The following is a 50,477-nucleotide window of genomic DNA, read 5'->3' as shown; positions in this document are numbered from 1 at the left end:
TGTAGACGCCGCCCGCGAGGGTCACGGTGAGCGTGCCAAAGGCGCCCGCAACGGTGCCGCCGGCAGTCACGTCGGTGCCGTTGATCACGAGCGATTCGATCGTGTCGTTGCCGGTCGTGATCGTGAAGGCGCCGCTTGCAAACTCGCTGTTCGAAGCCGAATCCGATCCCGTCGCAAGACCTGCTTCGTCGACCTCGTCATGGCCCCCAGCGTTGGGTGCGGACGGCACCACGTCGATGACCGGCGTCGAGTCGACTGCCAACGTAATCGTCACCGTCGCCGTGGAGACGTCTCCATCGCCGTCGGTGATCGAGTAGGCGAATGTCACCGTCCCCTCTTCACCGGGTGCCGGCGTGTAGGTGAAACTGCCGCTCGGATTGAGCACAAGCGCGCCTGCCCCCGTCAGCGAGTCCGCTACCAGCGCGACGGTCGAGGGCGCGACCCCGTCCGCGCCCGCCGTGTCGTTCGCCAGCACTTCGATTGTGACCGGCGCATTTTCGGCCGGCTGTGTCGCAACGTCGTCGCGCGCTGTCGGCACGTCGTCGACAATGTCGACCGTGATCGTGCCGCTCGCATTATCGCCATCGCTGTCGGTGACGACCACGTCGAACGCGTCGGCGGTCGCATCGCCGTCGGTGCTCGCGGTGAGCGTATAGCTGTAGCTGTAGACGCCGCCCGCGAGAGTCACGGTGAGCGTGCCATAGGCGCCCGCGACGCTGCCGCCGGCGGTCACGTCGGTGCCGTTGATCACGAGCGATCCGACCGTGTCGTTGCCGGTGGTGATAGTGAGCGTTCCGCTCGCCGTCTCGCTGTTGGCGGCCGCATCCGATCCGGTCGCAAGCCCCGCCTCGTCGACCTCGTCATGGCCCGCAGCGTTGGGTGCGGACGGCACCACGTCGATGACCGGCGTCGAGTCGGCTGCCAGTGTAATTGTCACGGTCGCCGTCGAGACGTCTCCATCGCCGTCGGTGATCGAGTAGGCGAATGTCACCGTCCCCTCTTCACCGGGTGCCGGCGTATAGGTGAAACTGCCATTCGGATTGAGCACAAGCGCGCCTGCCCCCGTCAGCGAGTTCGCTACCAGCGCGACGGTCGAGGTCGCGACCCCGTCCGCACCCGCCGTGTCGTTCGCCAGCACATCAATCGTGACCGGCACATTTTCCGCTGTTTGCTGCGCGGCATCGGCCTGCGCCACCGGCGCATCGTCGATCACATTGACTGCAATGGTCCCGCTCGCGCTGTCGCCATCGCTGTCGATAACGGTGACCGCGAAACCGTCAGCGGAGCCGCCCAGGAGATTGTCGGTGAGCGTGTAGCTGAAACCGATGGTCGTCGGCGCGATGCTCGTGATCGTCAGCGTACCCTGCGCCGTCGTGAAGGTCTGACCAACTCCGGTGACGGCGACGCCGTCGATGAGGACGGTAAAGGGCCCATCGCCAGAGGTAATTTCGATCACCCCGGATGCTGTTTCGGAATTCGAAGCCGCATTGGACCCGGCGGACTCGCCGCCGCGGGCGGGAAGGCCCGCCTCGTTCACCGTAACGCTCGCCATGACCGCGCCCGCAGGGTTGTCGGGCGTGACAATCACAACGCCCGGATCCTCATCGATCACCAGATCGGGGATCACTTCGCGCTCGGGGCTTTCGGGGAAGCTGAGCTCGGTATAGGGAAGCAGATCCCCAAGGCCGAAGGCGGCCTGAATCGGGCCGACATCCGAGGCAAAATTCCCGCCCGAACTTTGCGGCGGTCCCGCAGCAGGCTCGATTTCATTGCCGAGCAAGAGCGCCGCGAGGTTCACCGGCGGTACGGCAACGCCGTCCGCCACAAGCTGCGGCACGATCACCGCGCCGTCGGGGATGACGTAGCGCGTCCCGTCGACTGCGACGATTACCAGGTCGCGCCCTTCGGCTCTTACGTCTTCGAGCGACGTCCCGGGAGGAAGAATGACGATGCCTTGCGCGTCGGGGACGAGAATGATGCCGCTGGCGGCGGCGGGCGGAGGAGCCGCCTCCGGCGCCTGTTGCATTCCGCCGTCGCTATCGAACCCTCTAAAGTCCTCGGCCTCGAAATCGGTCATCGTCTTACCCCACAGTAGCCAGGGCTCGACAGGCCAATCAAACGTCCCGCCGAAGCGGTCCCCCATCCCTGTCGATCCTAGCGGATCCGGCTCGCTCATTCGGGACGCTGGTCAGCGCCAGCGAGTCGTTACATGAGGCAAAGGAAACAGGTTTTTATGACAGTTGCAATAAAATTAACCATTTAGCGCCTTTTTTGGGCGCCTTTGCGGCCACAACGCAACAATTATTGCAAATACAACATATTATTGGGATGCCGCGTTGCCCGCGACGTGCTTCCGTCCGGAAATCGCGGGAAAATGTCCCGATCAGGCGCAACTGGTGGTGCACATTTTCGGTGCATCCCATGCGCGCGCGCGTTTTCCTTGCAACGCTTTTCAGGCGACTTTTCGATGGTGCGACGAGCGGTCACGACAGTGCCAATGTGCTGCCTTACCGCAACCGCAATCCTCCTCGGAACTGGGGCCAGTCAGACGCTGATCAGGGCGAGCCAGAAGCCCGCCGCAATCGCCACGCCATAGGGGACTTCCCATCCTTTGAGCAGGGAACCTTTGCCAGCGAGTATGCCGAGCCGGCGCCCGACCATCATCACCAGCAGCAGGACTAGGCCCGCAACTGAGGTCCAGCCAAGGAGTGCAAGAGGTCCGGCAGCGGGGATGATTGGCGCCGCGCAGGCGGCCGCCGCGTAGAATTTGGCGTCGCCGCCTCCAATCACCCCGAACCGGAAGAGCAGCATGCCGACAAGCAGCGCGGCTGCGGCATGGAGCAGCGCCCAGGGCAAGAGCGCAGCGCCCTGCGTCGCTCCAAGCCCGAAGATGGCGGCAATGGCGAACGCTGCGCAAACCCTGTTGGGAAGGCGCCTCGATGTAACGTCAAGCCACGCCCCCAGCGCTGCGCACGCCAGGGCCGGCCACCACATTATGTCGGGCATCACTTGCGGAACGTCACGGTAATCGGGAGGGCCTTCGCTGCCGGCGCCAGCGCAAGCTGCTCCTCATTTCCCGCTTGATCCGCGACCGGCGCACCTGCCTCAGGATCGCGATAGACCACCGCCATGGCGGGGGGAGCTGCCGTGCTGGGCTGCGATCGGATCAGGACTTCGGCGCGCGAGATGCGCGTAGCCTGTCCGGTCAGCGCCTCGCGCGACGCAACCCGGGTTTCATTCGTGCGCGCCGCCAGCGCTTGCGCGTCCGAAGTCGGGGTTACGTGCGACCGCGCGAGCATGACCTGCTGCAAACGCAGCAGGTTCGCCGCAAATTTGGGATTGTCCGGATCCTGTTCGATTGCCGCCCGGAAATAGCGTTCGGCAATATCAGCGCGCCCGAGCTTCGCGTAAGCAACTGCAAGACCGTTGTTGGCCTCACCGCGCGCAGCCGGATCGAGCAGCGCGATACGAAAAGACGCCACCGCGGCTGAAATATTGCCGCTTCGGAGGAGAGCTTTGCCTTCTTCGAGCGCCCCCGAGGTGCTTTCCGCGAGCGCGCTTCGCTTGGCCGCGGCCGCAGGCCGCTCCTTGGACATCCAACTGGTCAACGGAAACGACTGGCAGCCGCCCAAGACCGTAGCCGTGCTCAACGCTGCAAGCAGCCTGATCGCCTTTTTCATATATCAGCCTCCCCCTGTAAGAGCCGGAACCATTTCCCGAACGATGCGCACCGCACCGGGCAACATCAGGACGCCGATCATGGTCGGCAGCATGCAAACCACGAGCGGAATCGAGATGAGGACGGGAAGACGATGCGCCTTCTCCTCCGCCCGCAGCCGGCGCTTCTCGCGCATCTCATCAGAATAGACGCGAAGCGTTTCTCCTATGCTCGTCCCGAGCTTGTCCGATTGGATCAGCAGGGTGGCGAAGCTTCGCACTTCCTCCACACCGCTTCTGTCCCCCATTTTGCGAAGCGCTTCGTCACGCGCGGCCCCCGCACGCAAATGCAACGTCGCGCCGGACAGCAGCTCCGCGACGAGTGGTTGCGAATGCACCATCTCGCGCCCGACGCGGTCCATTGCCGCTTCGAGGCCAAGCCCTGCTTCGACACAAACGAGCATGAGGTCGAGACAGTCGGGAAAGCCGTTGGTGATCGCCTCCCGCCGGCGGTCTGCTCGCGCTGTCACGTATAGGTTCGGAAGATACAGCCCGAGCAACGCTAGGGCGGAGCCGAACAGGTAGAGCTTGAAAAAGGACAGTTCTTTGCCGCCCGCGTTCGCCAGCAAGACATAGAGTGTCGGCAAAAGCAGCACCAGCACGAGACGGGTCAGCGTAAACAGCTTTGGCGCGGCCGGGGAGGTAAATCCTGCCGCGATCATCTTCTGGCGCAGCTCATCGCCCTTGGTATCGGCAAGGTTCAGCCCCGCCTTCTCGATCCGCTCGGTGAGTTTCAGCCAGCCGCCATCCCGGCGCTCCTGCAAGCGTGCGCCCCGCTCGGAAGGGCCCGATTGCGCGATCGACTTGATGCCGGATCGCAATGCCGCGCGCCGCGTCACGATGCGCACGACTGCGGTCAACAGAAATACCGCGAGCATGAACACCAGCAGCAGGAACGCTGCCCGCGCGAACAGATTTGTGGCGAGAAAATCTACCATCTCAAACCTTGACGTTCACCATGCGCCGGATCGAAATCACCCCGACGCCATACCACAAAAGCATCAGCGGAAAGCCGACATAGAAAATGGGATCACCCGCGACGTCGAGATAGAAAGACGGGTTCAACAGGAAGACCAAGACGAAGGTGAAGATCGGCAGCCCCGTCAGCATCAGCCCCGTCATCCGGCCCTCCGACGAGAGCGCACGAACCTTGAGATACAGTCCGGCGCGCTCGCGGATGACCTTCGAAAGATTGTCGAGAATTTCGGCAAGGTTGCCGCCGGTTTCATTTTGCACCGAGAGGGAAACCACGAACATCCTCAGATCATCGAGATCCCACCGCTCCGCCATATCATTTAGCGCGTCCGTCAGATCCGCGCCGTAAGCGATTTCATCGGACACCAAACCGAATTCCGATCCGATCGGGTCTTCCATCTCCTGAGTGAGAAGGTCGAGCGCCGCGGCCACAGGGTGGCCGGAGCGCAGCGAGCGGACGAAGATATCGAGAGCGACGGGAAACTGCTCCTGCATCCGCTTGCGCCGCCTTTGCGCAAGGAAGGAGATCACCATCAGCGGTACGCCGAGGGCTGCGGCAGCCGCAAATGCCAGGATGAGCTGGATGACGCCTGCGGTGATCGGATAAGCGGCACTCCATATCGCCATCGTCACAATGATGACCAGGACCGAAAAGATCGCCGCCATGCCAATACCCACTTGCAAGGCTGTCCAAGGGACCGCGGCCATCGAAAGGTTGCGGCGGAACGTAAAATACAATCGTCCCCATGGACTCGCCGCATCATTCAGCAAGACTGGATCATTCTTGCGCAGGATGGTGACGACCTCTTCGCGCGCCGCTCCGCTGGCAATCATCTTCAGCCGCTTGTTGACGGCGCCCACATGCGCGCGCCGCTCGATCGATGTCCGGAGCACGACCTGCGTGATCAGGAATACAAATGCGAAGATCCCCAGGAGAACCAGAAACCGGGCGACTTCCCCGCCGATCACCGCACGTCACCCAGCTTCAGCGAGGGACGAAAAAGATCGCTTGGCAGTTCGATACCATGCTCGCCCGCATCGTTGAGGAACTTGGGCCTGATGCCCGTCGCCTCGAAGTGACCCAGCACATCCCCGGTGTCCGAGCGACCTGCCATCTTGAAACGGAAGATCTCCTGCATGGTGATCGTTTGCCCTTCCATACCCACCACCTCGGAGAGGCTGAGCAGGCGCCGACGGCCATCGGCCTGCCGGCCGATCTGGATCACGACGTTGATTGCAGACGCGATCTGCGCGCGGGCGGAGGCTGGCGAAATTTCGATCCCGCTCATCCCGATCATCTGCTCGACGCGCGAGAGGGCATCGCGCGCGGTATTGGCGTGCACGGTCGTCATAGACCCGTCGTGCCCCGTATTCATAGCCTGCAGCATGTCAAAGGCTTCGCCGGAGCGCACTTCGCCCACGATAATCCTGTCGGGGCGCATGCGCAGGGCGTTCTTGACGAGGTCGCGCTGCGTAATTTCGCCGCGCCCTTCGATGTTCGGCGGACGGGTTTCGAGGCGTGCAACATGCTCTTGCTGGAGTTGCAGTTCCGCCGAATCCTCGATGGTGACGATCCTCTCGCGGCCATCAATATAGGAGGACAGTGCATTGAGCAGCGTCGTCTTACCGGAACCCGTGCCGCCCGAAATCAGCACATTGCGGCGCGACCGCACGATCGCAGACATCACTTCGGCGACTTCCGCTGGCACGCTGCCCAGTTCGACGAGCCGCGCCATGCTGATACGCTGCTTGGCGAATTTGCGGATCGACAATAACGATCCGTCGATCGCGAGTGGCGCCACGATGGCGTTGACCCGCGACCCGTCGGCGAGCCGCGCGTCGACAAAAGGCGATGACTCGTCCACGCGCCGACCGACCGCGCTGACGATCTTCTGGATGATACGCAGCAGATGCCGCTCGTCCTGGAAGCGCGTCGGCACCTTTTCGAGCAACCCGAAGCGCTCGACGAAGACGGTTTTGTGTCCATTCACCAGAATGTCGGTGATCGACTCATCGGCAAGCAAAGGCTCGAGCGGCCCCAGTCCCAGGAGCTCATCGAGCACTTCGCCGACAAGGCGCTCACGCTCGCGTGCATTGAGCGCCGCGTCCTCCTCGATCAACAGCGAGAGGACTATGTCACCGACCTCCTCCTCAATCTGCTCTCGCGAGAGCTTGTCGAGGAGACTGAGGTTGATCCGGTCGAGGAGCTTGCGGTGGATGGCGCTTTTCAGTCCCAAAAAGCGGTCCGCCTCGGCGTCAAACGAACTACCGAAGATGGGTTGGGGTAAGCCGGCTTCGTTGGTGGCCTCGCCGTGCTTTCCGGCCTTGCTCTTGCCGATCTGCCACATCACGAGAGCTTCCCAAACTTGATTCGCAGCGCGTCGGCAAGCTTGTCGACATCGGCGGAATATGGGCTCTTCGAGCGGACTTCGTGCACGAGCAGCCCTTGGTCCTGCGCAATGCCGAGGTTCTGCGCATCGGCGTGGATTGCGCAAAGCACGTCGTGCCCGAGTGCTTCCTCGACATCTGCGAGCCCGATCGAACCGAACAGCCGGCGTTCAACCCGGTTCACCACGATCGAGATATGCTTCCGGTCGATCCCGACGCTTCGCATCAGATCCAGACGCCGCCGCGCCTGGCGGAGGCTCGCAAGATTCTGCTCGACGATCATGACGATCGCGTTGGCCTCGGCGAGCATCGTCAGGCTCCAATTGGTGAGGCCCGTCGGCAGATCCATCAGAACGTAATCATAGGCTTTCCGGGCAAGTTCGACCGCCTTGTGGAGCTGTTCGCTGTCAATTGCCTCGAGCGGGCCAATGTCTTGGGGTGCGGCGACCAGCGCCAATCCGCTGCTATGTTGTTCCACGACCGACTGGAGCATCGCCTGGTCGATCCGAACTCCCGCGTCGAGCAAATCGGTGAGGCAGCGCCGAGGCCGCAATCCCAGGACCTCGGCGGCGCGCCCAGTCTGGATGTCAAGATCGAACAGGCAAACGCCCGTTCCTTCGCGGGCGAGCCTTGCCCCCAAATGAGTTGCAAGCGTCGTGGCACCAGACGAGCCGGGCGTGCGCGCGACCGCCACCAAGGGTGCCAGCGTATCTCGCGCGTCGGGCTGCGGAGCGCGCGATTCCATCACGGTGACGGCCGCCTGCAACAGCTCTTCGAACGATAGCGGCAATGAAACAACGTCGGCGACGCCTTCGCGCAGCAGCGTGCGGACCAGGCCGACATTCGCGCTTTCCAGTGCGACGACTTGCGGCAAATCGGAGCGAAGCTTCCGAACGCGCTCGATGCGCCGCATCGATGCCGGAACCGCAGGGTCGATCTGCACAACCAAAATGCCAGCGCCCGCGAGATGAGTGCTGGCAATGGTGTCGTGCAGTCCCAGCGGGATCAGGGCAACATCCTCGAGCCATGGCGCATCCCTGTCGGCGGTCAGGGCATCAATATGCTCGCTGGCGGCAATGACCGTCAGTGGCGCAGGCAATCGCAAACGCTGGTCCTTTCCGGGGTATAGAGGAGAATTTGGGCGCCCCATGTCAGTTCGATTCTGTTCCGTCCCCGTCTTCCATCGTCAACGTATAGGAAAAATCGGGGAGATCGATGTTTCCGCCAAACAGCAGAATCGGGGAGAAATTCATGCCCGTCAGCCTTACCGTGACCAGCGGCGAGATGTCCATGCCATTGGGATTTCCTGCATAGCCAAGACCCGAGCCCCGATATTCGATGACGAGATTGTCGGCCTCAATTGCCGGCATGATCTGCTGCATGCGGCTCAGGAGATTCTGGAACGCGGCGTCGTTTTGGGTAGTGCCCGGATGGGGCTCGGTACCGGTGCAACTGGTCTGATTGCAAACCAGCGAGCCGAATGCCGCGGCAGGGATCCGGTCGCCTTGCGACAGCGTCGAGCCGCCGACCGACGCTCCCACATAGCTCGCGCCCATCAGGCTCTGCGCAATTGGATCGGTCACCACCGCCATGCGAGCGCCGATCTGGGTTGCCTTTTCGCCGCGATTGACCTCATAAAGAAAGCGCCCGGCGTCGATGAGTCCAAAGAAGAACAGAAGGAATATCGGCAGGATCAAAGCAAACTCCGCCGCGCTTGCGCCCCGCGCATCGCGCACAGCGCGCCCAAGAAAGACTGCCCCACTCATATGCCCATCGCCGCCGCTTGCTGGCTGGCATTCAGCGTGTAGGTTGAATCGATGACGCCGAGGCCGCCGAACAGCGCATTGTAACTGACGATCGCGGAGATGGTGACCCGCGGCGGGTTGCCCTTGTCCCTGTAGATGCCAACATTGGAGAGCGCGTCCGCGTCGCAAACGACATCGATCGCGATATCACTTGCTTCCCAACCCGGAACCCGGGGCACGCCACCCGAGACTGCTCCTGTGCGAGTGATTTCGCGAATGGCGGTGGTGGTGGCCGCATCGACGATCGGAGTGGTTCCGTTGCAACCGATCGCCGTGAAGGGCTGGCGACTGGCGAAGCGCGCGCCGTCGCGAACCCCTTTCACTACCTGGTGCTGGTTATAGAAATAATAGCCGAGCTCCACCGAGCCAAACAACAGCACGATCAGAAACGGAAGGATCAGTGCCATCTCGGCCGCGGCCGCGCCGCGCGAGCAAGACAAGAGGGAAGGACGCGCGGTCATCTGATCAGGTAAGGCACATCGCGGCGGATCACCGAGCCGGCCGTCTCGCCCGCCGAGCCCGAGGTCGTTTCGCCGATGATTTCGACGTAAATTTGATCCTGTCCCGTTGCACGCCGGGTTGATGAACCCGGCCGAGCGATCGAGGGTTCGACCAGGAAAACATCCATCCAGCGGCGAACGGGAACACCCGTGGAATTGCCGCGAACATTGTTCGCGGTGCAATTGACCACGGCCACGGACATGCGGCGGCGGTCGGCCGAGGTGGCGCTGGGTGTCACTCCGCCGCCATATCCACCACTGGGCTGCAACTGGCTGCATACGGGAGCCGCGTAGTTGATCGGCGTGCCGCCCGCGACGGTATCGGGGCGCGGCTTGGGATCGAGGATCCGCACGCCATCGATCACATTGCCACGGTTCGCAATTTCCCAGAGATAGACCTCGTAGCGGGTCGCGTCGGGCTTCAGCTTGGTGTTCGCTTGCCAGTCCGCCGAATTCCACCTTGTGCCGGCCATCGGGCCCTCAGTGCGCAGGTAGTGGGTGCGGAAATAGGTGTCGCGATGCCAGGTCCCGTCGCCGATCGACGTCGTGCACGCGCCCGCCTGCCCGGTTGCGAGCGCGTGACAGACGTCGCGCGGGTGCCCCATGGAATCGGGCGTCGAGCCCGGATTAGCGGGATCATATCGATTAGCGGGCAGATACCATCCCTGGCTGTCGTGCAAGCGGCAGCTGTTGTTGCCACTCGCGCCCTTCTGCCGCACCAGATCCTTGCGCGTATTGACCGATGGCGGACAGATCCCGCCGTCCTCACAGCCTTGCGTGTCATAGATATCGAAGCGGGTGTTCAGCGCCTGCGGCACATTCGACATATTGCCCGGCTCGGTATCGACCGTATCGACGCCGCTTTGCGAGAGACAGTTGCCGGGCGGCGACACCCACCCGAGCGCCATGCGCACCCCGGTCGCGCCATTACCCGTGCCCGTGTCGAGATAGCCGAAGTTGCCAGGCGTCCACGCGCCGCCTCCGCCCTGGACCACCAGCATCCCGCGCCCGCGCATCCCCGTGATGAAGTTGGCGTCGGGGTCCGATGCCTCGTTGGGATTGCAGACCATCAACGGCGGCGTGCGGCAAAGCGCCGATCCGACGCCCGCCACCGCCTGCGCAGAGATATTGCTGCGCAATGCGCCAACCACCGGTGTCAGCGCAAAATTCGCCGTTCGAGTGTTTACCCGCACGCACACAAAGGCCGCCTGTGCATCGCCCGTCGCCGTGGCGGACAATGCGCCAGCGTCGCCACACGCTTCCGCCTGATTCTTGTCCGCATAGAGGCGGACGGTGAGATCCGACACGTCGCGGCCCTCGCCGTCATTGGCGAAACGGGTTTCGTTGTTGATCAGGGACGTTGCAGCCATCGCGCTGCGATCGACCGCCCCGGCCCGGCGGTCGAGCTGCGTCGCGGCCGCGAGCGCCGCCTGGTCAGCGGCATTTTGCAGCTCGGTGTCGAGCGCCGCAAGACGGGCATAATCGAATGCGATCCCGGCTACCGCAACGAGCGCCGGGAGCGCCAGCGCATAGAGGGCCGCGGCGGCGCCCGCCTCGTCACGCCATATGCTGGACCGCCAAATGGACTGCGTGCGTTTCATTGCGAGTTCGCTCTTTTGCCACCGCCCGGAAATTATTGCGGCCCGGAGGCCGAACCTGCGTCGGTGGTGCGGATGCCATCCGGCTGCTTCACGGCGTCCGTGCGGTAGCGCTCCACGGCCTTTTGTGTCTGTTCACCGCTTCCGGTCATCGGCTCATCATAGACGGGGTCAGGATCGATCACCTGCGCCATCATGGTTTGACGGTTAGCCTCGCCGAAGCGCGAATCTCCGGGCTCTTCGAGGATCGACGGGACGCTCGCGCAGCCCGCGACCATTGGCAGCAGCGCGAGACAGGCAAGCTTGCGGAACGAGTCAATATTCATAGTCGCCCTCCTTCTTCAGGGGCACTGGATCATAGGCTTCGCCGAGCAGGGTCGCCGCGGCCGCATCGGGGTCGGCGACGCGGTCCGTCGGCAAGCGCACCTGCTCGGGCTTGATCGGCTGCACCAGTCGCGGCGTGACCACGATCAGCAGTTCGGTCTCGCCCTTTTGAAACTCGGTTGAACGGAACAGCGATCCGATGATGGGGATACCGCCAAGGAGCGGCACTTGGTTGATGGTGGTACGAAAATCGCGCTGCAACAGCCCGGCGATTGCAAAGCTCTCGCCGTCGCGCAGTTCCATCGTGGTGCTTGCCCGACGGGTTTGCAGCCCTGGGATCGAAATGCCGTTAAGCTGGATCGACGCTGCCGGGTCGATGGAACTCACCTCAGGCTCGACCTTCAGGTTGATCGTCCGGTCACCGAGCACCGTCGGGGTAAAGCCGAGGCTGACCCCGAACGGCTTGAACTCGACGGTCACGCTGCCGATGCCCCCATCCCCGCCACCGCCCGAGCGGCCCGACTGCACCACGGGAATCGGAAATTCGCCGCCGGCCAGGAAGGATGCCTTTTCACCCGAGAGTGCGATGAGCGTCGGTTCGGCCAGAGTCTTGGCAAAGCCCTTGGCTTCGAGCGCGTTGAGATAGGCTTCGAAATCGATACCGAGCAGGCGGAAGGTATCGCCGAAAATGCCAAAGCTATTGGCAACGCTGCCCGCCTTGAGAAGCGCTGTGCCGTCTTCGGGATTCGGTATCAACGACGATCCTGGCCCCGTCACGCCGCGGAAGGAGCCGTCGTTCATAAAGGCACGCACACCGATATCCTCGCCAACGCTGCGGCGCACTTCGGCGAATTTCACCTCGAGCATGACCTGCTGGCTAGCGCCGAGGCCGATCATGTTGACGACCTTATCGCCCGCATAGGTGCGCGCAAGTTGCACGGCGCGATCGATCATCGCGGGGTCGGTGGCCAGCCCAGTCAGGACGAGCGAGTCGCCGGAAATCTGCGCCTCGATCTGTGCGCCGGGGATCAGTCGCGCGGCCTGCTGGCGAAATCCATCGGCATCGGGGCCGACGGCGACATCCATTACTACAAGGACGCGCCCGCCGGCGTCATAGAGCGTCAGGCTGGTTGTCCCCATGCCCTTGCCCAGCACATAGACCGACCGGTCGGTGAGCGGCACAATATCGGCAATCGCCGAGCTCCCGACCATTGCCTTTGCGATCGGTCGGTCGGCAGTGACGATCTGGCTCTTGTTGATCGGCACTTCGAGTGTACCCCCGTGGAGCCCGCTATCCGCAGATTGCGCCGATGCGGGCGCCGCCGCGCACGCGAGCGCCAGCGGCAGAACCATATAAAGCGCGCGGCGAACGAGATTAATAGCCATGGCGCTGCACCCCTACAAAACTGGTATCGGTCCCGCGCACGACGGTCATGCCGGGCCCGCTAGGTCGCGGCGACGCTGCTGCGGGCTGTGCGGTCGGCGGCGTGGCGGCAGTACCCCGCACTTGCGGCGCCGGTGATCCAGAGGCGCGCCGAGCGGGAATGAACAATCCGCCGCCAAGCTCGCGGCTGGTAACCACGCGGCGCGCGCCCGTTCCCGGATCTTCGACATTGCGCAGTGCAAGGCTAAGCCGCCCAATCTGGGTCGCCAGAGCGAGACGCTGCGCGCCTTCAGGGTGGACCATTAAGGTCGCCGTCTTACTCTCGGAGGGATCGGTGTTCTGTTCGCTCGCGCGCAAATCAACCGCCAGCACCTGAACATTATCGAGCACGACAGTGGTCATCTTGTCATCACTGCTCGCACCATCGCCAGGAATCTGTCGCGTCAGCAGCACATCGACCACATCGCCGGGCGTGACAAAGCCGGCCACACCGCTGACAGCGTCGACCGGCACGGTGACCGCACGCATGTCGGGCGGGATGTTAGCCGAAAGAACCGCGCGTTCGGAAATTCGGGAGACCAATATGGGTTCACCCCGCGCGATCGGGCGGATCGCCACTTTGCCTTCACCCAGCAGTCGCTGCGCTTCGCCTTCGCGATAAGCGCCCTGCGGCACCGAATCGACAGGCCAGGCCACAAGCCGGACATTGGCGCTCGACAAGGCCGTACCGAACGCCAGATCCTGATCGGCAACGGCAATCCGCGTCATGGCGCGTTGCTCCGCCACCCGCTCCTGCTGCTTCTCGACCCCACTGAACCACGCGTTTGCAAAGTAAACCGCGACGAGGCCAAAAAGCACCGCCGCGCCAATGATAATCAGATTGCGCCGCTCCATCGAGCGTCCCCCCACACCGGCCTCAGGCAAAAATGTGAAAGACCCATCCCGCCGAAACGGGACGGGCCTCCCAGACCATCGTTATGTGCCGCCGTTTCCGCCGGCGCGGCAGATGCTATTGCCCTCACCGCAGATCGCGTCACCGGCACCGTACATTGCGCTGCTGATCTCTCCGCCAAGGAAAACGGCAGCTGCGACGATGCCGGCGCCAACTACGGCGAGGATCAGCGCATATTCGGCGGCCGACGCCCCAGACTCGTCCGCAATGAACGACTTCAGAAAATTCTTCATTTCAAAATACCCCCAATGATCCCGTGCCTCTTCGACGGGACGAGAATGGATTTCTGGGCTCCGGCCTCTATTTCCGGCTGGCCCGCCGCTTGGGTGATTTTTTCGGAAAACCGGTGCGACCCGATGATATCCGGCTTTGCACCAGGCTCCGAAAGGCAGTCCCCCTTGCAAGCCCGCCTAATTTCCCTGCAATTGCAACGACAGTCAATCGGAAATGCAACCCTTTGTAATTTCGTTCCGGAATGGCACTTTTTAAGGAAACGGAATTAACCCCACTTGAAACGCGGCCTCCTATTTGGCTAAGCCAGCAACTTCTAAGCTTTCGGCGCTCTGTGACCTCTGCTGTCCGGATACGAAAGCCACGGAAGCGGGCTCGATTCGTTGCAATATGGGAAACCTTGGACAAACTATACGATTTGGAGGGTGGGGCCGGATCCAATGTCACAGGTCGCGTGGTTTCCCACCATACAGGCCATTTTAAACCGTGTGAGCAATCGGCTCGGCGATCGGTCGCGACATGTCGTACGCGCCCTCCAATCCCGCATGGAAATCCTGATTCTGTTCTGGATGCTCCTGTTCGGCGTTGCGGCAGCGCTGCGATTCGCATCATCCGGGGCGCCGAGTCGCGTGGCAACTGATCTCGTTCGGATGCTTTTGCCCTATGGGTTGATTGCCCTTGCCCCGATCGCGGGATACCGGATCGCCATGGCCTCCATTCCCGCCAGCCTGTTGCCGGCACGGCCACGCATCCGCCTCGCCCACTTTGATCGCTGGCGACAGCTTGATCCGCTGGGTGCCCGCGCTCACCCTTCCTTCGGGCCCTACGGTTTCATGGCCTCGCTGCTGGTCGGACTGTTGCTGAACGTCCCGATGCGCAGCGTCGAATTCCTGTTGGCCGTTCCGGCCGTGAACCAGGAAGCGCCCGTTTGGGCCACAACGATATTTCAAATGATGGCGTTCGACGTGTTGGTAATGAACTTTCTATACGCCGCCTGCTTCGTCATGGCGCTGCGTTCAATGCCGCTGTTTCCACGCATGTTGCTCTTCGCTTGGGCAATGGACCTGCTGTTACAGGTTGTGATCGCCTACCGGGTAGCCGCGGCTCCCGACTTGCCCGCGCCGATCGCCCATTCACTGGGCGAATTGCTCGGCGGCAATGTGACCAAAGTGCTGGTCAGCATGTTGGTGTGGATACCCTATTTGTTGCTATCCGAGCGCGTCAACGTAACCTACCGCTCGCGAGCCCCGGCAGATTAGAGGAACATCTGATGCGTCGACTGGCAACTTCATTCCGCTCCGGCCTCACCGAAGACCGCGCCATATTGGTTGGAGCTCTACTCGTGTGGATCCTGTTCTTGGCTGTTCTAGCGACGAAAGGAGTCAACGGCTTCCGAGCAAACAGCTTCCTCTCCAACTTTATTGCCTATCTCTCGGCCTTGCTGTTCGTCCTCGTCCCTATGATCGGGGCGCGCCTTTGGCGACACCGCCCCGAAAGTCCGCTCGCCTTTCTCGGCGACCTTTTCATTGCCGGCGGTCTCGGTGACAGGCTCGCGCGCGGCGCCCCGATGCTGATCGCGCTCACCCTGTTCCTTCCGGCCTTCTCAGCCATGAAAAGCGCCATTCCGCTCTTCAGCTCCTATGTTTGGGACGATACTTGGATAGCGCTAGACCGCGCGCTGCACGGTACCGATCCCTGGCGCCTGCTGCAGCCCCTATTGGGCTATCCATTAATCAGTTCAGTGCTGTCGATACTCTATCACCTGTGGATTTTACCGATCTATGCGGGTGGCGTTTGGTTCTGCTTTTTTGTCGACAATCGCGAACTTCGTAGCCGCTACCTTTTCGCCTATTTCGCGTGCTGGACCTTGATCGGTGTTGTCATGGCTACCGCCCTGGCCTCGGTCGGCCCCTGCTTCCTCGCGCCCATTTTGGGTGACACCCGATTCGCGGAACAGATGGAATATCTGCGTCAAGCCGACACCCACTTCCCCATCATGGTGTTAGATGTGCAGGAGCAGCTCGTCGCATGGCATCAGTCGGGTAGCGCGGGGCTAGGGCGCGGCATCACGGCGATGCCTTCAATGCACGTATCGCTTGCCTTCCTGTTCTTTCTCGCCATGCAGCAGGTGTCGAGGCGGGCAGGCATGTTTTTCGGAGCCTTCTTCTTCGCGATCTTAATCGGATCGATCCATCTCGGCTACCATTACGCTGTCGACGGATATGTATCCATCGCAGTCACATGGCTGATTTGGGCGTTGGCTGGCCAGTATGTTCGGCGCCGGGACGAGGCCGAACCCGAAATCGCGTCGGCGATGGCCTAGAGGCCTGGCGCGCGGCGCAGCAGCTTTCGGGCGAGAAAAATCGGCACTAGCACCGACAGCGCGATCCCGCCCAGCGAGCAGAAGGCGAGCCAGATCGCCATCCAAGTGCCCCCTGCTTCATAAAGCGCATAGAGCACCGGAACGGCAAGGATCATCCCGCGAACCTCGTTCACCACCAGCAGCACGGCGCCGCCCTTCAGAACAAGGCTGATGAGAAAGGAAAGTGTTTCGCTCATGGGGTTGGTATGCCGGAATCAGGTTAGAATTTGATAAACGCGGAAAAAAACACACGCGTTCCGCCAGTTGACCCCCGAACCGCACCGGATTGGATGAACCGAAAGGCACGCGCGGCGAGTGCGCCGAAAAGCCAGCGCTCAATATTTGCAAGTTTACCCGCGGTTGCTTTTCGCCGATATTGCCCGCCTCCAGGGAGGGGGGCGTTGCCGGAACAAGAAAGGGATATCGGAGCTATCGCGTTTCAGGTCGCGCTCGGAGCAGCAGTCGCGGCCTTACTCTGTGCTGCCTATGTGACGCTGGAGCCCGAAACCCTCCTCGCAAAGGGGGCCTCGCGTTCGCCCGTCAGCGTCGCGCTACCTCCCCCTACGCCCTTCACTGGCGAAGAAGAGGCGCAGTTGTCCCGGGAAGGTGACATGCAGCCCTCCGATGCCAGCCTTGCTCTTGTGTCGATCGACGATCAGGCGAACGTGAGAACCGAGGCGAGTGCCCGGCCATCCGACCCGCTTCCCTCGAACCTCCTCGGCGTCAAATTCGATCTCTCCGATCCCTATGCATGGACCGAAGAAGGCGGCTCCGCGATCGAAATCCGCAAATCGCTGCGCGTCAACGGAGTCGATGTTGGCTCGGCCGCGATCCAGGTCGGCGAGGATTCAACGCTCTCCATCGCGCGCGACAAGCTGAAGGAAGCGCTTGCGCGGCACGGCCGCGGCGACATCGCCGAAGAACTTGGCAAATCGCGTTCCGGCGGCTTTGTCAGCTTCGACGAGATCCGCCGCCGCGGCGTCGAGGTCCGCTATGATGCGCCCTCTGACCGCGTCGTGCTGACGATCTGACGGCCGAATAAAATTCGCCCCTCGTCGGCGAGCGCTTTCGGGCGTCCTTGACCGCGAACGCCCCTCGATCTTGCAATCGGTAGCGTCCGATAACCGGGTCGTCCGTTCGATTGGCCTGCGTTGCATCTTTACCGATAATTTACGGATTAGACGCCAGATTCCGTTACCCTTTGGAGGAACGGCTATGGCAATTGGTGCAAGACTCGAAACGCGCGATTCGGCGGACCTTCGCGGTGCGCCGCGGCGCCTGTTGCATCTGGAAGTTACCGCCGCCAAGCCGAGCGGACAGTCGGTTCAGGCGCTCGTTCACAACATCTCCGAAACCGGTCTCCTCCTTGAGACAAGCACAAATCTCGAAATCGGCGACGAAGTCACGATCCTCCTGCCGCGCAAGGCGGAGACCACTGCGCTCGTCATATGGGCGAGCGATGGCCTCTATGGCTGCAAGTTCGCCGAGCCGCTCTCCCGCGCGGTGCTCAGCGCAGCGCAATTGCAAAGTGCACCAAGGCCCACAGGAGAGTTCTCTCGCCTGCTTTCGCGCGCCGACGACGCCGAAGAGGTGCCGGCACCAGTCACGACCGCCGAACCCTTCGGCGCGCGCCTTCGGCGGCTGCGTCTCGCGCGCAATTTCACCCTCACCGGTCTCGCCAAGGCCGTCGGCGTCAGCAAGCCGACGATGTGGAAATGGGAAAATGGCGACGTCCATCCGCGCCAGAAGTCACTGGAATTGCTGCGCGCGGCTCTCGATGTGTCGGAACGCGAGTTGCTCACGGGAGAGCTCGAGACGCCAGAACACAGCGCCGCCGATGCGCTCCCGCCCTCGCCCCGCTTGCTGCTTGCCGAGGGCATCAAGGAGTGCAAGGAGCGCATCGCCGAGCTCGCCGGCACAAATGCCGAGAATGTGACGATCACGCTGCGCTATTAGGCGCGTCAGCTCACAAAAAGGTAACCGGCTGGCCCTTTCACCGCGATCCGTTTGAGACCCTATAGCTGAATGGTTATCGCGATATTGTCGGTCGCAGTCCCGGCCGCATCTGCGATCTGCTCCTTGCAGGCGCTGATGATGTCGCTCAATTGCTGCGGCATGTCATTGGAAGCCCTTGAAGCGACCTCCCGGCGTTCCTGGCCGAAGATGAGCTCCCTTTCGGTCACGCCGAGAATAGAGGCCGCAGCTTCGATCGACCTTTGACGCGGCCGAACCACGCCTTGCTCCCACTTCCAGACGGTCGGCTTGCTCACGCCGACGAGCCGTGCGAAGGAGACGAGGCCCAGATTGCGCCGCTCGCGCAAATGCCTCAATCTCGCGCCAAAGGCGACCTGGTGAGGAAAGGGGTCGCCAGTCGTGTCAGTTTGGTACTTACTGCGCATGGTCGCTTGCCTCCGTGTACGGCCCTGTTTTAACATGCGTGCAACAACTTAACCTGATCGTCTCATCAGGTTTCGCAAAATGCAGCCTGTTAACCGGGGTGCCGATCGGTTTCGCGCATGCGGACACCGCCTTATTTTGGGGATTTGGCCGGTGCCAGAGGGGAACAATCAGCTATTCCGTTTTCGGTCCGAATTCCGTCTAGGCTATGGGTCCTGGATCGCGGTGCTGACAACATATGCCTTCGGAGCGGTGATCCTCGTCGCACTCGTTCAATTCTTGATTCATCTTGAGCATTACCGGAACGAGACTGAGCGTGTGGCTCTCTACACACAGGATTCCGCCGCACTCAATCAACTGCTGCACGAACTCGACAGCCCGCTCACCCGGGACGAAATGGGCAAAACCATATCGCGTTTTGAAACGCGCTACATCGGCGACCAGACGGATCGTCCGGCTACCGAATTCAAGGAGGCCTATCTCGCCGGGAAGCCGCAAGCGCGGATAATCGAGCTTGCAAAGGCCAGATCCGCGAGCCACACCGCCGCTGCCAATATGGCGAAGCAGCGGCTCGAGCGATCGGATCTTTCGGTCAAGGCCTATGCCGCCCTGCTCGGCATCTCGGTCATTCTTTGCGTGTTCGGCGGCGGCTGGCTGTTTCTCCGGCGGTCGCGGCACCTGGAACATTTGCTTGAGCAGAGGGCAGCGGAACTCGACGATGTCGATGCCTCAAGGCGATTATTCTTCGCGAAAGCCAGCCACGAACTGCGCACGCCAGTGACCGCCATCAGGGGCGAGGCCGAAATTGCGCTGGAGGATGCCGAAGATCTCGAAGCGGTCCGCGAGGCCCTCGGCCACATCAATGCAACCGCGAAGTTCCTGAACCACCGAATCGAAGAGATGATCGGCATTGCGCGCGCATCGGACGGCAAACTGCACCTCGACGCCGCACGCCTTGACCTGCGCACCATCGTGGAAGGCGCTATCGAGGATGCCCGCATCTTCGCGGCATCGGTAGCCGTTTCGGTCGAGAAGACCGTGCCTGGCCGGCCGGTCGCGGTTGTCGGTGACGCCGTCTGGCTGAAAAGAGCCTTGCTCGCGGTGATCGAGAATGCTCTCAAATTTTCCCCGATGGATGGCAAGGTGACGGTTCGCCTTGAGGTCAAGAATGGCATGGGAGAGATCACGGTGACCGACAATGGTCCCGGCGTGATGCCCGAGGAGTTGCCGCTTCTGTTCGATGCCTATTACCAGACTGACGCAGGCAAGGCGCGCGGCGGGAGCGGTCTTGGCCTCGCGATGACGCGCTGGGTCGCTGAACAACATGGCGGCCGCGCGTTCGCCCGCAACATCGGATCCTGGCGCCGGCCCGATGGCTGCGCCGTCACGATCGCCATCAAGCTGGAGCAGTCTTAATGAACGTCCTCTTGGTCGAAGACGATGTCGGCATCGGTCGTTTCATCAGCCACGGCCTCAGAGCTCGCGGTCTCACCGTGCATTGGGAACGCGTCGGGCGGCAGGTTCAAAAGCTCGCGGCTTCGGGCCGCTTTAACGCCATCATTCTCGATCTGCTCTTGCCCGACAGCGACGGGCTCGATCTTTGCCGCGCCATCCGCAAGGCAGAACTCGGTATCCCCATCCTTGTTCTCACCGCGCGGACGGGCCTTGACGACCGGCTCGACGGCTTCTCCGCGGGAGCCGACGACTATCTGGGGAAACCCTTTGCCTTTCTCGAGCTTGTCGCCCGGGTAAAAGCCCTTTTGGCGCGCGACAAATTGCGCAAGCCCGACCCGATAGTGATGGGTCCGCTGCGTATCGATGCGAGCACCAATGTCGCAACATGGGAAGGCAAGCCCATCGAGATGGCAGGGCGCAGCTTTGCCATGCTCATGGCACTTGCCCAGGCGCGCGGCGACGTCATCAGCCGCGATGATCTGCTCGACGAGATCTGGGGAGACGCCATCGTCACCGACAATGCGCTCGACGCGTGCGCGAGTGCGCTTCGCCGAAGCCTCTCAGCTGTCACCGATCGGCTGGTCGTTGCGGCAAAGCGGGGCGAAGGATTTTCGTTACAGCTTCTCGACTCTGAGGAGCCAACGCCGTCGAATTAGCGAGAATATAGCCGGCGCGCTTCGCGCTCGTCTCCGCGTCAAAGCGAATCGCAGGCGCGCCTCGAGGCTGGGCGCGGCTTTGGATAGGATCGCCCCTGCCGTCGGCCGTTCAGTGGAACTTGATCAGAGGAAGCGCCGCCCGCTTTCCACGAAAACCGAAAACACGCGCCGAGCCGCGTCAATCGCCTCGGTGCGCCGCTCGGGCGTGCCGAGATCCTGGTCGAGCCGGGCGAGGAAGGAGCGCCATGATACCGAGGGCTTTCCGGCGAGAAAGGCCGCCGGGAAATTCGCATGTACGGAGCGCTTCAGAAGCTTGGCCCCCAGGCGAGATCCTTCAAGGACATATAGGGCGCCGAGCATCGCGGGCGCACTCGTCATGGCGGGCGCTTCTACCAGGGCGGGTTTCTCTATCTCGAGCTCGGCGAGATCGGCGAGAATGAGCGGCCCGCGGACGCGTTCGGGCCAGTCCTCGACGACCCCGGCAACCCCGGCGCGCTCGAGCGATGCTTCGAGAGGCAAGCAGGCCGCAGCCTGGGCGCACAGAAAATTGCCATAAGCGAGGCGATCGCTCAGCCTTGCGGCCGAATAAATCTGATCGACGCGCCGGTGGCATTCGGCGGTTGCCGTGCGGAGCGCCTCATGGGCGAGATTCCCGATCGTCATCAGCCGGCCAGCCGCCGCCGCGCTTCTGCAAGCTGCGTGGACACGCTCGCTTCGCTTGCGGGTTTGCGTACAATCGGCACGGCACTCAGATGATCGGGGATCATGACGCTGTCGCCATAACCCGTCGCGAACACGAAGGGGACACCGAGCGCCACAAGATGATCGGCGACGGCCTCGGACGTTCCTTCCCCGAGATTGAAATCGAGGATCGCGGCGTCTGGCCTGAAGCTCTCCAATGTCTGGGCGGCATGCGCGGCATCGGGCGAAAGCCGGATGTCCTCGGCGCCAAGGCGGCGCAAAAGCGCCTCGGTGTCGAGCGCGACCAGAGCCTGATCCTCGACGAGCAGGATCGACATCCCCGAAAGATGCTCGATCTCGGGCTCCTCGGCCGCCGCCTCGCCTTCGGCTTCGCTCGCGCCGACAAGCGAGACATGCTTGGCAGGAATGACGAGCCTCGCTGTCATCCCGCTCGGCGGATAAGCGATGTCGGCGCGTCCGCCCAGATCATAGACCATCGTGGTCTGGATCAGTTTCGACCCGAAGCCCTCACGCGTCGGCGGCGTCACCGCCGGCCCCCCGGTCTCGGTCCAGCGCAGCTCGCATCCCCCGGCTTTGCTGAACGACCAGCTGATGTCGAGCCGCCCTTCGGGTACCGACAGCGATCCATATTTGGCGGCGTTGGTCATCAACTCGTGGATCACGAGCGCGAGAACTCCGAAGGCGCGGTCATTGAGGCGTATCTTTTCTCCGCTCGCAGCGACCCGATCCGCATCGGGCCCGTGGCGATGAAGGCCGGCCTCCGCCTCGATGAGCGTCGAAAGGTCGCCGCCCACCGCGGAACTCAGCGACTGATCATGCGCAAAAGCGAGCGCGCGCAGGCGCCCCTCGAGCGATTCCGAATAGTCCGCCACCGTTTCCGCATGCGCGCCCGTTTGCATCGCAATCGACTTGATCACGGTGATGATATTCTTGACGCGGTGATTGAGCTCGTCGTTGAGCATGCGCCGGCGATGCTCGAGCCGCGCCCGTTCCTCGGCACTGATCTCGTTCTGCTTCAGAAATACGTCGCGCAAGTAAGTGCGAACCGTGTCGGCGCCCGAAAGGTCGGTCTCGGTCCAGGGTTTGCACCGACCGCGCACTTCCTCGCGCCAGGTCTCGAAGCTGCCGCGCGGCGTCAGCCGGTCGCCATTGGGCGTCGAGAGACGTTTCAGGGTCGGCTCGCCTGCCCATTCGATCCGGTGCGCTTCCTCGCTGCGAAAGACGATGAGATAATCGCGCGGCGTCGAGGTAAGCGGGATTGCGAGCGCCCCGGCGACCGCTTCCCCGAAACCGTCCAGCCCCGTCGCGTCGCGCAAATCCTGCGTATGCCAAAGGCCGAGCATCGCGGGCTCGGATCGCGCATGATCTTCTTTCTCGCCGGCGAGGAACCGGACGAGCGCCTCTGCATCCGCCTCGGCGGGCGCAAGGCCGCTCGACGCCCACCGGTCTTCCGCCCAGATACCGACGCCGTCGCAGTCGAAAAGGGCCGTAAAACCGTCGAGGTGATCGCGCAGCCCCTCGAGCAATGTCTCGTCGACCGACAGGCCCGAGAGGATCTTGTCGAGCCGCTCGCGCGCAAGGCTCGACGCGACGATATGGGCGCGCCGCTCGGCCACCGAGACCTGAAGCGAGAAATAATGTCCGAAAAGCTCCGCCCCGATGCGTAGCGCGAGCGGCACGATCCGCGGACTGTCGTGATGGCAGGCGATCAAGCCCCACAAGGCGCCGTCGACGAGGATCGAAATCGACATCGAGGCGTGGACGCCCATATTCTGAAGATATTCGCAGTGGATCGGCGAGACCGAGCGCAGCTGCGCGAACGACATGTCGACGGGCTCTTCCCCCGGGGCGACCGCAGGCTCGAGCGGCACCGGTGTATATCCGGAGTCCCCGATCATCCGGATCGTGTTCAGTTCGTAGAGACGGCGCGCCTGAGCGGGGATGTCCGATGCCGGGAAATGCTGACCCATGAAGCTTCGAAGGCCCGGCTTTTTTGCCTCCGCGATCACGCGGCCCGCGCCATTATGAAGAAACTGGTAGATCATGACCCGGTCGTAGCCGAGCATCGTACGAACGAGACGGGCACCGGCGGCCGCGAGGCTTTCAAGCTCGGTCTCGACACCGAGGCGGCGCACCAGGGCATGGGTGAGATCGAGCGCTTCCTTCGAACTTTGCCCGCCGTCGACCGCGGGCTCAAGCTCGATCAGAACCCGCTCCTTGTAACAATGGGCAATGACATCGACGGGATCGCCTGCATGTCCGAGGCGAAGCTCCAGTTCGACGCCTGCGATTTCGCCGCCGCCCGACTTTGCGCACGCATTGCGGATCTGATGGACCGCCTCTTCCCCGAGGATTCTTGTCAGGGGCGTGCCGCGATCGAGAGGGCCGTCATAGCCCGTCAGGGCGCGCGCGTTTTGTGACGCATAAAGCAAGGTGAAGCGGTCGGGATGGACCACGAGCATCGCGCCATGGGGCTGAATACTTCCCGGGATCCGGATCGGTTCCTGGTCGCAATTGGTCAGATCGACCGCACCGAAGTTGACGTCGCTCATAAAGTGGTTTCCGGGCCGCGCCCTCTTGAAATGTTCCGCCGATCGAACCAGCGAATGCTTAGGCTTATAAGGGAAACCACAGATATTGCCGGATAAGAGAGCAGGCAACGCAAACCAGAGGCTAGAGGCAAGTTTTGACCTTTGTCACGAAGGCAGCGACGCGGAGCGCTGAGTGAAAGGAACCGGCGAGCCTTTCACGGCATCGCTGAAATGTTATGTTCACGAGTAACATAGGAGGGGCGCGCTGTCAGTCCATTAGTGGACATAGGCTGCTCTGCGCTCGATCGAGGGGAAATCATGTCGACGCCAACCGAAGAGGATCTCGCGAGCAACGGTCTGCTGGCAACTTTGACCGAGGAGGATCGCAGACGCCTCGCGCCCCACATCCTCGTCTTCGATCTTGAGGCCCCTGCGACCTTGCATGAGGCCGGAGAGGAGGTACTCCACACATGGTTTCCGTGCGGATCGGCGATGGCGGCGTTCTGCGTCAACATCGACGACAGGGCAGCCGTCGAGGTTGCACTTGTCGGGAGCGAAGGCGCGATAGGGGGAATCGTCTCGAACGGCCATGTCCCTGCTTTTGCAACCGCGCAGGTCAGGTTCGCGGGACGTTTTTTGCGGATAAAGACCTCGGCGCTCGAGCAGGCCAAGCTCGATTCGATCAGCCTGCGGCACTGGTTCGCGCGCTACTCGGACTGCCTCCTCGCGCAGCTTTTCCAGACGGCTGCGTGCAATGCGACGCACACGATCATGGAGCGCGCCGCGAAGTGGCTTCTCGCCGCGGCCAGCCGCACGAGGCAGACCGAGATCGAACTCACCCACGAGCAGCTCGCCGAGATGCTGGGGGTCGGGCGCACCTTCGTCACCCGCGTCGTCAGCCGCCTGCGCGACGAAGGGTTGATCACGACGCGCCGCGGGAAGGTGATCATCGAGGATGAAGCTGCGCTGCGCGCGAGGTCATGCAGCTGCGCGACGAGCATTGAAAATCATTTCAGCACGGTGCTCGGCGGTCTTTACCCGAACGCCTCGGCTGCGTGAGACAGCGCGAACCTCGGATACAATTGTTTATTCGGCAGCGCGGTCGGCGCTGCCGAGCGCCGCAATATGATCGCGACAAATCGTCTCGACGAGGCCTTCAAGGACGGCGACGCGCTCGCCGATCCAAGCCAGCTCCTCGGCACTGATTTTGAACGCAGGCGAGTACCTGGCCTGGACGTACGCCAGGCGCAGCAGCTCGAAGCAGCGGCGGCTGAATTTGTCCTCGCGCGGCCAGGCCTCGACGAGCGCGGGCGCGATCTGCTCGCACTGCGAGCGCAGGAAATTGAGGCGGTGGGATTTTGGCGAGTACAGGCAAAGCACGAGCAAGGTGCAATGGTAGAGCCGTTCAGTTGCCTGGTGCATGAGGAACGCGGCATCGCGAAGCACACCATCGTCCATACTTGCATGCGCGAGCTTCAGCGCGTGCGACGCAAGCGGATGCCAGTGGTCAAAATGCTTCTCCGCCTCGATCCGCGCTTCCTCGGGTGGCAGGTTGCGCGGCTGCGCAAACTCGAACCCCTCGGCCTCGTAGAGCGCGATGCCTTGCTGCGCGATATCGACGAAGAAGGGACGACCGCGCTCAAGTTGCGCGTTCACGTCCTTGAGCGAATGGACGATGAAGCTCACCGGCGCGGTCCGCGTCTTCGCGATCGTGACCTCGCGCATCAGGCGATCCTCGGCCGCCGACCAATGCTCGAACTCGGTGAGCCGGTCGTAGTTGACCACGACCAGTATGTCATAGTCAGAGTGATATCCGCCAATCGGATCATCGACCCAGTCGCCGCGCGCATAGCTCCCATAGAGGATGACCTTGAGGATGCGGCCCTTGCGGTTCCAGTCGGCATTGCCGCGCGCATGCGCGGTCTCAAACTCCTCGAACAGGATGCGCACGACCTCGGCAAGCTCGCGCTGTTTGGCTGGCGGGAGATGATCAAGGCCGGTTTGCATGTGCTCCACCCTGAAAGGCGGCGGGCGGGATGGCAAGCCTATCCGGCCCGCCGTGTCTCAAAGCCATGGCCAGACGAGCCAGGGCAAGCGCGCATGGAGGCAGCGCGACCAGATGCCGAGCGCGTGCGCGAAATCGTCGTTGACCAGGTCGAAAGCAATCGCCCGCTTTGCTGGTCCGGCTCGCGCCAAGCATGGCGGCAACTCCTTTCGCAACACGGACTAGCTACTGCGAAACTGTTCGAAAAGGGGCTGGGATGCAAAGCGACGTCCCGAGACAAGGCACAACAAGCGGCAAGTTTGCAGCGCAGGAAGAAACCGGCGCTGGGCGGCGCGGATCAAGAGGCTCCTGTCACCGCTACCGCCTCGCGGGCATAGCGCCGCGGCGAACATCCCATGGTTCGCCAGAAGGCGGTATTTAACGCATGCTCGGAACCATGGATCAACTGCTCGCCCGCCAGCATCATCCGCCAGCGCGTGAGATAGCCGATCGGGGTTTCGAAGAGTCGAAGGCAGCCTGAAGCTAAATTCGACTTAGTCGATCGTCGTCGTCGATGAGAATAAGCTGGGCTGGAAGGTCCGGACCCCATTTCCAGAGTACGAGATTCAGGTCATCGGCTCTCGCTCCGCGCACGAAGCTGGGCACGAGCAAACCGTGGTGACCTTCGGCAATGAGAGTTTCTGCGAAAGCCTGGGTAGGTGCCTTGCCGAGTTTCTTTTCTTGGTCGCGCCAGCTTGGATCCGCAAGACCCGCAGGCGTCATTGCGTAGGCGCCGAGCGCGACTTCATCTCGTCCGTCGAAGACATTTTCGACGTCAGTCAAATAGGAAACGAGCGTGGTTGGTTGCAAGTCGCCGATCTGGTTCGCTTCGCGTAGGGCAGTTATCGCCGAAGTTGCAGTGTAAAGGGCTGGAAGGCCTTTGGCGTTGAAGCGGCCGCCATAGCGTTCTGCGCCCCGACCCGATAGAGGATCGCGCGCATAGACCGGGTTTAAGGCCCGAAAAAGCTTGCCTTGATAGTGCACGGAGGAGATCAGGATCAGGCGTAAACGCCGGCATCGACAGCGTCGATGTATTCGAGCACTTCGTCCGCCCGCCCTTCTCGGACGAGTTGCATGGGTGTCTGGCCTGAGAAGCCCGGCAGGGGCTCAGATCGATACCAGGCGTAAGCCATCAGCTCCGAGCCAAAACGGCCGCGGACTTTGTTGAGTATCTCGACGAGTTCACGCAGTCGGCGCTGGGTTTTGTCCGAGCGCACTCGATCTTTGCGTTGAACAGCGTCGCGGCCAAGGCCAGCTGAACGGGCGACTTCTTCGCTGGTCGTGCGCAATGCTTTGGCGATCTTGCTGGGAGCGAAGAGCCCGCCATCCGCATATTGTGCCAAGCCCATCTGACTTTCCTTTCGCCTCAACTTCTGACGCTATATGGCGTCAGAATATGTGTAATGCAAGAGCGATCATGGCCGGGCGCCGACGGACGCCTCAGGAGAAGACCCGAGAAGAGCTGACGTTCGAACCGCCCCCGACTCAACCAACAGCTCTCGACCGATGCTGCTGAAAAAGTACGCATTTGATAGAAGCGGGCGGCGCCGGCGAGCGTCGGCACACTTCTTTAGGCGCTGACAGCGGCATGGGATGATCTTAGCCATTTTGCGGAGGTTTTGGGCTGCTGCTGAGAAGTGGAACTCGCCGCGGGCGCCGTCGGGGCCACGTAATTGCAACCGGTCGAGCCGGAGAATGCGTCTGAGGCCACCTGGACAGCTATATTGGTCACGCTCGTGGTCAAACACGAAGGCTGAGCGCTCGAGGGTCCCATCGGATCGGGAGGTCTGCCGACACCGGGAAATGCGGTTCGATGTCGCGTTCGTGGTCAAGACTGCCGTCAGCCTTTCCCTGCCCAGCCGCGTTGCGCTTGGCAGGACGATAGGCGGAGCTTGTACCGGATGAGCCCATGCGCGAGGGGGCCGGCATATTCCCCTCGCGAAGGCACCCTCGCGATCTCGGCAATGAGACCTATCCTATAGTATATTCGGCCTGGTCCCTCCATCCAATCGACCGAAAGAGGCCAGTTCCATAGCTTCCGGGGTGTCGTGACTGAAACGGCTCTTTGGAGGATCCAGATATGAAACCGGACACTATTGCAAAGCCTGAGAAAGAGGGCTTCGAGGAACTCGTACCGTCGCGTTATGCGCTGCGGGTCGGCGAGATTGACGTGCTTGTTGTCAGCGACGGCGTGCTGCCATTGCCGACCGAAACGATGGCCACCAATGTGGACCCGGACGTTCGCGCTCAATGGTTCAAGGACATGTTCGTTGGCCCTGACATGTTCGACTGGGCATTGAACGTCCTCGTGCTGCGTAGCGGCGACAAGGTTATTCTGGTCGATGCGGGTCTGGGAGGCCAGTTCCCCGGCTTCCCGCGCGCAGGCCAGTTCCCCAAGCGGCTGAAGGCGGCGGGTATCGATCTCGCGTCGGTCACCGACATCATCATCACCCATATGCACATGGACCATGTCGGCGGTCTCCTCGTCGAGGACGTGAAACGCCGTCTGAATCCGAACGTGCGCATCCATGTCACGGCCACCGAAATCGCCTTCTGGCAGACTCCGGATTTCGAACAGACCGCGATGCCGAACCCTGTCCCCGAGGTCCTCCGTAGGACCGCGACGCAGTTCATCGATGCCTACGCCGACAATATCCTGGCCTTCGACGATGAATGTGAAGTGGCGCCGGGCGTCGTGGCAAAGCTGACGGGCGGACACACGCCGGGGCACTGCGTCGTGCACGTCGCGTCGGAAGGCGAGCGCCTGACTTTTGCCGGAGATGCCCTGTTCCCTGTCGGGTTCGACCACCCTGACTGGCACAACGGCTTTGAGCACGACCCCGAGGAATCGGTCCGTGTACGGGTTCGTCTCTTGGAGGAGGCTGCGGCAAGCGGCGAATATCTTGTCGCCACGCACCTTCCCTTCCCATCGGTTGGCCGCGTTGCCGTCGACGGCGACGCTTTCCGCTGGGTCGCCGCCTTCTGGGATTTCTGATCGCCCACCAAGGCTCACCACAGAGGGCGCGTATCCGCAGAATTGCTCGAACGCGCGCCCTCGACCTCCTCCCTGCAGAACTCGGAAAGGTTCGACATGCACCACATGGCCAGACCAGCACTGCCGTTCGCTACAGGTCGATCAAACCGAGTGGGGAGCCAGCATCCGGGCGAGAAAGTCCGTGAACAATTGCACACGCAGCGGAGCAAGGCGGCCGAAGGCATGCAGCGCCTGGACCGGGACCGGTACAAGCCTGTCTTGCGGAAAGACCTCGACAAGCCGCCCGGACGCCAGGTCGTCGGCGACCGCAAGGCGAAGGAGCTGTGCAACTCCAATGCCGCCGAGCGCCGCGATCCGCATCGCCTGCCCCGAATCCGTATCCATAACCCCCTCGGGAAGCAGGTCGCTGCCGTCCGCAAAGCGGATCGGATAAGCCCGCCCGCCCAGGCGGTAACGGATGTGCGGAAGGCTTGCGAGCGCTTCCCGCGTGACCGGAGGGCCTACGCGCTCGACCCATTCCGGCGCCGCAACGAGAACCAACGGCAGGGTTGCGAGGCGCCGAACCATCCAGTCGACATCCTCGACTTCACCTACCCGCAAAGCCACGTCAAAGCCCTCGCGCACCAGGTCGACATGGCGGTCTGTTATACTGATATCGATTTTCATCTCGGGATGTCGCGGCATGAAGTCGCGGGCGATCCCCTCGACGAGCGCAGGTCCAACGACGCCCGGCAGGCTGATACGGAGGAGGCCGCGCGCGCGATCGGCACCGCTCAACACGTCGCCGGCCTCGGCGAGGGCGCGCAGCAACGGCGCGACGCGCTCATAATAGGCGGCGCCATCGACGGTGAGCACAAGTGCACGGGTCGAGCGAAGGAAAAGCTTCGTTCCAAGCCGCTGTTCGAGCCGCTCGACGCTCTTCGATACTGCCGACGGGGTCGTCCCGGCAATCCGCGCCGCCGCGCTGAAGGACCCCGCCTCCACCGCGCGAACGAAAGCGTGAAGGCTGGTCGACGATTCGCTTCCGCCATTCATTCGATAGTTTTTGGAAAAGATAATGTGCTCATGTCCACACTAATCTTCCGGGAGGGAAAAGCCAAATCCATCTCCGTCTTCAACAAGCAAGGTGGATTATGACAAATATGAAGGGAAAGGTCGCCGTGATCACCGGCGGCAACAGCGGCATCGGGCTTGCGAGCGCCAGGCTCCTTGCCGAACACGGTGCGCAAGTGCTGATCAGCGGGCGGCGCCAGGACGCCCTCGATGAGGCGGTCCGTTCCATCGGCTCTGCCGCGACCGCAATCCGCGGCGATGTCGCCGATCCGGCGCATCACGCCGAGGTCGCCGACTTCGTTCGAGAACGTTTTGGTGGCGCTGACATCTATATGGCGAATGCGGGGGTCAACACGATCACCCCGTCGGCCGAGGTCTCCGAGGCCGAATATGACGAACAGTTCGCCATCAACGCTCGCGGTACCTTTTTCGGGGTCCAGGCGATTGCTCCCGTGCTTCAGGACGGCGGATCGATCATCCTCGTCGGCTCGCTCGCAAGCGAGAAGGTACTCGACGGCCACGCCGTCTATGCCGGCAGCAAGGCTGCGATCGGTGCCTTTGCGCGGAGCTGGGCGCTTGAGTTCAAGGCGCGGCGTATCCGCGTTAACATGCTGAGCCCAGGACCGACCGAGACCGAAATTCTTGGGAAGCTCGGCGTTGCGCCTGAAGATCGCGAGGCTTTTGCCGAGATGATGACGGGCGCGATCCCGCTTGGGCGCCTTGGCCAGCCGATGGAACTTGCCCGCGCTGCCTTGTTCCTCGCTTCCGACGCCAGCAGCTTCGTCACCGGCATCAATCTGCGCGTCGATGGCGGCATGGCGCTGCTTTGAACCCTCATTGGAAAGACTTTGAAATGACCGACACACAAATCGACCCCGCCATCGCCGCGCTGATCCACGACGTCGTCCATGTCGGCAGCGCATATGACATCGAAGGCATGGAAAAGCTTTATACGCCCGACCAGACCTTCCTCGTTCTGGGCGGCGACGGCCAGGTGACCCGGGTGCGGCGCGACGATTCCATCGCCGAATTCCGCGCGCGCCGCGACGCCGGCGAAGAGCCGCTCTCGACCGAGCATCGCGTGCTTCACGTCGAGCAACAGGGCGACCACGCGACGGCAATTCTCTACCGCCGGATGAGCCCCGAGGCGCCGCCGGCGATGTACGAGCTTCGTCTGCGCAAGGATTCCGGCACCTGGATGGTTGCCGGTGAAACGGTGACGCCCTGGCCGGGCGGCATCGAGGGCAACTTTCTGCCTCCACGTCGGAAAGCGGCCTGACCCAGGGCGCGCGCGGCCCGTCCCCCCTCCCCCCGTCCGCGCGCGCCCATTTTTCTCAAAGAGCTAAAAGGAAACAGACCCGTGAAACATCTCGCTCTCCATCTCTCCCTCGGCGCAGCCCTGGCCGCCGGAATCGCAGTGCCGGCTGCCGCACAGACGTTCGAGGGGCCCTATGTCGGCGCGCAGGCCGGCTGGAGTCAGAATAAGCTCGGACCGGTCGATACCGATCTCGGCACCGCCCGCATCGGCGACAAGCGCGATTCCGCAACCGCCGGCATCTTCGTCGGCTACAATATCCAGCCGGCCGCCGGCGTCGTGCTGTCGGCAGAAGGGGCGGTCAATTTCGGTTTCGACGATGGCCTCGCCCGCTCGCAAAAAGATGCGTCCGCCGCAATCAATCCCGAATATGGTTTCGATCTTGGGCTTCGCGCGGGCTATCTCGTTACCGGCAAGACGCTGGTCTACGCGCGCGGCGGCTATGAGAATGTCCGGACGGCCGTGCGCATTCTCGACCTGGAGGGGCCCCGCCGCGGCAAGGATAATCTTGATGGCTGGTCGGTCGGTGGAGGCGTCGAACGTGCCGTAACCGACCGGGTCTCCGCACGCGTGGAATATCGATACAGCGACCTTGGCGGCGGCGGCACAAAATGGGATCGGCATCAGGTCCTGGCAGGCATCGCCTGGCATTTCTGACGCCAGGCCTCGCCCGCATCCGGCGTGAAAAGGCGCAAATCATTGACAGGGCAGGAAAGGATTTTCTTGCCCTGTCAAACGCGGATAAATATACTCCTTGTTATGGCACATTTGACCGCCAGCGTGGAATATGGCCTTCATTGCCTGCTCGGCCTGATCGATGCGGGCGAGGCACCGCGCAGCGCGCGCGACCTCGCGACGTTTCAAGGCGTCTCGCCGACCTTTGCCGCGAAGATTTTCGCAAAGCTCGAAAAGGCGGGAATCGTTATTGCCGCCGAAGGCGTACGTGGCGGCTATCGCCTCGCGCGGTCTCCGGAGACGATCAGCGTACTCGAACTCATTGATGCGATCGAAGGCCGCAAACCGCTGTTCGAATGCCAGGAAATCCGGACCCGCTGTCCGCTCTTCGAGGGAGATGCGCCCGACTGGGCGACGCGGGGCGTCTGCTCGATCCACGCGGTCATGCTCAAGGCGGAAAAAGCGATGCGCGATGCGCTGGCCAGCGAGACGCTCGCCGATATCGGCGCACGGGTCGAACGCAAAGCCCCGAGCGAATTCGGCGCCGACACCCGCGCCTGGTTCGAACGGCGGATCGCCGCGCGTCGGGCCGGACGATCGCAGGTCCAAGCGAGGGATATGCAATGATGACCAGTCACGTCTCCGAGACGAAGGAAGCCCCACTCGTATTCGTCGTCGATGACGACGAGGACGTTCGCACCGCGATCAGCGAGTTGATGTTATCGGTCGGAATCGAAGCCGAATGCTGCGCTTCGACGCGCGACCTCATCGATTCGCCTCTGCTTGATCGCGCCGGCTGCCTCGTCCTCGACGTCCGCATGCCGGGATCGAGCGGGCTCGATCTTCAACAGTATTTTGCCTCGGTCGGCATTTCGAAGCCCATCGTCTTTCTGACCGGGCACGGCGATATCCCCATGTCAGTCCAGGCCATGAAGGCAGGAGCAGTCGATTTTCTGACCAAGCCCGTGCGTGATCAGACGTTGTTGGATGCCGTCACGGCGGGCATCGAACGCGACATTGCCGACCGGGCGAGCGCGCGGATCGTTCAGGAACAGGTCGAGCGCTACGCGACACTTACGCCGCGTGAGGCACAGGTCATGCGCGAAGTCGCACTAGGCCGGCTGAATAAGCAGATCGCCTACGATCTGGGGATTACCGAGATTACCGTAAAGCTGCATCGCAGCAATGTAATGCGCAAGATGCAAGCGGCATCGGTCGGCGAGTTGATTCGTGCCTGGGAAAAATTGCCCGTCGAGGTGCGGGAACCTGCCCCCGCCTAGACTTTGGTATGGTTATAATGGCCAGCAAGCTGCGCGACATTGTCCCTATCGGCCCCCGAGGCCGCTTAATAGAGGATGTCGCCGCTTGCCCCATATGCCGACCATCGCGATCGTGGACGATGATGAGGCTGTCCGAGAAGCCCTCGGCGATCTGCTGATGGTCTCCGGACTCGCCTGCCAATGCTTCGAAAGCGCGCCAGCCTTCCTGACGGCACTCCGGTCCCGCCGCTTCGACTGTCTCGTGACCGATATCCGCATGCCTGAAATGACAGGGATCGAACTCATCGAGAAACTCCATGAGGAGCACGCCCAACTCCCCGTGGTGGTCCTCTCTTCGGTTCTCGATGACGCCACGCGGACGAAAGCGCTGGCACTCGGTGCCAGCGCCTGGCTTGGGAAGCCTGTGACCGACGAACATCTGCTCGATGCGATCGCGACAGCGATGGAAAATTCGGATCCAGGCACGGCGCGATGATCTCCACCTTACGCGATTCGCTCAGGCAGGACGCTGGAATCGCCGAGTTTGCTTCAGAAAGCATCGTCATAATCGATCTGGAGGGATCGATACGCTATTGGAACCCGGCAGCCGAACGCCTCTTCGGTTGGCCGGGACTAGCCGTTGGGGGCGCCCCTGTTGCTGATATTTCCGCAGCGCCCGAGGACGAGGTTCGTGCCTGGTCACAGTTGCTGCAGGAAGGGGTGTGGGAGGGGCAGATCCGCCGCCTGACGCGCGATGGCGAGGTACGCGTCGTTGAGGCGCGGCGGCGTCTGCGACACGACGAAGCGGGGATCCCGTGCGACGTAGTCGAATATGCGCATTTGGCACAAGGCGCGAATGGCGAGGAAATCCCGGACAGATCCGCGCCCGACGTGGCGATGGCCGCCAGTTGGGAAATCGATCTTACATCCGCAGCCGAAATCCTTGACCGGATCCGCTCGCAATCGCGGACCAGCGGGGGAGACGATCGCGGCGATCTCTGCCGCCGGCTTCTCGAGGCGGCGCGGATCGTCGACGTCAATGAGCGAACCGCACGCCTCGTTGGCGGAAATCGTGGTCGCGAGCTGATGAAAGGCCAGTCGGTTGCCTCCTTCTGGCCCGTCGCCAGCCGTGCAATTCTTGCAGAGCTCATCGTGCAGGCATTCCTAGACAGCGAGGGGAAACGCTTCCATCGCTGGCTGGCCTCGGACGGCATCCTGCGCGAGCCGCTCGTTACCATATGGCGGGCGGGGGCCGACCGGCCAGGACATTTGTTCATCACGGTGAATGGAACGGCCGACGACGATCGCTCCTACCTGTTTCTTCGCGCGAGCGAGGCACGCTATCGCAAGCTCGTCCACTATATGCCGGTCGCGCTTTGGCAGGTCGACGCCAGCCATATGGGAAAGATATACGCCGATCTGCGCTCACGCGGCGTTACAGACTTTGGGAAATATCTGGACGATCACCCCGAACTGGTCGGACTCGCCGCATCCAGCGTTCCGGTCACCGACGTCAATCGCAGTGCAATCGAACTCATGGGGGGAAAGGACGCGCAGGACCTCATCGGTCCTGCCGGCTATCTGTTCACCGAGAGTCCGGAATGCCTGCGGCGCGTGATGATAGGCCGATTTAGCGGCGACAGAAATTACAGCGAGCTCATGAAGCTTCGAACGCTCGACGGTCGCGTTCTCGATGTGCGCTTCTCGGTTACCTACCCTGAACCACTCGTTGAACTCGACACCACGATTTTCAGTCTCGAAGATATGACCGAACGGCTGCAGATGGAGACGCAGCTCCGGCAAATCCAGGCCGATTTCAGCCACGCCGCACGCATCGCAACCCTCGGCGAACTGACGAGTTCGATCGCCCATGAGGTCAATCAGCCCCTCGCGGCGATCATGACCAATGCGGAGACGAGCCTACGCTGGCTTGCGCGCGCCGAACCCGATATCGGCAAAGTCCGGCAGCTTACAGCGCGTATCGCGGCCAGCGCGCGGCGCGCGGACAATATCGTCCAGCGCATCCGCAGCATGGCGATCAAGCAATCGCCGGACCCGGTGACGCTCGAACTCAACGAGGTGGTTCGCGAAAGTCTGCTATTCGTCCAAAACGAGATCGAGCAACGCGGCATCCGCGTGACGACAACCTATTCCCGGGACCTCCCGACCGTGGTCGGTGACCGCATCCAGCTTCAGCAGGTTATCGTCAATCTGATCATCAATGCGGTCCACGCCGTCGAAGGGCTGGATGAAACCGAGCGCGAAATTCTGGTGGTGACCGGGGTTGAAGGTGGCAGCGCGACCTTCACCCTGAAGGACAATGGTCCAGGAATCGCGCCCGAGCACCTCGGCCGCATCTTCGACGGCTTCTTCACAACGAAGCCGCAGGGGATGGGCATCGGCCTTGCCATTTGCCAGTCGATCGTCACCGCGCATGGCGGTGCGGTGTCGGCGTCCAATCGCACGGGAGGGGGCGCGCAGTTCCGGGTCACACTACCGCGCGCGCGGTCTTTGACGTGATCGGGCTCACGCAGCGCTTGCTTTTCATTGGAGTTCGGATTGCCGAAGGCTTTCGTTATTACCTGCTCAAGCTACGGCGGCTTTCTCGTGGTTCGCCCATGCGTCTCTATTTGCACGCGGATCCGGGTCATGGGATCGAGCCGCCCCAACCCCGTCAGGAAGCCGGCCTTCGGCGAGCCCCGGACGGCGCAGGGCATCCCGTCACCCAAATCCCGAAACGCGGGTCCGATCCATGGACACTTCAGGCTGAAACGGCGGGCCGCTCGGCGGCCCGCCTTAAAGCTTTCAGCAGATCCATGGTACGTCGGAGGCGCTTCACCTCTCGCCCGCCCGATATCAAAAGTCGACGGTGCGAGCCTCGAAAGCGTTCTGAAAGGCCGCCTCGCGTTCGGCCGCAGGGGGATAGATCCAGAGCGTATTGATTTCTGTCTTGACCTTCTTCGCCTCGACGCCGGTGAGTTCGACCGCGCGCGGCGACCAGCCGCGAGTGAAGATCGCGGCATCGGGACCGAGATCGAGGCACACGACATAGGATGGCTGATCATAGGGCAGCACAGCTTCGCCGAGCAAATCGGCTGCGGCATTATGGCCAGCAAAAGACCCGAGGCGGCGCGCGTGCTGGCATGACATCAACGAGAAATTGCCCTGGTCGTCGGTCGCCGCCTTGGCGGTGTCGCCGGTAGCGAAAACGTGCGGAGCTCCCGGCACGCGCAGATCGGGCGCGACCAGGATGCGGCCAAGATTGTCGCGCTCGGCAGGCAATTGCGCGGTCAAGGGGGATGCGCGCATACCCGCCGACCAGATCACCGTTTCCGTTTCAATTCGCTCACCATTGTCGAGGATGACGCCGCCTTCGTCGAGCGCAGCGATACAGGTTCCGACGATCGTTTCGATACCGAGTTCATTCAGTCGCGCCTCGATATAGGGGCGCGGCTCATCGCCCATGTCGCGGCCGACGCAGGGCGCCTGCTCGACGATGATCACTCGCACCGGCACATCCTCCCCGAGAATCTCGCGCAGTCGCCCCGGCATCTCGGTCGCTACTTCGATACCGGTAAAGCCACCGCCACCGACCACAACGGTGCCGCGTGCAGGAGAGTCAGGCCTTGCGGCGAGATTGCCAAGATGCCGATCGAGCGCAATCGCACCGTCGCGATCCGTAACGCTGTGCCCAAAGTCCGACAGCCCGGGGATCGGAGGCTGATAGCCATGACTTCCCGAAGCAACGATCAGCCTGTCGTAAGACAGCGTATCGGTCTGACCATTGGAGTTCGTGACGGCGATCCTCCCGTTGTCCGCATCGATCTTTTCGACCCGCCCTGCATGAAAGCTAATATCGGTCGCCGCGAAAAGCTCGCCCAGGGGCGCGGCCATCGACGCTGGATCACGCTCGTAAAGCCGTGGCCGGATGACCAGAGCGGACTGAGGAGCCACGACCGTGATTTTCAGATCCGCAGGGGAAACCCCTTTCTCATCGCGCAGACGGGCAGCCGAGAGCGCGGCCAGCAATCCGGCAAAGCCGGCTCCTATAATGATGATTTCCTTCGCCATTCGGTGTCTCCCGTGCCTGAGCGTCGATGGATATATCTCCGCGATACGGCGTTGCCGGGCGTGGAGGGTGAGACAGACCATCGCGAACGGGGCGCTACTCGCCAATCGTGCTGGCTAGATAGTCGATCCAAACGGAAGGTGCGGCCAATCTATACCTTGGAACAGGCCATGCCTCGCGGGTCTGGCTCCGAATGGAGTTGCCCTCGTGCGGCGAAGGCCTCCAGACCCGCCACAGCAGCGCGAACAGGCTGGCGGCGATGAAATCGCGTTCGATCGGCGACAGGCGCATCGAGATCGCCAGCAATGTGACCAGAGTTTCCAGTGCAAGCGATAGCGCCTTCAAAAGCGATCGGCTTCTCCAGGTTCCTCCTTTTTCGGTCACATGGCCTGTCGCGCGCCGCAGGAGCACATGGGTGAGGATGGTCACAGCCAGGGCACGCGGCATGATGGCGGGCGCAGCCCATGCGCAGCACCAATGAGCGAGCACCACCGGCGAGAAATCGATCTCATTGCCCCATAATCGCGGCCTGCGCGCCGGGCCGCTCAGGCGGCGGGGGGGCGCTCGGATTGTCCACAGGGTTCGCATGATTTTGTCCCGGCTATCCGATGACAAGATGCGCCCCTTCGGATCCTCTCGGCTATTGGTCCGTGGGCGTAGCGCGACCATACGAAGACATGGGAGCGATACGCCCGCCTCGATTGGGCCAAGCGCCAGTGCAGACATGTCCGCGGATAGGCGCCGATAAATTTGGTGCGATAATCCTCCGGCTGCGGATGCGGCGCACGATTCTCGTCGCCCTCGAGCGTGATTGTCGGCACCTTAATCCCCGGAAAGGTCGCGAGCCCAGCGAGGCGAGCGGTAAGCGAACGGTCAATCTCGGCCCGAGGCGCGAGCAATTGGCCAAGGTTCGCGGGCCAACATTATTCGCGTCATTCTAGCTTTCGCCCGCAGCGCCATCCGTGGGATTCAACAGGACCTTGAGCGCAGCCACTACCAATGGCCCATGAGACGATGCGGCCGCACCGATCTCCTCGATAGAACAGAATAGCCGGCGGGGGTCGAGGCCGAAGCAGAGCGCGATTAGCAACCATGCAGCGCTTCGCGGATCGCCGCGGCGAAGCGCCCCTTCTCGCATATGTGCGTCAAAGAAAGCCACGAGACGCGTTTCGACAACGCCAACGAGCCGCTCGTAAAGAAGGTCACCAACGGCAATCCGATCGGCTTCGGCCGCGACTTGTCTCTGGAGCCTCAGCGCCGCCGGCGATGAGACAGCCGCGACGAACCCATCGACAAATGCCGACAGAATTTCGAACACCTCGCCTGCGCGGTCGAGCAGGGCCAGCGTGTCGGTATGAAAGTCACGGCTGTCGGTATCGACAAACGCGGCAAACAGCGACTCCTTCGAGTTGAAATGGCTCCACAGATCCGATTTCGATCCGCCGACATCCGCGGCAATTGCCGACATTGTCGTCGCGCCATAGCCGTGCGTCAGAAAGTGCCGCCTCGCGACGTCCAGGATGCGCCGCCGCTGCGTCTCGCGGCGATCGGCCATCAGGTCTGCGGCGTGCTTCATTGCCCCGAGACCTCGCTCTCAGCCGCTTCCCATCCGCCGCCGAGCGCTTTGTAAAGCGCCGCAAGTTGCAGAAGCCGTGCCGCCTTTGCCTGAATATGGGCGCGGTCGGCAGCACTATACGCGATCTGTGCCTGGAGCAGTGCGGTCAGATCCTCCTCGCCCGAACGGTAACGGCGACGCGCGAGCTCGACCGCCTCGGCCGCGGCGGTTCGCGCGGCGGCTCGTTCGGTTGCTACAAAGCCGGCTGCTGCGAAGCGGTTGATGCTCGTCTCGCTGTCAGCGAGCGCGGCGAGGACCGCCCGTTCGTAGCGCGCGCGCGCAGCATCGGCACGCGCATCGGCGGCTCGGATTTGCGCGCGGATACGCCCACCCGAAAAGATGGGCCAGCGTAGAGACGGTCCCACCTGCAAGCGCAGGCTGCTATCGGACGGAAGGTCACCGGGCTCGCGGGCCTGCAGTCCGATTCCGCCGATCAGCGAGAGGCGCGGGAAGAGTTCGGCGGTCGCGACACCGATGTCGGCAGTCGAAGCGGCAAGGTCGCGCTCGGCGAGCCGGATGTCCGGGCGGCGCCGGAGGAGCTCCGAGCGAAGCCCCGCCGCGACTTCGAAGTCGGCCGCGGGCATTGGCGCGGCTTGCCGCAGCCGCATATCGAGCGCCTCGGGCGGCTGCCCGACGAGAAGCGCGAGCCGGAAGACCGCCGCCGCCGTGTCGCTTTCATAGGCGGGGATTGTCGCCGCCGTCGAGCGCGCTTGGGTTTCGGCGCGCAGGAAATCGAGGCGCGACGCCGCTCCGGCGCGCAGCCGGTCGCCGGCAAGCCGCGCGACGCCGGCCTGGGCTTCGGCATCGGCGATGGCGTTGCTCCGCAGCGCCTGCGCACTGCGCAAATCGATATAGGCGCGCACCACTTCGGCGATCACCTGGAGGATCACCCCGCGCCGCGCCTCCTCCGCCGCTTGGGCGCGGGCCTCGCCACTCTCGGTCGCGCGGCGCGTGCCACCCCAAAGATCGATCTCCCAGGAGGCATCGAAGCCGATGTCATAGATGGCGAGGCTGCGGCCTAGCCCCGGAACCTTGCCGACAGGCAGCTGGCCATTCTCGCTCAGCCGGCTCTGCGTCGCGATCGCCGACACCTCGGCTTGCGGCAGTTCGCGCCCATATATTGCATCGCGGTTGGCGCGCGCCTCTCGCAGGCGCGCACCAGCTTCCTCGATATCCTTGTTGCCCGCGATCGCGGCCTCGACCAGTTCGGTGAGCTGGGGATCATCGAAGCGTTGCCACCAGATCCCATCGACGGCCTTGCTGTTGACGGGGCTCACCCAGGCCTCGCGCACCTGCGGTTCGGGCGGGCGATAATCGGGGCCTACGGTTGTGCAGCCAGCGAGCGCGGCGGCAAGCAGCGCGGTCAGTGCGGTTTGCGTTCGGATTGACGGGGTCATGGTACTGTCTCGGCGCGCGCGGATTTCCTCATCGTCTTGGCGAGAAGAAGCTTGATTGCGACAATGCACGGCGCGCCGACAACGAAGAGCAGCGCGACGAGGTTGAAGGCGCTGTCGAAGGCGATCACCGCGGACTGCCCACCGACGGCGCGGCCGACCATCGCAGTCGCGCTTCTAGCCGCCGCGCCTGCCTCGACACCGCTTGCGACGAGCAGGTTGGTCGTCGCACTCATGCGTTCAGCGAGCGCGGGCGATCCGGTCGTGATCGCGGCGCCCAGCATTGTCTGGTTGTGAACGAGGCCATGATCGATCGAGGTCTGGAGCGCTGCGACCCCGATCAGCCCGCCGAGCTGGCGTCCGATGTTGAAGATGCCAAGTCCGTATGCGACGCTCTGCGAAGGCAATTTGCTGAACGCGATTAGCGTGATCGAAAGGAAGAGAAAGCCGAGACCCAGGCCGCGGAGCAGGATCGCAGGCATCATGTCGGCGGCGCCGCTCTGCCCTGTCGAACCAGAGAGCATCCACATCGCGATCATGATCGAGAGGATACCGAGCGGGACGGTCGCGAACGGCGACAAGCCGCGCGCCTGCATCAGCCACGCCGACAACAGCAGCGTTGCGAGGAAACAGGCACCGCTCGGCAGCAGCAATGCTCCCGCCCCGGTCGGCGTGAAGCCTAGCACCGAGAGTGCGAAGGCGGGGATGACAAAGGCGCTGCCGAACAGCGCCGCGCCCGCGACGAAGCTCACGAAAAAGGCGAAGGCGAAGTCTTGCGTGCGGAATACCGACAGGTCGAACAATCCTGAGGCGCCCGCACGAAGCTCGCGCGCTGCGAGGAAGATCAGACAACCAATCGCAATCGCGCTCAACCAGGCGATACGCGGTGCCTCGAGCCAGTTCCAGCGGCTCCCCTGCGTCAGCACATAGGTCGCAGCGAGCATTACCATGCTGAGAGCCAGTAGCCCGATAAGGTCAAGGCAACGCGGGGGCGCGGGGCGCTCCGATGTGTCGCCAGCAAGCATCAGCAATCCCGCCGCGCCGAGCGACAGCGGCACGACCGCGGCGAAAATCCAGCTCCAGTCGCGCTGGTCGATCAGCCAGCCCTCGAACAAGGGCGCAGCGGTTGCGGGCGCTACGACCGAGCCGATCGCGAACAGCGCCTGCAGAAAGGGCTGGCGCGCCGCGGGCCAGGTCCAGAACAGGATTGCCTGTCCAGCGATAAGCAAGGTCGCACCGGACAGCCCTTGCACCGCGCGCAGAAGGACGAGAGGATCGAGGCCGGTGACGACGGCAGCGAGCGCAGAGGCCGCGCCCATTATCAGCGTCGCGGCAAGCAGCACGCTACGCGGATCGACACGCGTCAGCAGCCAGGGCGCGAAGGCGAAACCGATGAGCTTGAATGCGGTATAGCCAATGTCGAGACCGGCGAACTCGTCGGGAGTCGCCGCCGTATCCCCGATGATGTCGGCGCGTCCAAGTGCAAGGATCGTGCTTGCGAGCGTCTCGGACAGGCAGGCGAGCAATATGCCAGTGACCAGCAGCCAGCCCGGCGCTGGCGCTCCAGCGCGCAGTTCCTCCGGAGCGGCCGCCGTTATCATGCCTGCCGGCCGCGCAGGACCTCGACCCGCGCCGAGAGCCCAGGCACGAGCCGCCCCAGGAGCGGGTTGGTCCGAAGACGTATCTTGACCGGGACGCGTTGCACGACGCGCACGAAATTGCCGGTTGCATTGTCGGCGGGGATCAGCGCGAAAGCCGATCCGCTGCCGGGCGCGAGGCTGTCGACAAAGCCCTCGATCGCGACGTCAGGATAACCGTCGACGCGGATACGCACGGCCTGGCCCGGACGGATAAATTCGAGCTGTGTCTCCTTGAAATTGGCGACAACATAAAGATCGGCGACCGGCACGATGTCGAGCAGCGCCGCCCCCGGTGAGACGAGGCGGCCGACGCGGACCTGGCGATTGCCGACAACACCCGCGATCGGCGCGCGCACCACCGTATTGTCGAGGTCGATCTGCGCAAGATCGCGCGCAGCTTCCGCCTGCGCGAGCGCAGCGAGTGCGGCTGCATGTTGCGCACCCAGCAGATCGACCCGCTGGCGCTGCGCATCGAGTGTGGCCTCCGAGGCGGCAACCCCTGCTGCGGCGCGCACCTGGCCGGAGCTGCTTTCGTCGACCTGCGCCTGGCTGACCGCGCCGCCATCGATCAGCGCCAAGCGCCGGTCGCTAGTCTTGCGCGCGAGCGCGAGGTCCGACGACGCCGCGCGGCGCTGCGCGGCAGCCTGCCGCACCAGGATATGCTGGAGCGCGATATCTTCGCGGCTGCTCGCGACGCGCGCGCGCGCCGCCTGCACATTGGCCTGGGCTTGGGCGAGCTTTGCGCGATAGTCCCGGTCGTCGATGCGGAACAAAATGTCACCCGCTCGCACCGCTTGATTGTCCTTGACCTCAACAGCGACGACATAGCCGCCGACCTTGGGCGCAAGCGAGGTGACGTCGCCACGCACATAGGCATTGTTCGTCTCCGCCGCCTCGTCGCCCGCTGCCAACACCAAGAGGAGAAGTGCGATGAGAAGCGCCGCCGCGATGAGAAGCAGCCCGGCTTTTTTGCGCCTGGTCAGTGTCGCCATGATCGCCTCCGGTAATGGACGTTACCGTTGACCTATACGGTAACGATCATTACCGGTCAATCTATCCAGAAGTAGGGGAGAGTATCGACTGTGAGTGGAGGCACGCCCGAAAATCGAGGCAAGGTGGGGCGTGAGGCGCTCCTCGAAGCGGCCGCGGCGATCTTTTTCGAGCAGGGCTATGCCGCGACCCGCATTGACGACATCATCGAGCGCGCAGGCGGTTCGAAACGCAATATCTATGACCAGTTCGGCAACAAGGAGGGGCTGCTCACCGCGATCGTGTCGGACCATGCCGGACGCGCTCTCGCGGCGCTGTCGCTGGACGATCCGGGGCCCGGCGGGCTTCAGTCGATGCTCCTCGCCTTCGGCCGCCAGCTCATCGACATCTCGCTGTCCCCCGCACTCCTCGGCATCTATCGCATCGCGACGACCGAATATGCGCGCTTTCCGGATCTGGTGCGCCGCTTCTACGATCTAGGCCCGGGTCTCGCGAGCACGACGCTGGCGAAAGTGCTTGCCGCCGCCGACGCGCGCGGCGAGATCGGCCCGTGCGACGCGTCAGCCGCCGCCGACCATTTCGTCGGCATGATCCGTGGCAATCTCCATCTCCAGGTGCTGCTCGGATTGCGCCCCGCACCGGACGAAGCCGAACGGACCGCGCTTGTCTCTTCCGCCGTCAACATTTTCCTGACCGGGCTCGGCCACCGGGGCTAATCGGCAAATTCGTGCAGTCTTAGGACAGCGTCCTCAGCTCGGTTCTGGAGCTGCTAAACCTGGCTTGTCGGAGCCAATGCCTCGCTCAAGTTCCATAGAGGGTCCGCTAGCGCGGACTCCGATGCCCAGGGTTTGACGCCGCGGCGCGCCTCGGATTCTGCGGGAGAAGGTGCCGACCGATTGTGGATCGACGAGGTCCATTTCGGCGATTGCGACGTTGGCGAGCGCCGCGGCGTCGGCGTCGTAGCGTTCGCCGGAATGCCGCGCGAACGCATGTCCGCATCCGGGATAAGCGTGGACCAGCACGGCGGGGTTCGCAGCAAACGCGCCGTTGACCGACCTTTGCGCCCTTTCGGAAATATATTCGTCATCGCCGCCGAGATGAATCATCAAGGGGGCATTGGATATTGTGTGCTTCGGCCATCCCGGGATAATAGGCAACGGCGGCATTCGCACCGCGGCGCGCGCTGACGAGATAGGCCATCAAGCCGCCGAGACAGTAGCCGACCAGCCCAGTCTTTCCGGAGGCGCCGGGAATCGTCGCGGCGAATTCCATGACCGCCGCCATATCCTCTGCGACTTGGTCGATCGTAGATTTTATATAGCGCGATCGCTCTGCCCACGTCGGCCGGTGTCCGCGGAGACAGTTCCACGCCGTGCTCCTGTCGCCAGAAAAGTTCCGGGGCGGCAGCCAGAGAACCCTGATCGGCCCACTCTCGACAGTTCGCGCGCATGTCGTCGTTCAGACCGAAATCCTCGTGCAGGAGAACAACGACCGGCCCCTTGCCGGAAGGCGGATGCTCGACGAACGCGCGGGTTGATCCGCCATCGAGCTCGATATCAGCATATTGTCCCGTGGACGCCTCCGGGAGGGCTGGCCGCCGCAATCGTTTGAACGGTGATACTTTAGGTTGAGAAGAGGAGCACGCGATCAGCTCCGGACCGCAGGGCGGCCGAGGCGATAAATATCCCGCCCCGGCCGCGCGCCCTCATCCGCGAATGAAGGCGAGCATATCCTTGTTGATGACCTCGGCGTGAACAGCGGCCATACCGTGCGGATAGCCCTCGTATGATTTGAGCACGCCTTTCGCGAGCAGCTTCGCCGACAAGGGCGCCGAGTTCGCATAGGGAACGACCTGGTCGTCGGTGCCGTGCATGACGAGTGTCGGCACCGCGATCTTTTTCAGATCGTCGGTGAAATCGGTCTCGGAGAAGGCCTTGATGCAGTCGTAATGCGCCTTGGCGCTGCCGACCATGCCCTGACGCCACCAATTCTGGATCAGGCCCTTGCTGATCGTCGCGCTGTCACGGTTGAAGCCGTAGAAGGGTCCCGAAGCGATATCGATATAGAATTGCGAGCGGTCGGCGGCGAGCGCCTTGCGGAACCCGTCGAAGACGTCGATCGGCAGGCCGCCCGGGTTGCTCGCCTTCTTCACCATCACCGGCGGCACAGCGCCGACGAGAATCAGTTTCGAAACCGCGCCCGGCTTGGCGCGCGCGGCATAATGGGCGGCTTCGCCGCCGCCCGTCGAATGGCCGATATGCACCGCGCCTTTGAGGTCAAGCCCCGCGACCAGCGCCGCCACATCGGCGGCATAGGTGTCCATGTCGTTTCCGGTATCGGTCTGGGTGGAGCGGCCATGGCCCCGCCGGTCGTGCGCGATCACGCGGTAGCCTTGCGACAGGAAGAAGAGGAGCTGGTTGTCCCATTCGTCCGCGGTCAGCGGCCAGCCGTGATGGAAGACGAGCGGCTGCGCGTCGCGCGGCCCCCAATCCTTGTAGAAAATCTGCACGCCTTCGGCGGCGGTAATGAAATTCATCGGATGTGCTCCTTGATTTGCGGAAGGGAGAGGTGCGCCGAGAGCCGACATCGGCCAATTGAGATTGCTGGCGAGCGCGATCCCGCCACCAGCGGCGACAAATGACCGGCGGTTGAGCATGAAGTCTTCCAAAATCGCCATATGATATCCCCTGACTGGTTGACGTTGCCGCAAGGTCCAGATCCCCGACGCGAGGACCGGACAGGGGCATATTGCGTTTTGGAGACCCGCTTGTGCATCGTGCCAAGGATCGAGCCGACCTATCCTTTGGTCGCACGCCGATAGACGGCGCGGTGCATCGCACCCGGGCGCGGAGCGTTAACCTTCGGCCGCTGAAAAAATTCTCCGCTCATTTGCGGGTGCGCACGAGCGGCGGTGCCTTGCTTTCAAACCTTTAGCTCACGCTCAAAAGACAGAAAGGGACGAGAGATGATTTCCAGCCGAGCACGCCGCAATCTTGCGGCCGCCCGCCTCGGAGCGCTTGCGGCGCTCCTGGTGCTTCGTCCTGATCCGCGAGGACCTATGGTGAGATAATAATCCAGCCCGCCGCACCGCCTGCAGCACGGCAAATAATCTGTGCTCAGATTTCCGCATCCATCCTGATTGGCAGGGCGAATGTAAAGGTCGCTCCTCGCGATTGGTTGTTTGTAGCCCAAAGCTTGCCCCCATGAGCCTCGACGATCGACCGACAGATGGCTAGCCCAATCCCCATCCCATCATCCTTGGTCGTAAAAAATGGTTCGAAAATTCGCGCGGCCGGGTCGAGGCCAGGACCATTGTCACTTACGTCCGTCCTGACCAGATCCTCTACCTGGCTGACACGTAGCCGCAGGACGCGGTTCGTCGTGATATTATCCATAGCGTCCATGCCATTGCGGATAAGGTTGATCAGCACCTGTTGAATCTGGACCGGATCGAGTGCGATCGGCGGCAGTGAGTTCGCTACATCGGCTTTAATCTGGACACCCCGTCGCGCTGCCTCGTCCACCAGCAATTCCTGCGTGTCAGCGATCACTTTGCTGAGCGGCGTAACAATCCTTGTCCCGGTCGATCGGCTGAACAGCGCCCGGGTACGGCTCACGATGTCGGCTGCGGCATTCGCACTGCGGCTGATCCTTTCTGCAGTGATTTTGGCACGCCCGATATTGGGAGGTTCAGCACAGAGCCAACGGTGACAAGCATGAGAATTGGCGACGATGGCAGCGAGCGGTTGATTGACCTCATGCGCTATCGAGGCGGAAAGCTCCGCGAGGCTGGCGGCTTGGCTCGCACGCGCAAGCCGCTCCTGCGCGAGCTGCAACTCTTGCTGCGCCCTGACCTCGCGGTCGATATCAAGACAAATGACATTCCATTGTCGGATTGTCCCATCCGCGTCCCGCATCGGAGCAGCGCGCGTTTCCACCCAACGGTATTGGCCGTCCAGGCGCCTTAGCCGGTGTCTTCGAGAATATGGTTCGCCCGTCGCCAACGAGCGCGCATAATTGGTGCGCACGCCCACCAGGTCATCAGGATGAACGCTCGCCTCGAGAGTGCCCGCCAGGCGGGACTTTCCCGCTGCGTCCAGATCGCTGAAACCATAACCAAGATATTCGCTCAGTTGCTGGCTGCGATAGATGGGCTCACCGTCAGGTGTCGCGCAGTCAATCATGGCCGGCAATGTTTCGACCAATTGGTGCAGCATTCGCTCTCTTTCCCGCAAAGCTTCCTGTGCACGCATTTCGTCTTCAACGTCGATCGAGGCGATGTACCATTGCACGATCGTACCATCCGCTGCGCGCAATGGTTGCGCCCGTGCTTCTATCCAACGGTAGACCCCGTCTTTCTCGCGCTGGCGAAATCTGTTCACAAACGCGCTGCCGGTCGCGAATCCCTCTGACGCCCTGCGAAACATGGCCGGAAAGTCATCGGGGTGCGCCACATCACGCGCAAGCGCGTCGAAATCATCGGCATGCGTCGGCGGCGAGCCGACCGTCTCTATATACCGCCTGCTCGCATAGGTCATCGCGCCCGATGGCGAGAAGCTCAGGATATTGACGGGCAAGGCGTCGAGCATCTGCTCGAGCTGCTGCTTGCTGGCGCGCAGCTCTTCATCTGCCTTCCGCTGATCGTCTATGTCATGGCAGGTTCCGTACCATTTGACGATGCGGCCCCCGACATCCTGCATCGCTTCGGCGCTCGCGGCCATCCAGCGGTACACACCATCGGCCCGGCGCATGCGCCATTTCATGGAAAGCCTTTGACCGCTTGCTATAGAACGCTCAAATGCCTCAGTCACATCGGCCGCATCGTCGGGATGGATAACGGCCTCGATTAACGCTGTTCGCCGGCTGCTGTCGGGCTTGCCCAGATCAGAGACATCCACTCCAAGGTAATCGACAAATCTCTTGTTGAAAAAATCCGGCACGCCGTCGGGCGTGAGCCGCCACAGATAAGTTGGGATCATGTCGACCAGTTGCGACAATTCCCGTTTCTGATCGCGCATCACATCTTCCGCGCGCTTGTGCTCGGTCAGGTCAAGAATGTAGGCGACACCCTGCCGGGATTCCTCGTCGAAGCAGGCGGCTCCGATCAGCACCGGCACCCGAGTGCCATCCTTTCTGAAATATTCCTTCTCACGAGCTTGCATCTTGCCCGTCGAAGCGAGCTCTTCAACCTCTTCGAGATCGTGCACTTCCTGCCATTCGGGAGGGGTCATATCGAGCCATCGCAGCCCGGCCTTCAAATCCTGCCGATCATATTGGACCATATCAAGAAACGCGTCGTTGGCGTCGAGAAGAGTTCCATCCAGGTCCCAGATAACAATTCCGATGATATCGGAGTCGATCAACCGTCGGATCCGGGCCTCGCGCCGGGCGAGATCCTGACAAAGCTGAACCTGGTCATTGATATCTATGGTTGTGCCGAACCATTCAGTGATGTTGCCCCGTCCATCACGAAATGGCCTTCCAGAATTTCGGAACCAGCGATAGCTTCCATCCGCGCGCCGCAACCGGTGTTCCGCGTCATAGTGATCGCCTGTTCGCAAGCAATGCTGCCATTGGGCTGCAACACGCTCATAATCATCCGGATGGATGACGAGCCGCCAGCCAAACGCATCGTCAGCGCCCGATGCATTGAGATCCTCGTGAGACACGCCCAGGAAATCAAGGGCGTTAGGAGTAACATATGTGAATTGCCCGGCTGCGTTGGCCGACCAGCCGAAGCCCGGCATGCTTTCTAAGATTCGCAGCTTGCGCTGAATATCCCGGTGGTCTTCCGCTATCATCGAACCGCCTTTTTCTCCCACGTTCGGCTGCACGGCAGGCATCAGTCGGCACTTGTGCCGGGCCGGGATTCGCAGTGAAGATCAGCGTGGCCAACCAGTTGTGCAACACGCGCTTCCGCTTTGAACTTACTTCCCCAGATCCCGGAGAATAGAGCAAGACGGCCGCGATTATACCTGTGCCAAGGTATAGCGTAAGGGACCTTCTTCAACAGAATACAACCGCTTCTGGTCGGTCAAACCATGTTGTATATCTGCCATTGAAAAAAGGACCTAAGCTGCGTGATTGAGGCATTGTACGTTCTGGCCGGCGCAACGGTAGCAATTTCAATCGATTGGGCGATTTACACTCACCTAGGCGCGTACCTCTATGTCGGCTTTCCAAAGACGCCGTACAGGCGTTACCGTGAAATAGGCCGAGGCAGCGTAATAGCGCTAGCGAGGACGGCTTCTGTCGTTATTGCCGGAATGTCGGCGGGATTCGCTTTCGCCTCAACGAATGCATCGCTTTGGCTACTAGCAGTCGGGCTGTTCGGCTTCCGAAACTTTCACAACTACCGCTTGCGCGTGCTCGCTCTTTGCGGTTGGAATGGCGTCATCAATCGGGTCTGATCCACCCTCATCCCCCGTTCACGGGGAAGAGCCTGATGGTTCCGGCTGGATCAGCCCGGATTCCACTCAGCGAGTCTCATCGAAAAAGCGGTGAAAAACCAGCCGCTTACTGGACGTCCTCGGACATCCCGAGGAGAACAGATGGTGCCCAGAAGAGGAGCTTAATGGGGCACGAAAGCGGCAGATTTCCTATACAATTTCGCATTGAAAATCGCTGAAACCATCACAGGAACCATCACATATTTTGGCAAGTGCTGGATCGTCCCGGAAAGCCAGTGGTTGATCGCAAGATCGGATAAGTTTACAGGTACGGGTCGTCAGACAGGTTCGACCGCGTCGCTAAGCCCGGTCACTTGGTTTCGACGAACTGGCCGTTTTGAAGTTTGTCGGTCGTGACCTTCCGTCCAGCCGCCGAATGAATATCATCGCCGCGACATTGCCTACGAGCGCATCGAACGCCCTCACCCTGCACGAGCTCCGAGGGCGACCACGGACGCGCCGACAGAGGAAAGCTTTCGCTTTCCCAGTCACGATATTCTGTACAGGCTGCAACGCGCCAACTTTAGAAATTGCGTATTTTATCCGCCATGACCGGACAAAAAAGACAAAAGCTAAAGCAATTGATCGAGCGCGTTCCGCCCGGCTTTTTGGTCGATGCTCGGTGGCTTGCCGAGCAGGAGATAAGCACAAGCTCGGTCCATGACGATCAGCGCGTAGGCTAGCTCGAGCATGTCGCGCGCGGAGTCCACCTCCTTTATCGTCGATGTTTCGTGCTAAGAACGAGCATCTTCCGATATGATATTGAGCGATTCAAGGCTGCCATGCGTAATACCAAGTCTCATTGATCAGAACCCATGGGCCCAGTGACGCATGCCAAGGGACATGATGCGCCAGGGCTGATCGACAAGGCGGTTCCAAGCGAAGCAGCAATGATCGACGATATCGTCGTAGGATTTGAAGATGCGGTTCGAAAGCCAGTTGTCGCGCATGAACTGCCAGACGTTCTCGACCGGGTTGAGTTCGGGACACCTCGGCGGCAGC

48 protein-coding genes and 3 pseudogenes are annotated in these 50,477 nt (G+C 62.3%); 16 read left to right on the top strand and 35 right to left on the bottom strand.

What is annotated here, in order from left to right; all coding sequences use genetic code 11:
* The 14 genes from B5X69_RS16325 to B5X69_RS16260 all read right to left on the bottom strand — a co-directional run.
* Window positions 1–2,077, bottom strand: a 2,077-nt coding sequence (locus tag B5X69_RS16325) for a beta strand repeat-containing protein (protein ID WP_176141645.1), incomplete at its 3' end; no start/stop codon positions are given.
* A gap of 467 nt (window positions 2,078–2,544) precedes the next feature.
* Entirely contained in the window at window positions 2,545–2,994 is a 450-nt protein-coding gene (locus B5X69_RS16320; RefSeq protein WP_176141644.1) for a prepilin peptidase, read from the bottom strand.
* An 11-nt stretch (window positions 2,995–3,005) separates the two neighbouring features.
* Window positions 3,006–3,680, bottom strand: coding sequence for a tetratricopeptide repeat protein (locus B5X69_RS16315; RefSeq protein ID WP_079639663.1), 675 nt, complete (start codon window positions 3,678–3,680; stop codon window positions 3,006–3,008).
* Between the two features lie 3 nt (window positions 3,681–3,683).
* On the bottom strand, window positions 3,684–4,595 hold the full coding sequence (locus tag B5X69_RS16310) for a type II secretion system F family protein (protein WP_245798780.1): 912 nt from the start codon (window positions 4,593–4,595) through the stop codon (window positions 3,684–3,686).
* Between the two features lie 61 nt (window positions 4,596–4,656).
* The gene (locus B5X69_RS16305) at window positions 4,657–5,661 is read right to left on the bottom strand and encodes a type II secretion system F family protein (RefSeq protein ID WP_245798779.1); all 1,005 of its coding nucleotides are present in this window, start codon (window positions 5,659–5,661) and stop codon (window positions 4,657–4,659) included.
* Window positions 5,658–7,040: a TadA family conjugal transfer-associated ATPase gene (locus B5X69_RS16300; protein WP_079639661.1), complete on the bottom strand. Its 1,383-nt coding sequence runs from the start codon at window positions 7,038–7,040 to the stop codon at window positions 5,658–5,660. Before B5X69_RS16300 ends, B5X69_RS16305 begins: the two co-directional genes overlap by 4 nt.
* Window positions 7,040–8,179, bottom strand: coding sequence for a CpaE/TadZ family protein (locus B5X69_RS16295; RefSeq protein WP_176141643.1), 1,140 nt, complete (start codon window positions 8,177–8,179; stop codon window positions 7,040–7,042). The genes B5X69_RS16300 and B5X69_RS16295 overlap by 1 nt, the downstream gene beginning before the upstream one ends.
* 52 nt (window positions 8,180–8,231) lie before the next feature.
* Window positions 8,232–8,846: a TadE/TadG family type IV pilus assembly protein gene (locus B5X69_RS16290; RefSeq protein ID WP_079639659.1), complete on the bottom strand. Its 615-nt coding sequence runs from the start codon at window positions 8,844–8,846 to the stop codon at window positions 8,232–8,234.
* Window positions 8,843–9,346: a TadE/TadG family type IV pilus assembly protein gene (locus B5X69_RS16285; RefSeq protein ID WP_079639658.1), complete on the bottom strand. Its 504-nt coding sequence runs from the start codon at window positions 9,344–9,346 to the stop codon at window positions 8,843–8,845. The genes B5X69_RS16290 and B5X69_RS16285 overlap by 4 nt, the downstream gene beginning before the upstream one ends.
* The gene (locus B5X69_RS16280; protein ID WP_079639657.1) at window positions 9,343–10,986 is read right to left on the bottom strand and encodes a pilus assembly protein TadG-related protein; all 1,644 of its coding nucleotides are present in this window, start codon (window positions 10,984–10,986) and stop codon (window positions 9,343–9,345) included. The genes B5X69_RS16285 and B5X69_RS16280 overlap by 4 nt, the downstream gene beginning before the upstream one ends.
* A gap of 32 nt (window positions 10,987–11,018) precedes the next feature.
* Complete coding sequence (locus B5X69_RS16275) at window positions 11,019–11,309, bottom strand: hypothetical protein (protein WP_139375829.1); 291 nt, start codon at window positions 11,307–11,309, stop codon at window positions 11,019–11,021.
* Entirely contained in the window at window positions 11,299–12,693 is a 1,395-nt protein-coding gene (locus B5X69_RS16270) for a type II and III secretion system protein family protein (RefSeq protein WP_079639656.1), read from the bottom strand. The genes B5X69_RS16275 and B5X69_RS16270 overlap by 11 nt, the downstream gene beginning before the upstream one ends.
* Complete coding sequence (gene cpaB / locus B5X69_RS16265) at window positions 12,683–13,585, bottom strand: Flp pilus assembly protein CpaB (RefSeq protein ID WP_079639655.1); 903 nt, start codon at window positions 13,583–13,585, stop codon at window positions 12,683–12,685. The genes B5X69_RS16270 and cpaB overlap by 11 nt, the downstream gene beginning before the upstream one ends.
* An 81-nt stretch (window positions 13,586–13,666) precedes the next feature.
* Entirely contained in the window at window positions 13,667–13,876 is a 210-nt protein-coding gene (locus B5X69_RS16260) for a Flp family type IVb pilin (protein ID WP_079639654.1), read from the bottom strand.
* A gap of 543 nt (window positions 13,877–14,419) precedes the next feature.
* On the opposite strand from B5X69_RS16260, the gene B5X69_RS16255 reads away from it, so the two are divergent.
* On the top strand, window positions 14,420–15,133 hold the full coding sequence (locus tag B5X69_RS16255) for a DUF2569 family protein (protein WP_079639653.1): 714 nt from the start codon (window positions 14,420–14,422) through the stop codon (window positions 15,131–15,133).
* 11 nt (window positions 15,134–15,144) lie between these two features.
* A complete protein-coding gene (locus tag B5X69_RS16250) occupies window positions 15,145–16,197 on the top strand; it encodes a phosphatase PAP2 family protein (protein ID WP_079639652.1) in 1,053 nt (350 codons plus the stop codon).
* Here the strand turns inward: B5X69_RS16250 and B5X69_RS16245 are convergent.
* Window positions 16,194–16,433, bottom strand: coding sequence for a hypothetical protein (locus B5X69_RS16245; RefSeq protein WP_079639651.1), 240 nt, complete (start codon window positions 16,431–16,433; stop codon window positions 16,194–16,196). The genes B5X69_RS16250 and B5X69_RS16245 overlap by 4 nt on opposite strands.
* A 204-nt stretch (window positions 16,434–16,637) precedes the next feature.
* On the opposite strand from B5X69_RS16245, the gene B5X69_RS16240 reads away from it, so the two are divergent.
* Window positions 16,638–17,267 (top strand): hypothetical protein, encoded by a 630-nt coding sequence (locus tag B5X69_RS16240; protein ID WP_079639650.1) that lies wholly within the window; start codon window positions 16,638–16,640, stop codon window positions 17,265–17,267.
* 184 nt (window positions 17,268–17,451) lie between these two features.
* The gene (locus tag B5X69_RS16235) at window positions 17,452–18,192 is read left to right on the top strand and encodes a helix-turn-helix domain-containing protein (RefSeq protein ID WP_079639649.1); all 741 of its coding nucleotides are present in this window, start codon (window positions 17,452–17,454) and stop codon (window positions 18,190–18,192) included.
* Between the two features lie 59 nt (window positions 18,193–18,251).
* Here B5X69_RS16235 and B5X69_RS16230 read toward each other — a convergent pair whose 3' ends face one another.
* On the bottom strand, window positions 18,252–18,635 hold the full coding sequence (locus B5X69_RS16230; protein WP_281250949.1) for a helix-turn-helix domain-containing protein: 384 nt from the start codon (window positions 18,633–18,635) through the stop codon (window positions 18,252–18,254).
* A gap of 223 nt (window positions 18,636–18,858) precedes the next feature.
* Here B5X69_RS16230 and B5X69_RS16225 point away from each other — a divergent pair, with 223 nt between their 5' ends.
* On the top strand, window positions 18,859–20,049 hold the full coding sequence (locus tag B5X69_RS16225; RefSeq protein WP_176141640.1) for a sensor histidine kinase: 1,191 nt from the start codon (window positions 18,859–18,861) through the stop codon (window positions 20,047–20,049).
* Window positions 20,049–20,744: a response regulator transcription factor gene (locus B5X69_RS16220; protein WP_079639646.1), complete on the top strand. Its 696-nt coding sequence runs from the start codon at window positions 20,049–20,051 to the stop codon at window positions 20,742–20,744. The genes B5X69_RS16225 and B5X69_RS16220 overlap by 1 nt, the downstream gene beginning before the upstream one ends.
* Before the next feature lie 123 nt (window positions 20,745–20,867).
* On the opposite strand, the gene B5X69_RS16215 is transcribed toward B5X69_RS16220, so the two are convergent.
* Window positions 20,868–21,407 (bottom strand): biliverdin-producing heme oxygenase, encoded by a 540-nt coding sequence (locus tag B5X69_RS16215; RefSeq protein WP_079639645.1) that lies wholly within the window; start codon window positions 21,405–21,407, stop codon window positions 20,868–20,870.
* Window positions 21,407–23,998, bottom strand: coding sequence for an HWE histidine kinase domain-containing protein (locus B5X69_RS16210; protein WP_079639644.1), 2,592 nt, complete (start codon window positions 23,996–23,998; stop codon window positions 21,407–21,409). The genes B5X69_RS16215 and B5X69_RS16210 overlap by 1 nt, the downstream gene beginning before the upstream one ends.
* 297 nt (window positions 23,999–24,295) lie before the next feature.
* On the opposite strand from B5X69_RS16210, the gene B5X69_RS16205 reads away from it, so the two are divergent.
* The gene (locus tag B5X69_RS16205) at window positions 24,296–25,036 is read left to right on the top strand and encodes a Crp/Fnr family transcriptional regulator (RefSeq protein WP_079639643.1); all 741 of its coding nucleotides are present in this window, start codon (window positions 24,296–24,298) and stop codon (window positions 25,034–25,036) included.
* A gap of 27 nt (window positions 25,037–25,063) precedes the next feature.
* On the opposite strand, the gene B5X69_RS16200 is transcribed toward B5X69_RS16205, so the two are convergent.
* The 5 genes and pseudogenes from B5X69_RS16200 to B5X69_RS22075 all read right to left on the bottom strand — a co-directional run.
* The gene (locus B5X69_RS16200; protein WP_079639642.1) at window positions 25,064–25,984 is read right to left on the bottom strand and encodes a HEPN domain-containing protein; all 921 of its coding nucleotides are present in this window, start codon (window positions 25,982–25,984) and stop codon (window positions 25,064–25,066) included.
* A 57-nt stretch (window positions 25,985–26,041) separates the two neighbouring features.
* Entirely contained in the window at window positions 26,042–26,173 is a 132-nt protein-coding gene (locus B5X69_RS22305; RefSeq protein ID WP_281250948.1) for a hypothetical protein, read from the bottom strand.
* 331 nt (window positions 26,174–26,504) lie between these two features.
* Window positions 26,505–27,005 carry an RES family NAD+ phosphorylase gene (locus B5X69_RS16190; protein WP_079639640.1) on the bottom strand — a complete coding sequence of 167 codons (501 nt, stop codon included), beginning with the start codon at window positions 27,003–27,005 and terminating at the stop codon, window positions 26,505–26,507.
* A 14-nt stretch (window positions 27,006–27,019) separates the two neighbouring features.
* Window positions 27,020–27,370, bottom strand: coding sequence for an MbcA/ParS/Xre antitoxin family protein (locus B5X69_RS16185; protein ID WP_053553497.1), 351 nt, complete (start codon window positions 27,368–27,370; stop codon window positions 27,020–27,022).
* A gap of 240 nt (window positions 27,371–27,610) precedes the next feature.
* A pseudogene (locus B5X69_RS22075) lies at window positions 27,611–27,854 on the bottom strand (hypothetical protein); the annotation flags it as partial.
* A gap of 247 nt (window positions 27,855–28,101) precedes the next feature.
* Between B5X69_RS22075 and B5X69_RS16175 the strand changes: the two are divergent.
* Window positions 28,102–29,016 carry an MBL fold metallo-hydrolase gene (locus tag B5X69_RS16175; RefSeq protein WP_053553496.1) on the top strand — a complete coding sequence of 305 codons (915 nt, stop codon included), beginning with the start codon at window positions 28,102–28,104 and terminating at the stop codon, window positions 29,014–29,016.
* 141 nt (window positions 29,017–29,157) lie between these two features.
* Here B5X69_RS16175 and B5X69_RS16170 read toward each other — a convergent pair whose 3' ends face one another.
* On the bottom strand, window positions 29,158–30,051 hold the full coding sequence (locus B5X69_RS16170) for a LysR family transcriptional regulator (protein ID WP_079639638.1): 894 nt from the start codon (window positions 30,049–30,051) through the stop codon (window positions 29,158–29,160).
* Window positions 30,052–30,149: 98 nt separating this feature from the next.
* On the opposite strand from B5X69_RS16170, the gene B5X69_RS16165 reads away from it, so the two are divergent.
* From B5X69_RS16165 to B5X69_RS16135, 7 genes are all read left to right on the top strand, one after another.
* A complete protein-coding gene (locus B5X69_RS16165) occupies window positions 30,150–30,899 on the top strand; it encodes an SDR family NAD(P)-dependent oxidoreductase (protein ID WP_079639637.1) in 750 nt (249 codons plus the stop codon).
* 23 nt (window positions 30,900–30,922) lie between these two features.
* The gene (locus B5X69_RS16160) at window positions 30,923–31,348 is read left to right on the top strand and encodes a Cif family virulence factor (RefSeq protein ID WP_079639636.1); all 426 of its coding nucleotides are present in this window, start codon (window positions 30,923–30,925) and stop codon (window positions 31,346–31,348) included.
* Window positions 31,349–31,429: 81 nt separating this feature from the next.
* Window positions 31,430–32,041, top strand: a complete 612-nt coding sequence (locus B5X69_RS16155) for an outer membrane protein (RefSeq protein ID WP_079639635.1) — start codon at window positions 31,430–31,432, stop codon at window positions 32,039–32,041.
* 102 nt (window positions 32,042–32,143) lie between these two features.
* A complete protein-coding gene (locus tag B5X69_RS16150; protein ID WP_079639634.1) occupies window positions 32,144–32,686 on the top strand; it encodes an RrF2 family transcriptional regulator in 543 nt (180 codons plus the stop codon).
* The gene (locus B5X69_RS16145) at window positions 32,686–33,339 is read left to right on the top strand and encodes a response regulator transcription factor (protein ID WP_079639666.1); all 654 of its coding nucleotides are present in this window, start codon (window positions 32,686–32,688) and stop codon (window positions 33,337–33,339) included. The genes B5X69_RS16150 and B5X69_RS16145 overlap by 1 nt, the downstream gene beginning before the upstream one ends.
* A 94-nt stretch (window positions 33,340–33,433) precedes the next feature.
* Entirely contained in the window at window positions 33,434–33,814 is a 381-nt protein-coding gene (locus B5X69_RS16140) for a response regulator transcription factor (RefSeq protein ID WP_079639633.1), read from the top strand.
* Window positions 33,811–35,838: an ATP-binding protein gene (locus B5X69_RS16135; RefSeq protein ID WP_079639632.1), complete on the top strand. Its 2,028-nt coding sequence runs from the start codon at window positions 33,811–33,813 to the stop codon at window positions 35,836–35,838. The genes B5X69_RS16140 and B5X69_RS16135 overlap by 4 nt, the downstream gene beginning before the upstream one ends.
* A gap of 336 nt (window positions 35,839–36,174) precedes the next feature.
* On the opposite strand, the gene B5X69_RS16130 is transcribed toward B5X69_RS16135, so the two are convergent.
* The 6 genes from B5X69_RS16130 to B5X69_RS16100 form a co-directional block, all read right to left on the bottom strand.
* Window positions 36,175–37,389, bottom strand: a complete 1,215-nt coding sequence (locus B5X69_RS16130) for an NAD(P)/FAD-dependent oxidoreductase (RefSeq protein WP_079639631.1) — start codon at window positions 37,387–37,389, stop codon at window positions 36,175–36,177.
* Window positions 37,390–37,483: 94 nt separating this feature from the next.
* Window positions 37,484–37,879 (bottom strand): hypothetical protein, encoded by a 396-nt coding sequence (locus B5X69_RS16125; protein ID WP_079639630.1) that lies wholly within the window; start codon window positions 37,877–37,879, stop codon window positions 37,484–37,486.
* 445 nt (window positions 37,880–38,324) lie between these two features.
* The gene (locus tag B5X69_RS16115; RefSeq protein ID WP_079639628.1) at window positions 38,325–38,963 is read right to left on the bottom strand and encodes a TetR/AcrR family transcriptional regulator; all 639 of its coding nucleotides are present in this window, start codon (window positions 38,961–38,963) and stop codon (window positions 38,325–38,327) included.
* Window positions 38,960–40,399 carry an efflux transporter outer membrane subunit gene (locus tag B5X69_RS16110; protein WP_079639627.1) on the bottom strand — a complete coding sequence of 480 codons (1,440 nt, stop codon included), beginning with the start codon at window positions 40,397–40,399 and terminating at the stop codon, window positions 38,960–38,962. The genes B5X69_RS16115 and B5X69_RS16110 overlap by 4 nt, the downstream gene beginning before the upstream one ends.
* Window positions 40,396–41,997, bottom strand: coding sequence for an MFS transporter (locus B5X69_RS16105; RefSeq protein WP_079639626.1), 1,602 nt, complete (start codon window positions 41,995–41,997; stop codon window positions 40,396–40,398). Before B5X69_RS16105 ends, B5X69_RS16110 begins: the two co-directional genes overlap by 4 nt.
* Window positions 41,994–43,028, bottom strand: coding sequence for an HlyD family secretion protein (locus tag B5X69_RS16100; protein ID WP_079639625.1), 1,035 nt, complete (start codon window positions 43,026–43,028; stop codon window positions 41,994–41,996). The genes B5X69_RS16105 and B5X69_RS16100 overlap by 4 nt, the downstream gene beginning before the upstream one ends.
* Window positions 43,029–43,118: 90 nt before the next feature.
* On the opposite strand from B5X69_RS16100, the gene B5X69_RS16095 reads away from it, so the two are divergent.
* The gene (locus B5X69_RS16095) at window positions 43,119–43,742 is read left to right on the top strand and encodes a TetR/AcrR family transcriptional regulator (RefSeq protein ID WP_079639624.1); all 624 of its coding nucleotides are present in this window, start codon (window positions 43,119–43,121) and stop codon (window positions 43,740–43,742) included.
* A 33-nt stretch (window positions 43,743–43,775) separates the two neighbouring features.
* Here B5X69_RS16095 and B5X69_RS22300 read toward each other — a convergent pair.
* The 5 genes and pseudogenes from B5X69_RS22300 to B5X69_RS16075 form a co-directional block, all read right to left on the bottom strand.
* Window positions 43,776–44,298: pseudogene (locus B5X69_RS22300) on the bottom strand (dienelactone hydrolase family protein).
* Between the two features lie 139 nt (window positions 44,299–44,437).
* Window positions 44,438–44,629, bottom strand: a pseudogene (locus B5X69_RS22470) (hypothetical protein); the annotation flags it as partial.
* A gap of 102 nt (window positions 44,630–44,731) precedes the next feature.
* Window positions 44,732–45,562 (bottom strand): alpha/beta fold hydrolase, encoded by an 831-nt coding sequence (locus tag B5X69_RS16085; RefSeq protein WP_079639665.1) that lies wholly within the window; start codon window positions 45,560–45,562, stop codon window positions 44,732–44,734.
* A 580-nt stretch (window positions 45,563–46,142) separates the two neighbouring features.
* The gene (locus B5X69_RS16080; protein WP_079639623.1) at window positions 46,143–48,869 is read right to left on the bottom strand and encodes a PAS domain-containing protein; all 2,727 of its coding nucleotides are present in this window, start codon (window positions 48,867–48,869) and stop codon (window positions 46,143–46,145) included.
* Window positions 48,870–50,281: 1,412 nt separating this feature from the next.
* A partial coding sequence (locus B5X69_RS16075; protein ID WP_176141636.1) for a transposase occupies window positions 50,282–50,477 on the bottom strand: 196 nt, incomplete at its 5' end.

Source organism: Sphingopyxis flava (assembly GCF_900168005.1).
Taxonomy (GTDB): Bacteria; Pseudomonadota; Alphaproteobacteria; order Sphingomonadales; family Sphingomonadaceae; genus Sphingopyxis; species Sphingopyxis flava.
Note: the sequence above shows the minus strand (reverse complement) of the source record. Positions and strands in the feature narration are given on the sequence as shown.

Excerpts from the sequence above, each read along its gene's own strand:
- B5X69_RS16320 (WP_176141644.1), bottom strand. The coding sequence starts at position 2,994 with ATGTGGTGGCCGGCCCTGGCGTGCGCAGCGCTGGGGGCGTGGCTTGAC.
- B5X69_RS16315 (WP_079639663.1), bottom strand. The coding sequence starts at position 3,680 with ATGAAAAAGGCGATCAGGCTGCTTGCAGCGTTGAGCACGGCTACGGTC.
- B5X69_RS16310 (WP_245798780.1), bottom strand. The coding sequence starts at position 4,595 with ATGCTCGCGGTATTTCTGTTGACCGCAGTCGTGCGCATCGTGACGCGG.
- B5X69_RS16300 (WP_079639661.1), bottom strand. The coding sequence starts at position 7,040 with ATGTGGCAGATCGGCAAGAGCAAGGCCGGAAAGCACGGCGAGGCCACC.
- B5X69_RS16290 (WP_079639659.1), bottom strand. The coding sequence starts at position 8,846 with ATGAGTGGGGCAGTCTTTCTTGGGCGCGCTGTGCGCGATGCGCGGGGC.
- B5X69_RS16285 (WP_079639658.1), bottom strand. The coding sequence starts at position 9,346 with ATGACCGCGCGTCCTTCCCTCTTGTCTTGCTCGCGCGGCGCGGCCGCG.
- B5X69_RS16280 (WP_079639657.1), bottom strand. The coding sequence starts at position 10,986 with ATGAAACGCACGCAGTCCATTTGGCGGTCCAGCATATGGCGTGACGAG.
- B5X69_RS16275 (WP_139375829.1), bottom strand. The coding sequence starts at position 11,309 with ATGAATATTGACTCGTTCCGCAAGCTTGCCTGTCTCGCGCTGCTGCCA.
- B5X69_RS16270 (WP_079639656.1), bottom strand. The coding sequence starts at position 12,693 with ATGGCTATTAATCTCGTTCGCCGCGCGCTTTATATGGTTCTGCCGCTG.
- cpaB (WP_079639655.1), bottom strand. The coding sequence starts at position 13,585 with ATGGAGCGGCGCAATCTGATTATCATTGGCGCGGCGGTGCTTTTTGGC.
- B5X69_RS16260 (WP_079639654.1), bottom strand. The coding sequence starts at position 13,876 with ATGAAGAATTTTCTGAAGTCGTTCATTGCGGACGAGTCTGGGGCGTCG.
- B5X69_RS16255 (WP_079639653.1), top strand. The coding sequence starts at position 14,420 with ATGGAAATCCTGATTCTGTTCTGGATGCTCCTGTTCGGCGTTGCGGCA.
- B5X69_RS16250 (WP_079639652.1), top strand. The coding sequence starts at position 15,145 with ATGCGTCGACTGGCAACTTCATTCCGCTCCGGCCTCACCGAAGACCGC.
- B5X69_RS16245 (WP_079639651.1), bottom strand. The coding sequence starts at position 16,433 with ATGAGCGAAACACTTTCCTTTCTCATCAGCCTTGTTCTGAAGGGCGGC.
- B5X69_RS16235 (WP_079639649.1), top strand. The coding sequence starts at position 17,452 with ATGGCAATTGGTGCAAGACTCGAAACGCGCGATTCGGCGGACCTTCGC.
- B5X69_RS16230 (WP_281250949.1), bottom strand. The coding sequence starts at position 18,635 with ATGCGCAGTAAGTACCAAACTGACACGACTGGCGACCCCTTTCCTCAC.
- B5X69_RS16220 (WP_079639646.1), top strand. The coding sequence starts at position 20,049 with ATGAACGTCCTCTTGGTCGAAGACGATGTCGGCATCGGTCGTTTCATC.
- B5X69_RS16215 (WP_079639645.1), bottom strand. The coding sequence starts at position 21,407 with ATGACGATCGGGAATCTCGCCCATGAGGCGCTCCGCACGGCAACCGCC.
- B5X69_RS16210 (WP_079639644.1), bottom strand. The coding sequence starts at position 23,998 with ATGAGCGACGTCAACTTCGGTGCGGTCGATCTGACCAATTGCGACCAG.
- B5X69_RS16205 (WP_079639643.1), top strand. The coding sequence starts at position 24,296 with ATGTCGACGCCAACCGAAGAGGATCTCGCGAGCAACGGTCTGCTGGCA.
- B5X69_RS16200 (WP_079639642.1), bottom strand. The coding sequence starts at position 25,984 with ATGCAAACCGGCCTTGATCATCTCCCGCCAGCCAAACAGCGCGAGCTT.
- B5X69_RS16185 (WP_053553497.1), bottom strand. The coding sequence starts at position 27,370 with ATGGGCTTGGCACAATATGCGGATGGCGGGCTCTTCGCTCCCAGCAAG.
- B5X69_RS16175 (WP_053553496.1), top strand. The coding sequence starts at position 28,102 with ATGAAACCGGACACTATTGCAAAGCCTGAGAAAGAGGGCTTCGAGGAA.
- B5X69_RS16170 (WP_079639638.1), bottom strand. The coding sequence starts at position 30,051 with ATGAATGGCGGAAGCGAATCGTCGACCAGCCTTCACGCTTTCGTTCGC.
- B5X69_RS16165 (WP_079639637.1), top strand. The coding sequence starts at position 30,150 with ATGACAAATATGAAGGGAAAGGTCGCCGTGATCACCGGCGGCAACAGC.
- B5X69_RS16160 (WP_079639636.1), top strand. The coding sequence starts at position 30,923 with ATGACCGACACACAAATCGACCCCGCCATCGCCGCGCTGATCCACGAC.
- B5X69_RS16150 (WP_079639634.1), top strand. The coding sequence starts at position 32,144 with ATGGCACATTTGACCGCCAGCGTGGAATATGGCCTTCATTGCCTGCTC.
- B5X69_RS16145 (WP_079639666.1), top strand. The coding sequence starts at position 32,686 with ATGACCAGTCACGTCTCCGAGACGAAGGAAGCCCCACTCGTATTCGTC.
- B5X69_RS16140 (WP_079639633.1), top strand. The coding sequence starts at position 33,434 with ATGCCGACCATCGCGATCGTGGACGATGATGAGGCTGTCCGAGAAGCC.
- B5X69_RS16135 (WP_079639632.1), top strand. The coding sequence starts at position 33,811 with ATGATCTCCACCTTACGCGATTCGCTCAGGCAGGACGCTGGAATCGCC.
- B5X69_RS16130 (WP_079639631.1), bottom strand. The coding sequence starts at position 37,389 with ATGGCGAAGGAAATCATCATTATAGGAGCCGGCTTTGCCGGATTGCTG.
- B5X69_RS16115 (WP_079639628.1), bottom strand. The coding sequence starts at position 38,963 with ATGAAGCACGCCGCAGACCTGATGGCCGATCGCCGCGAGACGCAGCGG.
- B5X69_RS16110 (WP_079639627.1), bottom strand. The coding sequence starts at position 40,399 with ATGACCCCGTCAATCCGAACGCAAACCGCACTGACCGCGCTGCTTGCC.
- B5X69_RS16105 (WP_079639626.1), bottom strand. The coding sequence starts at position 41,997 with ATGATAACGGCGGCCGCTCCGGAGGAACTGCGCGCTGGAGCGCCAGCG.
- B5X69_RS16100 (WP_079639625.1), bottom strand. The coding sequence starts at position 43,028 with ATGGCGACACTGACCAGGCGCAAAAAAGCCGGGCTGCTTCTCATCGCG.
- B5X69_RS16085 (WP_079639665.1), bottom strand. The coding sequence starts at position 45,562 with ATGAATTTCATTACCGCCGCCGAAGGCGTGCAGATTTTCTACAAGGAT.
- B5X69_RS16080 (WP_079639623.1), bottom strand. The coding sequence starts at position 48,869 with ATGCCTGCCGTGCAGCCGAACGTGGGAGAAAAAGGCGGTTCGATGATA.